The sequence below is a fragment of the Heterorhizobium halophytocola genome (genome assembly GCF_017873095.1).
Lineage (GTDB): Bacteria > Pseudomonadota > Alphaproteobacteria > Rhizobiales > Rhizobiaceae > Allorhizobium > Allorhizobium halophytocola.
Genome location: NZ_JAGGJU010000010.1, coordinates 1 through 57671 on the forward strand (window position 1 = coordinate 1; position 57671 = coordinate 57671).

Here is a 57671-nt window from a genome sequence, read left to right on the forward strand (position 1 = left end):
CTTCACCCAACACCCAACCTCACTTGCGAAGACCAGGCGAACCAGCAAACAGCCAATCCTTGAGTTGCACCAGAACCAAAGCCGTCAGCGCCAGAAGCGCCGCCCCTCTCGTTCGGTGAGGCGGTTTCTAAGCCCATCACTTTTCTAAGTCAACAACACCAGAGGAAAAATATAGAAAAAAGTTCTAAACTGCTGAACTTAAATGTATATTCCGCAATCTCACGATTCGGGGTCACGGCAGGGCGCCGGACGAAGCCCCTTTGGAGGGCGCAGGCAAGGACGCCGCCCGCGCCTCCTACAGAACCTGCACCTCTATATCGGCCCCTATAGAAGGCATGCTGCCCCCTTCCCTTATATTATTCACATTCTCCTGCTCTAGAGGGGGTGCATCGCTTCGCCGAATTGACAGGCTCCCGGCCCTCAGGCAGAAGTTTTGATCTGCCAGCCGGCACGAGAGATGCCGCAAGAAGACCTATAAGGGCGACAGACAGGGTGATAACCGACCGCAAGATGATCAAGTCGCTTGGCGACGACGCACCGATCCTGGCCGATGGCCGTCGGGCGCCGGATCGGCGCGAGATCTCCCTGCGCTGGCTGTCGGGGACCTTCCTGACCGGCGTCACCTCTTGCGCGCTGATGGGCGTTGCCCTGTTTGCCGCACTGGACGGCCGCCAGCAGCTGGCCATTCCGGCGGAGGCCTATGCCCTGGCCAGAGACGATAGCAACCCGGGCGATGACGATGTCACGCGCGGATCGCGGGTCGCGGCCCCCAAGATCGCCGCGCGGGCGGTCGACAAGGTGATCATGGAAGTGCCGACCGTCATCCGCGAGGGGGAGCGCGAGGTCGTGCGCCGGCAGCCGTTTTCCCATGTGAAGATGATGCTGGCCGCGGCCTATTCCGTGCAGGAGCGCTATCCGCCCTTCGACCCGCTGACGATCTTTGCCGCCGGCGACGGGGCCGACGTGCCGGTCGAGCGCGCCGGCGCCATCTATGATTCCGACGTCGAGTCCGAAGTCAGCCTGAAGACCATTCCCTTTCCGACCAGCCATAATGCGCTGCCCTTTGCCGGATCCATGACCTATGACGAGGTCGAGGAGAATGTCCGCTCGAACGGCTCGGTGCTGACCTCCGGCGACACGCAGGTCTCGGCCCTCTATTATATCGACCCGCAGCGCTTTGCCGATGATGACGGCGACATCGACATTACCCCGAACGGTCTGTCGGCGCGGGTGATCGAACAGAACATGAGCGTTTCGACCGCCGAAATGCCCGATCCGACCAAGCCGGAATATGCCGACGACATCATTCCCGTGCGCCGCCCGCAGACGATTTCGGCGGCGATGAGCGCGTCCGGCTATGACAAGGAAGGCGCGACGGATGTCGAGAACGCGCTGAACGAGAAGCTTGGCAGCAAGGACCTGTCGCCCGGCGACGTGCTCCGGATCGGCATCCTGCAGGCCGGCGACATGGCGCAGATCGTGCGCATCAGCCTCTACCGCCATCAGCGGCACATCCTGACGCTGGCGGTCAACGACCGGCACAAGCTGGTGATCGGCGACGAGCCGCCGATGCTCGACGCGATCGCCAGCGCCTTCGACGCGGATACGCCGACCATCAGTGCCAGCCGCGATCTGCCGGATGTCTATGACGGCATCTACCGCGCCGCCCTCTCCTATGGCATGACCAAGGAGATGACCGCCCTGGTGATCAAGCTTCTGGCGGCCAATGTCGACTTCCAGGCATCGCTGAAACCGACCGACACGCTGGAGGCCTTCTTCTCGGTGGCCGGCGAGGACGGCAAGGCGACGCAGGATTCCGAACTGCTCTATGTGCGCGCCCGCTTCGGCGATACGGTCACCACCTTCTATCGCTACCAGAATCCGGACGACAACACGGTCGATTACTTCGACGAGAACGGCAAGAGCATTCGCCAGTTCCTGCTCAGAAGCCCCGTGCCCGGCGCCCGGCTGACGTCCGGCTTCGGCATGCGCCGTCACCCGATCCTCGGCTATGCCCGCATGCACACGGGCACCGACTGGGCCGCGCCGATCGGCACGCCGATCATCTGCTCCGGCGACGGCGTCGTGGAAAAGGCCGGATGGTCGAACGGCTACGGCAATCAGATCATCGTCAAGCATGCCAATGGCTACGAGAGTTCGTACAACCACCAGAGTGCCTTCGCCAAGGGCATCCGCGCCGGGGTCAAGGTGCGCCAGGGCCAGGTGATCGGCTTTGTCGGCTCGACCGGCGGCTCGACCGGTCCGCATCTGCATTACGAGCTGATCGTCAACGGCACCAAGGTCGATGCGATGAAGGTGCGCCTGCCCGGCGGCAAGTCGCTGAAGGGCACGGCCCTTGCCCGTTTCGAGGACGAGCGCAAGCGGATCGACACCCTGCTGCACAAGCAGCCGAGCGATGAAGTCGCCAGCAGCAACTGAGGGCCTTCGGCTCTTCGCCCCCGGCGGTTTCCCACCCGCCCCCTTCGAAAATAATCTCCTGAACGCCGAAAAGCCGCCCCGGATGGGAGCGGCTTCTCGTTTTTTCCAGGCCTTACCGGATCAGGCGGCGGCGCTGACCGTCTGCTTCGTGCGGAACAGCAGCCGGTCGGAACCGGCTTCGACGACGACAGTCGATCCATCCGGGATCGAGCCCGCCAGAATCTGCTCGGCCAGCGGGTCCTGGACATAGCGCTGGATCACCCGCTTCAGCGGACGGGCGCCATAGACCGGATCATATCCCTTGTCGGCCAGCCACTGGCGGGCATCCGCACCGAGCTCGATGGCGATCTTGCGCTCGGCCAGAAGTGCCAGCAGGCCCTTCATCTGGATATCGACGATCGCCCCCATTTCCGTCCGCTGCAGGCGGTGGAAGAGGATGATGTCGTCGACGCGGTTGAGGAATTCCGGCCGGAACGCGACCTTCACCACATCCATGACCTGACCGCGCACGCTGTCGACATCCTCGCCTTCGCCGAGATTGGTCAAGTATTCGGCCCCCAGATTGGAGGTCATGATGATGATCGTGTTCTTGAAATCGACCGTGCGGCCCTGACCATCGGTCAGACGTCCGTCATCGAGCACCTGCAGGAGCACGTTGAAGACATCCGGATGGGCCTTTTCGATCTCGTCGAACAGCACGACCTGATACGGCTTGCGGCGGACGGATTCGGTCAACGCGCCGCCCTCCTCGTAGCCGACATAGCCGGGAGGCGCCCCGATCAGACGGGCGACCGAATGCTTCTCCATGTATTCCGACATGTCGAGGCGGACCATCGCCGTATCGTCATCGAACAGGAAGCGCGCCAAGGCCTTGGTAAGTTCGGTCTTGCCGACGCCCGTCGGTCCGAGGAAGATGAACGAGCCGATCGGCCGGTTCGGATCCTGCAGGCCGGCGCGCGAACGGCGCACCGCACGCGAGACCGCCTGCACGGCATCGCCCTGCCCGACCACCTGGCGTGCGAGATCGTCTTCCATCCTGAGCAGCTTTTCCCGTTCGCCTTCCAGCATCTTGTCGACCGGAATGCCGGTCCAGCGGGAGACGATATGGGCGATGCTGTCGGGGGTCACGACCTCCTGCACCATGGTATCCAGATCGGCGCCGTCCTGGGCCTCGGCTTCGCTCAGCTGCTTCTCGAGCTTTGGAATGACGCCATAGGTCAGCTCACCGGCGCGCTGGAACTCGCCACCGCGCTGGGCGATTGCCAGTTCGTTGCGGGCGTCGTCCAGCTGTTTCTTCAGGTCGGCGGCAAGCCCAAGCTTCTGCTTTTCCGCCTGCCAGCGGGCGGTCAGCGCGTCGGCCTCTTCCTCGAGCGACACGAGTTCGGTCTCGAGCTTCTTCAGCCGGTCGGCCGAGGACGGATCGGTTTCCTTCTTCAAGGCTTCCCGCTCGATCTTCAGCTGGATGACGCGCCGGTCGAGCTCGTCCAGTTCTTCCGGTTTGCTGTCGACCTGCATGCGCAGGCGCGAAGCGGCCTCGTCCATCAGGTCGATGGCCTTGTCCGGCAGGAAGCGGTCGGTGATGTAGCGGTTCGACAAGGTCGCGGCGGCGACGATGGCCGAATCCGAGATCCGCACCTTGTGGTGCTGCTCGTATTTTTCCTTCAGGCCGCGCAGGATCGAGACCGTGTCCTCGACGGTCGGTTCGCTGACCATGACCGGCTGGAAACGCCGGGCAAGGGCCGCATCCTTTTCGACATGTTTGCGGTATTCGTCGAGCGTGGTCGCACCGACGCAGTGCAGTTCGCCACGCGCAAGCGCCGGCTTCAGAAGGTTCGATGCATCCATCGCGCCATCGGCCTTGCCGGCGCCGACCAGCGTGTGCATCTCGTCGATGAACAGGATGATCTCGCCGTTCTCGGACTGCACTTCGTTGAGGACCGCCTTCAGACGCTCTTCGAATTCGCCGCGATATTTCGCCCCGGCAATCAGCGCGCCCATGTCGAGCGCCATCAGCTTCTTGTCCTTCAGGCTCTCGGGCACGTCGCCGTCGACGATGCGCAGTGCCAGGCCCTCGGCGATCGCCGTCTTGCCGACGCCGGGCTCACCGATCAGTACGGGATTGTTCTTGGTGCGGCGCGACAGCACCTGGATCGTGCGGCGAATTTCGTCGTCACGGCCGATCACCGGATCGAGCCGGCCCTGACGGGCTTCTTCGGTCAGGTCGCGGGCATATTTCTTCAACGCGTCGAAACCTTCCTCGGCATTGGCGCTGTCGGCGGTGCGGCCCTTGCGCACGTCGTTGATCACCTGGTTGAGGCCCTGCGCCGTGACGCCGGCCTTTTTCAAGGTTGCGGACGTGGACGCCGATGTCTCGACGGCGAGGGCCAGGAGCAGGCGCTCGACGGTGACGAAGCTGTCACCGGCCTTCTTGGCGGCGTCTTCGGCGGTCGAGAAGACCTTGGCGAGAGGCTGGGAGAGGTAGACCTGCCCGTTGCCGCCCGTCACTTTCGGCAGCTTGGCAAGCACGGCGTCATTGGCAAGGCGAGCCGCCTTGGCGTCGCCGCCGGCGCGCGCAATCAGCGACGCCGCCATGCCCTGGTCGTCGTCGAGCAGCACCTTCAGCACATGTTCGGCAGCGAATTGCTGATGCCCTTCCGACAGGGCATAGGTTTGCGCCGACTGCAGAAACCCGCGGACGCGCTCGGAATATTTGTCGATGTTCATGTCTGTCTCCTATGTCCGTCCCGCCCGCATTCGGCACAGGACGACGAGTTGAGAATGGCTCCCCCGAGAGGCAAGCCCCCAGAACCAGTGGTTCCGTTGCGCTGGATATGGGAGCAAATTTGCCGTGTTTAAAGAGCCTGTTGCGGCAATTTTGATCGATCCGGGGCGCCAAGCGGATGATCTCGATCAAGCCGCTTCGGGTATTGACGGAAGGCCGGGGCCAGCCGCGTGGCGCGGGCAGCGCGACCCTCGTTTTTGCCGTCCCTTGTCTGCGCTGCCGACGGCTTCGGCGTTTCACATTCCGTGCCCTGATCGGGCTGCGCTGCCAGCAAACAGCAAGGTGCCGCCGTCCACCCACGACAAAACCCCGGCCGTGCCAGAGACCCTCCGGTGGATGCTGCCAGTTCTGTTGTCTCCCTTGCGCGAGACGGACGGGGCGCCTTCGGCTGCCGCGTTAAGTAATTAAATAAGACACCCGCAGGCGCCCCGTTCGGTGTTCTTGTGCCGGTGCTGTGCGATCCCTCTGCGCGGATCCGATGCCTTTTCCAGGGACGGTGCTCATCGGGGCGCTACCCCCTTGGGACGTGTCAGGTCCGGCACCGCGAAAGCCGGGAAGAACCCGACAGTCACCGGTCATGTCATGTGTGCCCCACAGGCACGCCCCGCCTGCAGTCAGGCGAGAGGGAGATCCGTCATCACGCGGCCCCTGGCATCGCGGTCCACGTCATCGACCACGCCCCCAGGGCACCGGCCCCACCTCGCCGGCGACGTTCACCGGTGTATCCGAGGGCGGGACGGGTTGAGTGTGGCACGGGGTCGGAGGGTGGGGAAAACGGGGGCGGTTTTTTTGTGGGGGCCGGGTTGGTGGGGTGCGGTTGATGGGAGGCTTGGGGGCAGGTTTTGGCTGCGTGCGGGGAGGAGGAGGCTGTGGCTGGGGGTGGGGACGCCGGCGGGTGATGCGATGGCTTCGGCAAAGGCCAGCATCTTGATCCCACAATGCTTTCGACGATGAACGCCATCAGCCGCGCTGAACGTGAACGGGTGCGGCGTGGTTCTGTCCCGGCTTGCGGTGAAACGATCCCGGCAGCGAGCGGAGAGCGAGGAAAAATCGCTGTCACCGAGATTTTTCGGCTTTGATTTTCCCCGTCGTCGTCGCCTGTGGCATGGCGCCCGCGGCTGGCGCGACATAACCCTCCCCCTTCAGGGGAGGGGAGGAGCAGCGACGGGGTGGGGACTTGGGTTCGGCAAATGCAGAACGATGAGTTGTCTCGAGAGTGCTGCAGCAAAGACCCCTCCCCAGCTCTCCCCACAAGGGGGAGGGAGCGCGTCGGTGGGTGGGGGTGGGGCGCGGATTATTTCTGGGGCGTTTGCCGGTCAAGCCCGAGCGTGCCGAGGGCGGAGGGTGGACGACGTCAGGTATCGGGACGGATCACAGGCAGTACGGCGCATCCCGCCCGAGAAGCTGGCGGCGGCGCTTTAACGCCTGAAGTGCAGGCTCGGTGCGGACCTGTCGGTCCTGCCTGACGGGACAGATAACAAGGCGCTCGCGCGCACCGACCGGCGCGGGGCCCAGCCTCGAGACCGAATGGTCTCAAACGAAAAACCCCCTCCGTCCGATGGACGAAGGGGGCGATCGATCGCGGCGGGTGGCCGGATTATTCGTTGGCGGCCGCAAGGGCCGGAGCCGAACCGCCGCGCGGACGCTTGGCGGGCTTGGCTGCGCTTTCGTCCTTGGCGGCTGCCGGTTCGGCCGGCGCTTCCGGAGCAGATTCCGCTGCGGCAGGGGCGCCATCGGATTCGCCTTCGGCCGAAGCGTTGCGGCGCGGCTGGCGGCGCGGGCGCTGGGCGCTGCGACGACGCGGCTTGCCCTCGTCCTTGCCTTCGCCCTGCGCACCGTCATTGTCGACGGCTGCCGTCACTTCGGCAGGCATGCCCTCAATGTCGGGCTGCGGGCCGCTGCCGGCAATTTCGCTCTGCGCCGGCTGCGCCGGCTGCCGGTTTTCGCGTTGCGGCTGGGGCTGATGCTGCGGCTGATTTTGCGGCTGGGAACGCTGCTGCTGCGGCGCTGCGGCCATCGGCTGATCGTCGAAGTCGCCATCCTCGTCGCGATCGGACGCGTCGTTGCGTTCCTCGCGCTGGTAGCGCTCCTGCATCTGCGCCTGCGCTGCCGCGATGATGCGGTTATAGTGCTCGGCATGCTGCAGGTAGTTTTCTGCGATGACCCGGTCACCGGAACTTTGCGCATCGCGGCCCAGAGCACCATATTTCTCAGCGATATGCTGGGCAGTGCCACGAATTTTTACGTCCGGACCAGAGCTGTCATAGGTGCGGGAAAGCGGATTGACGCCCTTCCGGTTGAAGTTGCCACCGCCGCCGCCGCCGTTGTTGTTATTGTTGTTATTACGCCCGCGACCACGCTTGTTTTGCTGTCCTGGCCTCATTGATCACTCACCTGGATTCTCTTTTCGGGATTTTTTGACATGGCGCTTCGCGGTCCGAATTGTCAGGACCAAGGTTCCGCCTGCCGCGGGCAAACTGCGCCATTGCTTCATGCTGCCGCTGATGAAAGTCAAATAAACTGATCACGCATCGAGTTTGGTTTGCTTCGCAACGCTCGTTGATCGATTGTCGAAATCGAAGTCTAGTCAGACCCGGACGAATCTAAAAATTCGTCGCCTGCTGCCCGGTGCGTGATCGCAACCTATCGCTCTTCCTCCGCAAAACCAAGCATTTTCTTTAAGCCTGTAAAATAACCTGTGCGACTGCAGCATTTTGCCGCTTCGTCAGCGGCTGAACAGCAGAGCCCGGTCGTTTCCGCCGAAATCGCTGCGCGCCTCAATCAGCCGGAAGCCAGCCTCGGCAAACAACGTCTCGACCTGTCGTTTCTGGTCGTATCCGATTTCGACGGCGATCAGACCGTCGGCCTCCAGATATGCATCGGCATGTCCGGCGATCGCGCGATAGGCATCCAGCCCATCCGGACCACCGTCGAGCGCCAGTTTCGGATCGAAGAGCCGCACTTCCGGTGCGAGAGAATCGATCACATTTGCAAGGATATAAGGCGGATTTGAAACAATGATGTCAAATCGGCCATCCACAGCATCGAACCATCGGCTGAGAAGCGGTGTAACGCGGGCCGCTAACCCGAGCCTTGCGGCATTTTCGCCGGCCGTTGCAAGCGCGCCCGGCGACAGGTCGGTGAGCGTCGCCTCGGCCTCGGCCACCTCGTGCAGCAGCGAAAGCCCGATTGCGCCGGTCCCCGTGCCGAGATCGATGAGCCGCACGCGGCCCTTGGCGGCAGCCATCGCGCGCAGATGCGGCAACAGCATGTCGATCAGCGTTTCGGTGTCTGGGCGCGGCTCCAGCGTGTCGGGCGAGAGCGTGAGATCGATGCCGTAGAACGCCCGGCTGCCGAGAATGCGATGGACGGGTTCGCGCGACATCCGACGTTCGATCGCCGAATGGACCCGGTGAACGACCTCGTCGCCGACGGGTTCCTCGCCCGACAGCAGCAGTTCGGCGCGGTTCTTGCCGAGCAGGCCGCAAAGCAGCGTGGTAGCGTCGGTCGCGGGATCATCGAGACCGGCTTCGCGAAAATGATGGCGCGCCCATCGCACCAGCCCGGCCACGGTCTGCGGCGCGGCGCTCATCCCTGCTCGCCGAGCTGGGCCAGCTGGCCCGCCTGATAATCTGCGATCAGCGCATCGACCAGTTCGTCGAGTTCGCCGATCATCACGCGGTCGAGCTTGTAGAGCGTCAGGTTGATGCGGTGATCGGTAACCCGGCCCTGCGGGAAATTATAGGTGCGGATGCGCTCGGAGCGATCGCCGGAACCGACCTGGCTCTTGCGGTCGGCCGACCGCTCGCTGTCGGCCTTCTGGCGTTCCATGTCGTAGAGCCGGGAGCGCAGCACCTGCATCGCCTTGGCGCGATTCTGGTGCTGCGATTTTTCCGAGCTGGTGACGACGACGCCAGTCGGCAGATGGGTGATGCGCACGGCCGAATCCGTCGTGTTGACGTGCTGGCCGCCGGCCCCCGACGAGCGCATGGTGTCGATGCGGATGTCTTCGGGGCGGATCTCGATGTCGATGTCTTCCGCCTCGGGCAGGACGGCAACGGTCGCCGCAGAGGTGTGGATGCGGCCGCTGCCTTCGGTTTCCGGCACGCGCTGGACGCGGTGCACGCCGGATTCGAATTTCAGCTTGGAGAACACGCCGCGCCCGGAGATCGTGGCGATGATTTCCTTGAAGCCGCCGGCCTCGCCTTCGCTTTCCGACAACACCTCGACCTTCCAGCCATGGGCGCTGGCGAAGCGTTCATACATGCGAAACAGATCGCCGCCGAACAGGGCTGCCTCGGAGCCGCCGGTGCCGGCACGGATTTCCAGGATGGCGCTCTTCTCGTCGGCGGCATCCTTCGGCAGAAGCAGGATCTGCATCTGCTTTTCCAGCGCCTCGATCCGCGCCTCGACTTCGGGTCGCTCGGCATCGGCAAGTTCGCGCATCTCGCGATCCGTCGACCGGTCGTCCAGCAGCGTCTCGATATCGGCAAGCTCGGCCACCGATTTCTCGTAGTCGCGGATGGTTTTGACCACCGGCTGCAGCTCGGAATATTCGGATGCCAGCTTCACATAGACGTCGGCAGACGGTCCGGCCGACATGCGGGCCTCGATCTCGCCGAACCGGCGTTCGAGTTCGCGCATCTTTTCAACGGGAAGCTTCGCCACCCTTAAACTCCAGTCCTGATTGTCAAAGGGGGATGCCCTCTTCGTCGGCGAACCGCTTGAGCATCTCGCGCACCGACCCGGTGTCCTTCACATCGTCCAGCGCCGCGTCGAGCATCTGGTGCAGGCGATCGGCGTCGAGCCCGAGCAGCATCGCCTTGACCGGGCCGATGCCGGTGGGCGAGATCGACAGCGAGCGGAAGCCGAGGCCGATCAGCGCCATGGCGGTGAGCGGCTTGCCGCCCATTTCGCCGCAGAGCGTCAGCGCCGTCTTGTTGCGCGCGGCGGCCCGCACGATGTCGCGCAGGATCCTGAGGAAGGGCTTGCCGAGCACGTCGAAGCGGTCGGAAACCCGGGCATTGCCGCGGTCGACGGCCATCATGAACTGGAACAGGTCGTTCGATCCGACGGAGACGAAATCGACCTCCTCCATCAGCTCGTCGAGCTGCCACATCAGGGACGGCACCTCGAGCATGGCGCCGAATTGCAGCTTCTTCGGCAGCACATGGCCGAATTTCGAGAGGTGCTGGACCTCCTTCTGCATCAGCTCCCAGACGGCCCGGAGTTCGGCCACTTCGGTGACCATCGGCACCATCATCTTCAGCTCGGCCCCGGACGCGGCCTTCAGAAGCGCGCGCAGCTGGGTGCGCAGCAGGCCGGGGCGGTCGAGCGAAAGGCGGATCGCCCGCCAGCCCAGCGCCGGGTTTTCCTCTTCCTGGCTGCGGAAATAGGAGACCACCTTGTCGCCGCCGATATCGAGCGTGCGGAAGGTGACGGGCCGGCCGCCGGCCTGGCGCACGACACTGCGATAGAAGGCCTCCTGCTCATCGCCCTTCGGCATCGACGAGGAGATCATGAACTGCAATTCGGTGCGGAACAGGCCGATGCCCTCCGCGCCGGACTCCTCCAGCTGCGGCAGGTCGACCAGCAGGCCGGCATTCATCTGCAGGGTGATGCGCTGGCCGTCCCTGGTCAGCGGCTCGACGTCGCGCAGGGCGCGAAACTGTTCCTGGCGGCGGGCGCGCAGACGCACCTTTTCCTCGTAGGCCTTCTGCAGATCGACCATCGGTCGCAGATGCACCTTGCCGTCGTCGCCGTCGATGATCACCGCGTCGCCGTTTTCGGCCAGCGCCACGGCCCCGGCCGCCTGGCCGACGATCGCGATGCCCATGGCGCGCGCGACGATCACCACATGGCTGGTGACGGCCCCCTCCTCGAGCACCAGGCCGCGCAGGTTGACGCGCGGATAGTCGAGCAGTTCGGCAGCGCCCATGGCCCGGGCGAAGATGATCGCGTCATGCGGAAAATTCTCCGACGCGCTGTTGGGCGAAAAGCCGGTCAGCTGACGCAGCAGCCGGTTGGCCAGATCGTCGAAATCATGCATCCGCTCGCGCAGATAGGGGTCGGTCAGCCGGATCATCCGCGCCTTGGTGTCGCTCTGCACCTTCTCGACCGCCGCTTCCGCCGTCAGGCCGTTGCGGATCGCCTCTTCCATGCGCCGCACCCAGCCCTGGTCATGGGCGAACATGCGGTAGGTCTCGAGCACCTCGCGGTGCTCGCCTTCCATGGAGATCTCGCGGCGCGACAACATGTCGTCGATCGACAGGCGCAGCGAGCCGATCGCTTCGGCCAGCCGGCGGATCTCGGTGTCGCTGTCCTCGTTCAGCAGATTGGTGACGACGATGCGCGGCTCGTGCAGCACCACGTGGCCAAGGCCGATGCCTTCGGAATAGCCGTCGCCGTCGATCGTCACGGGTCGCGTCAGATCGAGCTCGAGGCCGGGCCGGGTAATCTTCTTCAGTTCGCCGGTGGCAATCATTTCGGCAAGCACCATTGCCGTCGTCTCGAGCGCTTCAACTTCATCTTCCCGGTAGTTGCGTTGCGCCTTGTTCTGGACGACGAGCACGCCCAAACTGCGACCTGTGCGCAAAATCGGGACACCGAGGAAGGAGTGGTAAATTTCCTCACCGGTTTCAGGCAGATAGCGGAAGGCGGGATGCGCCTGGGCATCCGAAAGACTGAGCGGCTGGGCCGATGCGGCGATGGTGCCGACAAGACCTTGCCCCATTTTCAGCTGGGCCAGGTGAACGGCGTCGGGGTTGAGACCCTCGGTGGCATAGAGTTCGAGAACGCCATCGGCGCGCAGGACATAGACCGAGCACACCTCCGCCACCATATTGCTGGCGATTTCGCGTACGATGCGATCGAGCCGCTCCTGCGGCTCCAACGCTTCGGCCATCAGCTCCCTTAACCGCTTGAGAAGAACGCGTGGACCTGTGGAAAGGTCTCTCATCGCTCGGTCGCTCCGCTTGTGGCCGGTTTCGACATCTGCACCTCTTTTCAACATCCTCGAGAGCAAATGTCGGAATCTCGAGGGTCACGATTAAGTTCGTGATTCCATTAGAAATTTGAATAATTCCGGCCGCGATTGCAGCGTGCCGCAATCGGGTCTGGAATGTCAAATTCATTCCACCGGTCAGCCGCGCGACAGGCAATCCCGTCGCCCGTCAGCCGGTGGCGGCACGAATCCGCCGGAACGAAATCAAGTCTTATCGAGACCGTAGCAGGAATGCAAAGTCCTGACCGCAAGTTCCGCATAGGGGCCGTCGATCAGGATCGAGATCTTGATCTCGGATGTGGTGATCGCCTTGATGTTGATGCCCTTCTCGGCCAGCGCCTTGAACGCGGTGGCGGCAACGCCTGCATGGCTGCGCATGCCGATGCCGATCACCGACACCTTGACCAGTCCGGTCTCGCTCTGGACGACATCGTAGCCGATCGCATCCTTGCTGCGCGACAGAACGTCCAGCGCCTTTTCCGTATCGCCGGAAGGGACGGTGAAGGTCATGTCGGTCTTCGAGCCGTCCTCGGAAATATTCTGGACGATCATGTCGACATTGATGTGGGATTCGGCGAGCGGTCCGAAGATCGCCGCAGAGACACCCGGCCGGTCGGACAGACGACGCAGCGAGATCTGGGCTTCATCCTTGGCGTAGGCAATACCGGTGACGACTTCCTGTTCCACGATTTCTTCCTCGTCGCAAATCAACGTGCCGGGGGGATTGAGAAAATCGCCCATGCCCGGCGCATCGGGATCCTCGAATGACGACCGTACGAAGGTGCGCACCTTGTGCACCATGGCAAGCTCCACCGAACGGACCTGCAGGACCTTGGCGCCGAGCGAGGCCATTTCGAGCATTTCCTCGAAGGCGATCTTCTTCAGCCGGCGTGCCTTGGGCACGATCCTGGGGTCGGTGGTGTAGACGCCATCGACGTCGGTATAGATATCGCAACGGTCGGCCTTGACGGCGGCGGCGATCGCCACCGCACTGGTGTCGGACCCGCCGCGACCAAGCGTCGCAAGCCGCTTGTCCGGGCCGATGCCCTGGAAGCCGGCGACAACGGCCACCTGGCCCTCGCCCATGCGGCGGACAATGTCGGAGCCGTCGATCTCCTGGATGCGGGCTGCGCCATGGGCATTGTCGGTCTTGATGGCGATCTGCCAACCCTGCCAGGAGCGCGCGTTGACACCGAGCGACTGCAGCGCGATCGCCAGCAGTCCGGATGTCACCTGCTCGCCGGAGGCGACCACGGCATCATATTCGCGCGCGTCGTAGAACGGCGACTTGGCACCGGCAACCTTGGGCATTTCCTGCACCCAGCCGACGAGTTCATTGGTCTTGCCGGACATGGCCGACACGACGACGGCAACCTCGTGGCCGGCATCGACCTCGCGTTTGACGTGCCGGGCGACGTTGTGAATGCGTTCGAGATTGGCGACCGAGGTGCCGCCGAATTTCATCACGATGCGTGCCATGCCTTGACCGTCTGCCCTTGATGCGCCGGCTGCCCGGCGGGATAACTCTGGGCCGTCTTGGATGGCCCGTGGTGGCGCGCTTTTAGCCAATCTTCGGCAGACGCGCAACGCCTTGCCGCGCAACTGCGGTACGCCATCAACACGTAGCGGCCCCTGTAGCTGCGCTCTGCCTTAAATTCGGCGTGAATTCGGCGATCTGCATTGCCGCGACGGCACCCAGTCACATCGCCGCGCCCAAACGAAAGACCCTGAGCATCATGTCGCAAGAAACCTCTGTGGCCATTGCCGAGGACCCCGCCGCAGCCGCGCCGCGTCCGGCCTTCTGGGAACGCTACAGCCGACCACTGACCGCACTCGCCGCCATCCTCGTGTTTTCCCTGCTCGGGATCGCGATCTACAAGCTGACCGAGGAAGTCCGCTACCGCGACGTGATCCACAGCCTTGGCCATACGCACACCTCGTCCATCGCCCTCGCCCTCCTCTTTACCGCGCTGAGTTTCGCGACGCTCTGCCTGTACGACTTCAATGCGCTCGCCTTCATTCGCCGCAAATTGCCGCGCTCCGAGGTGCTGCTGACCGCATTCAGCGCCTATGCCGTCGGCAATGTCGCGGGCTTCGGCGCCCTGTCGGGTGGGGCGATCCGCTACCGGGCCTATACCCGCGCCGGCCTCAGGCCGGAAGAGATCGCCAAGGTCATCGCCTTTGTCACCCTCTCCTTCTCGCTCGGGCTGGTGCTGATCACCGCGCTGCTGCTGCTGCCGCTGTCACCGGAGATCGGCGACATCATCGGCATCTCGCCGCGCTGGCTGCAGGCCTTTTCGCTGGCAACGCTGGTGCTTGCGGCCACGGCTGCCATTCTGGGACGCGGCCGCGGGCTGCGGCTCGGTCGCTTCACCCTGCGACTGGCCGACACCAAGACCCTGTCGCGCCAGTTCCTCGTCACGGTGCTCGATCTGGCGTTCTCGGCCTCGGTTCTCTACGCCCTGCTGCCAGGCGGCACCGATATCAGCTGGCCGGCCTTTTTCGCCATCTACACGGTGGCGATCGGTATCGGCGTGATCAGTCATGTTCCGGCCGGCCTCGGCGTGTTCGACGCGGTGATGGTCGCGGCCCTTGGCGACACCGCCGGCACCGAAGGCGTGCTCGCGGCCCTCGTCGCCTATCGCCTGATCTATTACGCCTTCCCCCTGACGATCGCGATCATCCTGGTGACGCTGGCGGAGCTGCACCGTTTCGCGACCGGCGCCCTGCCGGCCACGTTTTTCGGCATCGCGGCCCGGATCGCGCCGCCGCTGATCGGGACGCTCGCCTTCCTGCTCGGCGCCATGCTGGTCTTTTCCGGCGTGACACCGACGCCGCGCGACAATCTGGAACTGCTGCAGACGATCCTGCCCTTGCCGATCCTCGAAGGCGCGCATTTCCTCGCAAGCGTGCTCGGTGTGCTGCTGGTGATTGCCGCAAGGGGCCTGACCCAGCGGCTCGACGGCGCCTGGTGGGTGAGCCTGGCAACGGCCGCGCTGGCACTGGTGCTGTCGCTGCTGAAATCGCTGGCCGTGGTCGAGGCAACCTTGCTCGGCCTCTTCCTGCTCAGCCTGTTTTCCAGCCGCAAGCTGTTCCGGCGGCCGGCTTCGCTGTTTCGCCAGACGCTGACCTCGTCCTGGCTGATGGCAATTGCGGTTCTGTGCCTTGCCGCCGTGCTGCTGCTGCTCTTCATCTACCGCGACCTCGACTACAGCCAGGAACTCTGGTGGCAGTTCGAGTTCAAGGCCAATGCGCCGCGTTCGCTGCGCGCGATGATGGGGATCGGCGTGATGGCCTCGGCGGTCGCCCTGTTCAGCCTGTTGCGTCCGGCCTCCCTGCCACTGCCCGGCTTCGACGACCAGGCCGGCGCCGATGCGGCGCGCATTGCCATGGAGCAGGATGTCGCCGACGCCAACCTGGTGCGCACCGGCGACAAGTCGGTGCTGCTTGCGCCCGAAGGCGACGCCTTTGTCATGTACGGACGGCATGGCCGCTCCTGCATCGCCTTCCTCGATCCGGTCGGCGACGCGCGTGCCGGCAACGAACTGGTCTGGACCTTCGTCGAGGCCGCCCGTGCCGCCGGCTGTCGCGCGGTGTTCTACCAGGTCTCCCCTGCCCTGCTGCCGGCCATCGCCGACACGGGCCTGCAGGCCTACAAGCTGGGCGAAACGGCGATCGTCGACCTTGCCCATTTCGACCTGAAGGGCGGCAGATGGGCCAATCTTCGCCAGACGGCGGCCAGGGCCGAGCGCGACGGGCTGAGCTTCGAGTTGCTGGCAGCCGACTGCGTGCCGGACGTGCTGGATGCGCTGCGCGAGGTCTCCGACGCCTGGCTGAGAGAACACCGCGCCCGCGAGAAGGGCTTCTCGCTCGGCGCCTTTTCCGACGCCTATCTCAGGCAGCAGCCGGTCGCCGTGCTGCGCTTCGAGGGCCGGATCGTCGCCTTTGCCAATGTGCTCCTGACCGAGACGAAGCAGGAGGCCTCCGTCGACCTGATGCGGTTTGCCCCCGACGCGCCGAAAGGGGCGATGGACTATCTGTTCGTCAGCCTGCTCACGCGGCTGCGCGCGGACGGGCATCGTACGTTCAACCTCGGCATGGCGCCGCTTGCCGGCCTGTCGCGCCGCGAGATTTCCCCGGTTTGGGACCGCATCGCCAATACTTTTTATGAACACGGCGAACGTTTCTACAACTTCAAGGGCCTTCGTGCGTTCAAGTCAAAGTTTCATCCGGAATGGCAGCCTCGCTACCTGGCGGTGGCAGGCGGCATCAATCCCGTACTCGCACTCATCGATGCGACGCTGCTGATCGGCGGCGGACTGAAAGGCGTAGTGAAGAAATGAAGAACCTTCTCACCCCCATCATTCTCGGCGCCAGCCTGATGGCGATGACCGTGAAGGCCGAGGCGCAAACCCCGGCCCCGACCGTGGATGCCGGCATGATCCCCTCGCCCACCATCCTGATGCCCGACGGCGCCCCCAAGGGTTTCGTCGTGCTGCTCTCGGACAAGGACGGCTGGCAGGACGAGGAGCAGAGCGAGGCCGAGCGCCTGCAAAAGGCAGGTTCAATCGTGCTCGGGATCGATACGCCGAACTACCTGAAGGCGCTGTCGAAGGATGACGGCGACTGCATCTACACCGTCTCCGACATCGAGGATGTCAGCCACCAGCTGCAGCGGCAGGCGGGAGCCACCAGCTATATCGAGCCGGTGGTCGCCGGCCGTGGCGCAGGCGGCGCGCTGGCGCTTGCCATCCTGTCGCAGACGCCGGCTGCGACCTTCGACCAAACGCTGGTGGTCGATCCGGAAGCGGGCATTCCGCTGCTCAACGAATTCTGCACGCCAGCGGAAAAGACCATCGTCAACCAGCGCATGCTCTACGGCCTGACCGATGGCGACCTGCCGGATCCGCTGACGGCGGTCTTTACCCCGTCCGCCGACAAGGATGGCCGCGCCCATGTGGTCACGCTCACCGGCTCGCATCCCGATATCGATATCAGCGATACCAAGGACGATGCGCGGACCGCCTTCGACGACGAGATCGACGCGATGATTGTCGGCGAGGACGACAGCGACTCGCCGCTGGGCCTACCGCTGTCGGTGCTCGACGCCACCCCGCAGGACGACATCATGGCGGTGATCCTGTCGGGCGACGGGGGCTGGCGCGATATCGACAGCGAGATCGGCGACACGCTGCAGAAGCGCGGCGTGCCGGTGGTCGGCCTCGATTCGCTGCATTATTTCTGGCAAAAACGCACGGCCGAGGAGACGGCAAAGGACCTCGCCCGGATCATCAGCACCTACCAGAAACGCTGGCATGTGCACCATGTCGTGCTGATCGGCTATTCCTTCGGTGCCGACGTGCTGCCGGCCAGCTACAACCGGTTGCCGGAAAAGCTGCAGGCCTCGGTGGCGCAGATGTCGCTGCTGGCCCTGTCGCACCAGATCGACTACGAGGTTTCGGTCACCGGCTGGCTCGGCGCCGGCGACAAGGGAGAAGGCGATCCGCTCGACGACATCAAGTCGATCAAGCCGTCGCTGATCCAGTGCATCTATGGCACCGACGACGACGAGGACGCCTGCCGTGACCTGAAGGCCAAGGGCGTCGAGACTATCGAGATCGATGGCGGCCATCACTTCGACGGCGATTATGAGGGACTGGCCGGCCGCATCCTTTCGGCGGCCAAGAAGCGCATCGACGGGTAATTGTCCGCGCGCAGCAGAGGCTCCCAACGCAAAAAAGGCGCCGGATGGCGCCTTTTCCGATTGTGGGTCCTGCCTGGCGTTACGGCCTGCAGCGATCGTCGTTCTTCGGGCAAGGCGGGAAGGACGGACGCTTGCGGTCGTCCCTGTTCCGGCCCTCGTCCCGGTTGCGTCCGTCATTGCGCTGGGCGTCACGATGGCGGTCGTTGCGATCATGCTGGCCGGCCCGGTCACGGTCGCGACGGTCGTCGTCGCGCTGCTGCTGACGCTGGCTGTCGGCATCGCGGCGATTGTCGAAACGCGGGCCGTCGTCGCGGTGACGGGGCTGGTTGTCGTCAAACCGCGGCGGCAAAGGACGGGCGTCATCATGGCGCGGCGGGCGATGGTCGTCACCGCGCGGCGGGCGATGGTCGTCACCCCGGGACGGGCGGTGGTCGTCACCGCGGGACGGACGGTGGTCGTCGCCACGCGGCGGACGATAAGCGTCGTGGCGCGGCGGCGGGCTGCGGCGGTCCCAGTGATCCCAGCGGTCGCGATCGCGGTAGAAGTCGCGCTGACGATAATGCCGTTCCCAGTAGTTGCCGACCGAGAAGGTGACGGACGGGATGCCGAGTTCGCCGTAATAGCGCGGACCGACCTCGACGCGACGCTGTTCATAAAGCGCCTGCAGATAGCTTCCCGAGACCCAGCCACGGATGCCGGCATAGCCGACATCGCACCAGTTGGCGCTCTGCATGCAGCCGAAGATATCGACGCCGCTGCCGACCGGGATGACCGTCACGGCCGGATACTGGGTGCTCGGTCCGGCACGCAGATTGACGTTGGCGGTGGCGTAACCATTGGCGGCGAAGGCCGCTGCCGGCACCAGCGCACTGAAGGCCAAGCCGAAGGCCATGGCTTTGAAGTTCAACATGAGAGCTCCTTTGGTGTTCCTCTGGTAGACTTTTTAGGCATTTGGAAATGAACCGCTGCTGAACGTCGCGGACGGCATGCTTGTTCCGGAAACACGAACGCAGCCATAGCGGCTGCGTTCGACGTCAGGTGTTTCCAATCACGCGATCAGCCCGGCTGGCAGTCGCCCTTCTGGCCGGGCTTGCAGGCCGGCTTCTTGTGGTCATTGCGGTCGTTGTGGGTTGCTGCAGGACGCTTGGTGTTGCGGTCGTCATGCCGGTTGTCGTCGCGACGCGCATCGGGCTTCGGCGCCATCGGCTTCGGGGCGACCGCATTGTGATCGTTACGATGGTCGTTGCGGTTGTCGCCCTGGGCGACCGGCTTGGCATCATGACGGTTGTCGTCGCGGTGGCCGCCGTCGCGGTGTTCCCACTTGTCGCGCTGATTGTAGAACGAGCGGCTCTTGTAGTGGCTGCCCCAATAGCTGCCGACGCTGAAGGTGACGACCGGCACGCCGAGGCGCTTGTAATAGTCCGGCTGCACATAGACGCGCTTGGAGGAATAGGTCATCTGGATATAGGTGCCGGATACCCAGCCGCGGCCGCCGGAGTAGCCGACGTCACACCAGTTGGGGCTCTGCATGCAGCCATAGACCTGGACCTTGCTGCCGTTCGGAATGACGATCACGGCAGGATAATCGGTGCTCGGGCCGGCGCGCAGATTGACGTTTGCGGTCGAAAAGGCGGTGGCGGCCTGGGCCAGTGCAGGCGACATCGCAGTCAGGGCAGCCGTTGCTGCCAGCATGGCGAGTTTATTCATCGGGGTGTCTCCTTGGGAAATTTCTTGTCCAGTCCGGGGGAACGACTGGCTGACCGCTTTGAAACGTCAGGATGGGGAACCTGTTCCTCGAATGCAGATAATTTGTGGCCATGACGACGTGTTTGCTTGTCAATTGGCGTGGCGGTCCAAGAGACCGGCGCGCAGCGGCAGCCGATCCTCCAATGGCAGGGCCGCCGCTTGACTTTGGCCCCCGATCATCCGACTTGGAGGGGTAGTGGAGACGCGACGAAAGAAGACGATATGAGCGAGCAGGCCCGCACCACAATCGACCAGGTCGAAGTCGACCGCTTTTCCGCCATGGCGGCGGAATGGTGGGATCCAACCGGCAAATTCAAGCCGCTGCACAAGATCAACCCGATCCGTCTGGCCTATATCCGCGACCAGGCAGCCGCCCATTTCGGCCGCGATCCGTCGGGCCATCAGCCGTTGAAGGGACTGCGCGTGCTCGACATCGGCTGCGGCGGCGGCTTGCTGTCGGAACCGGTCGCCCGCATGGGCGCCGACGTGCTGGGCGCCGACGCCTCGGAAAAGAATATCGGGATCGCCACCACCCATGCGGCCCAGACCGGCATTGCCGTCGATTACCGGGCGATCACGGCCGAGGCGCTGGCCGAGGCCGGCGAGACCTTCGACATCGTGCTCAACATGGAAGTGGTCGAACACGTCTCCGACGTGAACTTCTTTCTCGGCACCTGCGCCTCGATGGTGCGGCCGGGCGGATTGATGCTGGTCTCCACCATCAACCGGACGCTGAAGGCCGCAGCGCTCGCGATCGGCGCCTGCGAATACGTGCTGGGCTGGCTGCCGCGCGGCACCCACCAGTATGACAAGCTGGTGCGTCCGGAGGAAATCGAGACGCCGCTCGCGGCCGCCGGCATGGCGATCATCGAGCGCAAGGGCGTGTTCTTCAACCCGCTGCAGAACCGCTGGAACCTGTCGACCGACACCGACGTCAACTATATGATGCTGGCGGAACGCCCGAAGGACTAAAAGCCCATGCACACCGCCGCCGACGTTATCGCATTCTGGAAGGACCTCGGGCCCAAGGGCTGGTTCACCGTGGATCCCTGCGTCGACAGCATGATTTCGGCGAAGTTTGCCGCCGTGCATCTGGCCGCCAGCCGCGGCGACCTTGCCGACTGGTTGGACAACAGCGAGGGCGCGCTGGCGCTGCTGATCCTGCTCGACCAGTTTCCCCGCAACATGTTTCGCGGCAGCGCCCATTCCTATGCGACGGATGGTCTTGCCCGCCAGGTCGCGCGCCACGCGCTCGACAAGGGTTTTGACCAGGAGGTCGAGGCTGCGTTGCGGCCGTTCTTCTATCTCCCGTTCGAGCATTCCGAGGACCTGGCCGACCAGGAAAAATGCGTTGACCTGTTTACCCGTCACCACGAGCAGACCGGCGACGAGGAAACCCTGAAATACGCCGTCCTGCACCGGGACATCATTACCCGCTTCGGCCGCTTTCCCCATCGCAACAAGGCTCTCGGCCGCCAGACGACGGCCGAAGAACAGGCCTATCTCGACGACGACGGCTTCAAGGGCTGAAAGAAGAGGCTCAGACGGGCAGCCCGGGCAATCGGTCAAGCAGCGCGCCATTCCGGCTCGCATTTTCGGCGGCCAGCCTTTTTACCCGATCGCGATCGATCCGATAGGCGCTGGCGTCCGGCGCAAACGCGCGCTTGAAATCAAAGGCTGCAGGACTTGCGCCTTCATCCGCCAACAATTCCAGACGCGAGACCCCGTCGGACCAGCCGGGTCGATGCCCGCGCGGCATCCAGAACAGAACGAGCGGTGGCCAGCTCTGCCGGACATTCCACGCCCGGGCGTTCTTCAAGGCTTCGGCATGAACGCCGGAATAGGTAAAGGCGAGCAGGCTCTCGATATCCTCCCACAACGACAGCGACGAGGGACCGCTGTCGTATCCGGATCCCTTCAGAAACCGCGGGAAGGTTTGGTCGCCCCAACTTTCGGGTCCGGCCACGCCGTCATAGCCGGAACGCCCGACATAGCCGCAAGCGCGGCGGGCGGCCTCGAAATTCAGCGGTTCCCGGAGACGAAAGCCCTCGACTTCGCCCGCCTCATAGGGAGCGACATGTATACCGAAATTGTAGATTGCGAGATGATGGCTCTCGCCAGACATCAATTGGCGTCTTCGGGCAAAACCGGCAGAGGGGCGATCTCGACGCCTTCCTCGAGCAGCGATTTCACCTCACCCGGCGATGCCTGGCCGATGATGCCGCGCGCTTCGGTCTCGCCGTAATGGATCTTGCGTGCCTCTTCGGGAAAGCGCTCGCCGACATCCTCGCTGCTGGCGCGAATGGCTGCAACCGCTTCCTTCACCTTGGCCAGCATCTGCTGCTGGGCCTGGCCTGCGACCATGGCGTGGCGTGCCTCCTGCTTGCGGGCGGTCGAAACCGCCGGCGCCATCAGCAGCTTGGAGATATCGTCGGAATTGCAGGTCGGACAGGTCAGGAAGCCGCTGGCGCGCTGACTGTCGAAGTCCTCGCTCTTCGAGAACCAGCCCTCGAATTCATGGGCGTTGTCGCAGATGAGGGAATAGCGGATCAAACCGTCATTCCTCCCTTGGCGAGAACCGGTGCGAATTCGAGCGAGAAGTCGCGGCCATTCTTCAGATTGGGGATCTTGGCCCGGCTGGCGCCGACGGCCGCCAGATCGATATCGGCCAGAACAACCGCCTCGCCGGTATTGCCGGCTTCGGCCAGAACCTTGCCCCAGGGGCTGACGATCATCGAGTGGCCATAGGTCTGGCGCCCATCTTCATGCGTGCCGGCCTGGGCCGCGGCAATGACGAAGGCGCCGTTTTCGATCGCGCGGGCGCGCAGCAGCACCTCCCAATGGGCCTCGCCGGTCTGCTGGGTGAAGGCAGCCGGCACCGTCAGGATTTCCGCGCCGGCCATGGCCTCGCTGCGGAAGAGGTGCGGGAAGCGCAGATCGTAGCAGATGGCAAAGCCGAGCTTGCCGAATGGCAGGTCGGCGATCCGGGCTGCCTTGCCGGGCTGGTAGGCGGCACTTTCGCGCCAGCTTTCGCCATTGTCGAGATCGACGTCGAACATGTGGATCTTGTCATAGGTGCAGATCCGCCGGCCGTCGGGACCGAAGAGAAAGCCGCGATTGGCGATCTTGCCATCCGGCAGGCCGATCGCCGTCGAGCCGATATGCAGAAAGATGCCCAAGGTTTTCGCGAGCTCGGAAGCGGTGGCGACGATGATGTCGCCATCCTCGTCGCGCAGGCTGGCGCGCAGGCCCTCGCGGTCCTTCTGCACCATGCCGGTCATTTCGGGTGTCTGGATGTAGCGCGCGCCGTGGCCGGCCGCCTCACGCACCAGCCGTGCCATGGCGTCCGCATTCTTCTCCGGGTCGACGCCGGAGCACATCTGAATCGCTGCCACCTTGATCGTCATGGCTGAACCCTAGCCTTCCAGCATGGTGTCGAGCTGACCTGAACGGTCGAGCGCCACCAGATCGTCGCAACCGCCGACATGGGTCGATCCGATGAAGATCTGCGGGAAGGTCGAGCGGCCATTGGCCTTCTGGATCATTTCCTGGCGCAGTTCGGCATTTCCGGTCGCGTCATGCTCGGCAAACTCGACGCCCTTGTCGCTCAAAAGCGCCTTGGCACGGGTACAGAAACCACAAAATTGACGCGTATAGATCGTTACAGGTTGCATCGTCGTCTCCGCTTGCCGCGCAGTCTGGGGATTGCGTCGCGCTGTCAGAAAAATGCCCGCAATCGGGCCTTAGCCCCTCATATAAGACCGGAAACAGCCCTTGCAAAGGTCAAAACCGTGACCTCGGCGGCGCCCGCCCGCTTCAAGGCCCGGGTCGCCGCGGAAACCGTGGCGCCCGTGGTATAGACGTCGTCGATCAGCACCAGCTTCGCCCCGAAGATCGCGCCGTGTTCGGTCGCGGGCACCGCGAAAGCACCCCGCACATTGACGGCCCGCGCATTGGCGCTGAGACCGACCTGCTGGCTGGTGCGGCGAATGCGCAGGATAGCGCCGGCCCGAAACGGACGGCCGGACAGATGCGCCACATGGCGCGCCAGTTCCGCCGACTGGTTGAACCGCCTTCCGATCAGTCTTAGACGATGCAGCGGGACGGCGACGACGGCGTCGCAGGCTTCAAGTTCGGCGCTTGCCGCGCGCACCATCCAGCCGGCCATGATTGGTGCCAGGTCCGGCCTGTCCTGATATTTGAGCCGGTGAACCAGCGCGCGGGCGACATCGTTATGAATGGTGACCGACCGCAATCTGTCGAAGACCGGCGGATCGGCAATCGCCTCGGGCGAGACGGCGCCGGGTCCCGGATCATAGGCAAAGGGCGATCCGAGCACCTCGCAATAGGGCCGCTCGATGAAGCGGATCGTCGACCAGCAGGCGGCACAGAGGCTGCCGTGATCATGCGTTCTGACACCGCAATGACAACAGGCGGGCGGATAGATGCAGTCGCGCAGGAACCGCCCGGCACCGCCCAAAAGCGGCAACGGCGAGATGCCGGCAAGAGAGATCCGTTTTGCCCTCATGCGCTTGACATTAGGATGCAGATGCGGACTTTGCCAGCGCAGTTTGCAGGGAGGCTAGAAGCACGATGGAACAGTTGTTCGACCTCGACCTCGTGACCGAGAACCGCCGCCGCGCCTTGAAGAACGGCGATCGAAGCGCGGCATTCCTGATGGATATCGCGGCCGTCGAACTGGCCGAGCGCCTAGCGCTGACGGAACGGCATTTCGACGAGGCCCTGGAGATCGGCGGGGTGATCGGCGAAGTGGCGCGGCTTGCCGTTCAAACCGGCAAGATCGGCCGGCTGAGGCGGATCGAAACCGACGCCGCCTTCGCAACGCCGGACGAGGAGATCATCGTTGCGCCGCTCGAGACGGTGCCGGTGGAGCCGGAAAGCGTCAATCTGATCCTTTCGCCGCTGTCGCTGCACCTGGCCAATGACATGCCGGGCATGCTGATCCAGATGCGCCGCGCGCTGAAGCCGGACGGCCTGCTGCTCGCGGCGATCCCGGCGGCGGGGACCCTTGGCGAACTGCGCGATGTTCTTTTGAGTGCGGAAGCCGAGCTTTCGGGCGGCGCGAGCCCCAGGGTGGTGCCGTTTGGCGACCTGCGCGACATCGGCGGCCTGCTGCAAAGGGCGGGCTTTGCCCTGCCTGTGGTCGACAGCCAGGATTATACCGTGCGCTACGATTCGCTGTTTCCGCTGATGCGCGACCTCAGGGCCATGGGGATGTCCAATCCGCTCACCAACCGCTCGCGCCGGCCGGTCAGCAGGGCGCTGTTCCTGCGGGCGGCGGAGCTCTATGCGCAGCGATACTCGGATCCGGACGGGCGCATCCGGGCGACCTTTTCGGTCGTTTACGTCTCCGGCTGGGCACCGGATGCCAGCCAGCAGAAGCCGCTGAAGCCCGGATCGGCCAAGATGCGGCTGGCCGATGCGTTGAAGGCAGGCACGCCTTCGCTGCCGGAAGATAACCGGGAACGGTAAGCCGGAATTTTTCGGGAATTACTTGCTGAGTTGCTCGTCCACCGTCGTGCTGACGGTGTTCCAGGTATTGGTGACGCTGTTGCTCACCAGACGGATGCTGCCGATCAGCGCGGTCGAGACCAGAACCGCGATCAGAGCATATTCGATGGCCGTGGCTGCGGATTGATCCGCAAGGTACCGCTTCAAAACCTGCATGCCATTCCCCCTTCAAACTCAACTGGCCGCCTTTGACTGCTGTGACGTCGCGTCACCGGCAGCTGGCGGCACTCGCATAATCCTCGACGATGCAGACCGAACCCGGCGTTTCCTGCAGAACGCTGCGGCGGATCGTGTAGCGCTTTGCGCCGTCCGTCCGGGTGATCGATCCCGTGGTGATATTGTCGAACTCGTCGGCCGTGTAGGCGAGGCTCTTGTTGGTATCGTGACCGGCAAGCATCGGCGTCAGGATCAGCGACAGCGCGATCGCGGCCGTGCCGAAGAGCAGCGCCAGATTCAGTACGCCGATCTTCTGAGACTTGGGCCCGCCCCGTTCACGTACGCGCACAGCGCTCCAGAAATCCTTGTCCATCATCAAGCCTCGCAAGGGCACGTCGCGCCCATTTCCTAAGGATGCTCTCATAAAAGTGCTGAATTAATCGTTAAGACATCGGACTTGCCCCGGGCTTTCTTGCGGCGCAGCGAAGCAGACCCCGCCAACGCCATGGCTTCGGCGGACCGTCGCGGACAAGCACCCGGTCCCCAGCCTGAAATCTGAATGGCTCTAGACGGTTAGATGGAGGGTATGGGGCGGCGCACGGCAGCCTGCATCAAAGCAGATCCTGCAGGAAAGGGATCAGCGGTTCGTCGGCGGGCGGCATCGGGTAATCCCGCAAGGCGTTAACTCTGACCCATTTTATGGCCTGGCCCTCGCAGCCCCTGGGGATGCCCTCATAACGTCGGCAGACATAGAGCGGCATCAGCAAATGGAAGTCGTCATAGGTATGGCTGGCAAAGGTGAGCGGCGCCAGGCAGGCGACCTTGGTCTGGATGCCGAGCTCTTCCTCCAGTTCGCGCACCAGGGTCTCTTCCGGCGTTTCGCCGGGCTCCACCTTGCCGCCTGGAAATTCCCACAGGCCGGCGAGCGACTTGCCCTCGGGCCGCTGGGCGAGAAGAATGCGCCCGTCGGCGTCGATCAGGGCGCAGGCCGCGACCAGCAGGATGCGCCGCTCAGCCATCAACGGTCTCCGCCCGCCAGTAGTGATAGCGATAGACTTCCGCAAAGCCGAATTTGGCATAAAGCGCCCTGGCCGCATGATTGTCCGCGCCGACGGCAAGCCAGGCGGTGCGGGCGCCGCGCACCCGCGCCCAGCGCAGCGCCGCAGAGACGATCTCGGTTGCCCGGTGCTGACGGCGGGCGGCGCTGGCCACCGCAACCGTGAGGATGCCGGCAAGATCGTTGTCCTGCACGCAGAGCGTGGTCGCGATCGGCCCCGCCTCCGGGCTCTCGATGACGAAGAGACCGGTTGGCGGCTGTATGGCGCTGATGACTTCGGCAAGCCCCGGCTTGACCGAGACGTCCTCGCCGTCGAGTGCGAGGACTGCATCGACGAAGCGGCCGACATCGTGGCTCGGCAGATGGTCCATGGTATCGGGCAGTTCGCCCGCCTGCAGATCCGTGGTCATCACCACCGTGCTGTCGAAGCGCGACCAGCCCCGGTCGCGGACGAGATCGACCAGCGCCGGGGGCGTCAGCGGCGTCTCGCGCAGGATCAGGCTGCGGCCATAGGAGGCGAACTTGCGCTCGGCCTTCTCGAACCGCACGTCGAGCGCGCCATGGTCGGACGGGTCGAGCGGCACCAGGCAGTTCAGCCGCTTGGAGGGATAACCGCCGTTCAGCCTGAGCTGCCAGCTGCCGTCATACTGGACGGACGAGGAGGGCCATGCACGAAAGCCGACGGCCTCCAGCCGGCGCACGAGCGGCAGGTTCGACGTGGGAATATCCTGAATACCGGTCGTCATCAGCTTCTGTAGTCGCCGTTGATCTCGACATAGGCCTTGGTGAGGTCGCAGGTCCACACGGTGGCGCGGCCGTCACCGAGGCCGATCTCGACCTTCAGCGGGATATCCTCGCGCTTCATCACGGCGGAGGCCGCATCCTCGGAGTAGTCGGGATCGCGCTCGCCCTCGACGGCAACGCGCACGTCGCCGAACCAGATGGCCAAAAGGTCGCGGTCGGCCTTCTCGCCGGCCTTGCCGACGGCCATGACGACACGGCCCCAGTTGGCGTCCTCGCCGGCAACGGCGGTCTTGACCAGCGGCGAATTGGCGATCGACAGCGCGATGCGTTTGGCGGCGGCATCGGTCTCGGCGCCCTCGACGGTGATCTCCAGCATCTTGCGGGCGCCTTCGCCGTCGCGGACGACCTGCAGTGCGAGATCTCTCAGCAGATCGTCAAGGGCGGCCCTGAAGGCGGCGAGGCGCGAATCGCCGGCATCCGTAACCCTGGCCTGACCGTCTGCGGAAGCCGCGCCGGTGGCAAACAGCATCAGCGTGTCGGAGGTCGAGGTGTCGCTGTCGACGGTGATCGAATTGAAGGTCGGGCCGACACCGGCAGACAGCAGCGCCTGCAGGGCTGCCGGCGCGATGTCGGCATCGGTGACGACGAAGGAGAGCATGGTCGCCATATCCGGCGCGATCATGCCCGCACCCTTGGCCATGCCGTTGATCGTGACGGTGACGCCGTCGATCTCGGCGGTGCGGGTCGCGACCTTGGGATAGGTGTCGGTGGTCATGATCGCCTTGGCGGCGTCGAACCAGAAGCTCTCTTTGGCCTCACCGACAAGGCTTCCGAGCACGCCGGAAAACTTGCTGGCATCCAGCGGTTCGCCGATGACGCCGGTGGAGGCGAGGAAGATCTCGCTTTCGGCGCAGCCGATCGCTTCGGCGGCGGATTTTGCCGTGAGGGCGGTCGACTGGCGGCCCTTGCGGCCGGTGAAGGCATTGGCATTGCCGGAATTGACGACCACGCCGCGTGCGACCCCGCCGCCCAGATTGGCGCGGCAGAAATCGACGGGTGCGGACGGGCATTTGGAGGTGGTGAAGACGCCGGCCACACTGGCCGGGGCGTCGAACACCATCATCATCACGTCGGTGCGCCCCTTGTACTTGATGCCGGCAGCGGCGGTCGCCAGGCGAACACCCTTGACCGGCGGCAGGTCAGGATAGGTTTTCGGCGCAAGGGGAGAAATATCGACGGACATGACAGGGCCTTGATCTGAAAGGACCCGCCTGAAAGCGGGTCCGGTTGACTGATGGAACGGGAAAAGCGCAGCCGATCAGGGCTTGGGCGCTTCGTCCGGCTGCTGCTTGCTGACTTCCTCGTAACCCTTGCGCAGGTCCTCGTCCATGATCTCGACCTTGGTGTCGGTCTTGGCCTTGGCGATCAGCGCAAGATACTTGTCCCGCATGACGAGCTGACGGACCTGGTCCTGGACGGCCTCCAGCTTCGGCGGCGGGGCCGTGCGGGTATCCTCGACCTTGATCACATGGTAGCCGAACTGGGTCTTGACCGGGGTCTTGGTATATTCGCCGGGCTTCAGCGCGAAGGCAGCCTTTTCGAATTCCGGCACCATGCGACCCTTGGTGAAGTAGCCGAGGTCGCCGCCATCCGACTTGCTCGGATCGGTCGACTTTTCCTTGGCGATTTCGGCGAAGTCCTTGCCGGCATCCAGATCCTTGATGATCGCCTTGGCTTCATCCTCGGTCTTGACCAGGATGTGACGGGCATGGACCTCTTCCTGCTTGGGCAGGCTGGCGATTTCCTTCTCGTAGCGCGCCTTCACCTCGTCGTCGGTGACGCCGTCGATGACGTGCTTCTTGAAGTAGGCGTTGTGCAGTTCGCGATCCTTGATGAAGGCCAGACGGCGCTGGAATTCGGCGTCCTTGTCGAGGCCTTCCTTCACCGCGTCACCGGCAAGCAGCTTCACGTCGATGGCGCTCGACAGCGCTGCGACCTTCTTCTGTTCGTCGGGAAGCTGGGCGAGCTGCGGATCGAGATTGGCAACCGCCAGGTCGAGCTCGGACTTGTGGATTTCGAGGCTTCCGACTGTTGCGACGACCGGATCGGTCGCGTCATCGGCGACCGCGAGCGCAGGCGCTCCCAGGAGACCGAGACAGGCTGTCAGAGCGAGAGCGTGATAACGCAGCATTAATTCACCTTTCGGGTAAGAGGTCGTCGTGACCTCTCAAATCGGGTCAAAAAAGGGCAAAAGCACGACGAGGCGCCATTTCGGCTCCCCGCTGTCTTGTTGACTTCATCCGCCCCCCCTCTTATCTGTCACGCAACTCCGCGTCCAGAGCGTTTCCGGGCGCAGTTCGCTCATTTCCGGCGTGAGGATCTTCGTGATCCCGCTCCGATGTCACGGTAGTTCAGAAAGGACCATCTCAATGGTCAGCCTTGGTGGAATAGCGCGCAAGATGTTCGGCTCGGCGAATGAGCGCCGCATCCGTTCCTATCATTCGCGCGTCGAAGCGATCAACGCGATGGAAGAGGAGATGCGCTCCCTCGACGACGTCGCGCTTGCCGCAAAGACAACGGAATTCCGCCAGAAACTGGCGGAGGGCACCAAGCTCGACGACCTGCTGGTTCCGGCCTTCGCCGTCGCCCGCGAGGCCTCGCGCCGCGTGCTCGGCATGCGTCCCTTCGACGTCCAGCTGATCGGCGCGATGATCCTGCACGACAACTCGATTGCCGAGATGAAGACCGGGGAAGGCAAGACGCTGGTTGCCACGTTGTCGGTCTATCTCAACGCGCTCAGCGAAAAGGGCGTGCACGTCGTCACCGTCAACGACTACCTCGCCAGCCGCGACGCCTTGACGATGAGCAAGCTCTACAGCTTTCTCGGCCTGACCACCGGCATCATCGTGCACGGCCTCGACGACGAGCAGCGCAAGGCGGCCTATGCCTGCGACATCACCTATGCCACCAACAACGAACTCGGCTTCGACCATCTGCGCGACAACATGAAGTTCGAGCGCGGCCAGATGGTCCAGCGCGGGCACAATTATGCGATCGTCGACGAAGTGGACTCGATCCTGGTCGATGAAGCGCGCACGCCGCTGATCATCTCCGGCCCGCTGGATGACCGTTCCGACCTTTACACCACAATCGACGCCTTCATTCCGCTCCTGTCGGAGGAAGACTACGAGATCGACGAGAAGCAGCGCTCGGCGAACTTCTCGGAAGCCGGCACCGAAAAGCTGGAAAACCTGCTGAAGGAAGCCGACCTGCTGAAGGGCGCCTCGCTCTACGATGTCGAGAACGTCGCCATCGTGCACCACATCAACAATGCGCTGAAGGCCCACAAGCTGTTCAGCCGCGACAAGGACTACATCGTCCGCAACGACGAGATCGTCATCATCGACGAGTTCACTGGCCGGATGATGCCGGGCCGGCGCTATTCCGAGGGCCAGCACCAGGCGCTCGAAGCCAAGGAAAAGGTGAGCATCCAGCCGGAAAACCAGACGCTGGCCTCGATCACCTTCCAGAACTATTTCCGCATGTATTCCAAGCTCGCCGGCATGACCGGTACGGCATCGACCGAGGCGGAAGAATTCGGCAACATCTACGGCCTCGAGGTCGTCGAGGTTCCGACGAACCTGCCGATCCGCCGCATCGATGAAGACGACGAGGTCTATCGCAGCACGGAAGAGAAGTTCCAGGCGATCATCACCGAGATCAAGGATGCCCACAGCCGTGGTCAGCCGGTCCTGGTCGGCACCACCTCGATCGAAAAATCCGAACTGCTCGCCACGATGCTGAAGCAGTCCGGCTTTGACGATTTCGCCGTTCTGAACGCCCGCTACCATGAGCAGGAAGCCTATATCGTCGCCCAGGCCGGCGTGCCGGGCTCGGTGACCATCGCCACCAATATGGCCGGCCGCGGCACCGACATCCAGCTCGGCGGCAATGTCGAGATGCGCTTCGAGCGCGAACTGGCTGACGTCGAGCCCGGCCCCGAGCGCGAGGCGAAGGAAGCGGCGATCCGCGAGGAAATCAAGCAGCTGAAGGCCAAGGCGCTGGAAGCTGGCGGTCTTTACGTGATCGCTTCGGAACGCCACGAAAGCCGCCGCATCGACAACCAGCTGCGCGGCCGTTCCGGCCGTCAGGGCGACCCCGGCCGCTCGAAATTCTACCTGTCGCTGCAGGACGACCTGATGCGCATCTTCGGCTCCGACCGTATGGAAGGCATGCTGCAGAAGCTCGGCCTGCAGGAAGGCGAGGCGATCGTCCATCCCTGGATCAACAAGGCCCTGGAGCGCGCGCAGAAGAAGGTCGAAGCCCGCAACTTCGATATCCGCAAGAACCTGTTGAAATACGACGACGTGCTGAACGACCAGCGCAAGGTGATCTTCGAACAACGCCTGGAACTGATGGACATGCAGGACGTCACGCCTGTCATCACCGACATGCGCCACGAAGTGATCGAGAACATGGTGGCGCTCTACATTCCCGAGCGCGCCTATGCCGAGCAGTGGGATATCGACAGCCTGCAGCGCGGCGTCGCCGAAACCCTGAACCTGGCCCTGCCGATCAAGGAATGGGCGGCCGAGGACGGGATTGCCGAACAGGACATGATCCAGCGGATCACCGAGGCAGCCGACAAGCTGATCGCCGACAAGACCGAACGCTTCGGTGCGGAGATCATGACCTATGTCGAGCGTTCGATCATCCTGCAGACGATCGACAATCTCTGGCGCGAGCACATCGTCAATCTCGACCATCTGCGATCGGTCGTCGGCTTCCGCGGCTATGCCCAGCGCGATCCGCTGCAGGAATACAAGGCCGAGGCCTTCGAACTGTTCCAGGCGCTTCTCGCCAATATGCGCGAACAGGTGACGACGCAGATGATGCGCGTCGAACTGGTCCGTGAGGAGCAGGCGCCGACCCCGCCACCGATGGAGGCGCATCATATCGATGCCTCGACCGGCGAAGACGATTTCGAGGAAGCCTCCTATGCCGTGCCGCCGGCAAACCGCAATCCGGACGATCCCTCGACCTGGGGCAAGGTCGGCCGCAACGAGATGTGTCCCTGCGGCTCCGGCAAGCGCTTCAAGCATTGCCACGGAACGTTCGAACAGGCTTGAGAACGCAAGAGAGCGTCCGGCCTGACCGGTTGCTCTAACGGACCAGAGTGAGGCTGGCGGATGCCGGATACGCAAAAGACGCTCGGCTTCATCGGTACCGGCACCATCGCGCAAGCCTTCATCGAAGGTCTCGTGGCGAGCGGAAAGACCAACCCGGTGCTGCTTTCGCCGCGCTCCGAGGCCGTTTCCAGCAGTCTCTGCGAGCAGTTTCCGCATGTCCGCCGTGCCACCTCGAACGCCGAGGTGGCGGAGCAGTCCGAAATCGTCTTTCTCGGCATGCGGCCGCCGCAGGTCGAAGAGGCGCTCGAGGGCGTCAGCTTCCGGTCCGACCAGATTGTCTGCAGCTTCGTTGCCGGCTTTCTCCTGGACGACCTCGCACGGGTCATTCCGCAACCGACGCTCTGCCGGGTTATCCCGCTGCCGGCCATCGCCGCGTGCGAAGGACCGGTTGCGCTTTTCCCCAAAGTGCCCGAATTGTCGGAACTGCTGACGGGAATGGGCGAACTGGTCGAGCCGGAACGCGAAACGGATTTCGTCGCCATGGGTGCCGTCAGCGGCTTCATGTCCAGCTATTACGAATTGCAGGGCACCCTGTTGGACTGGATGACGTCGCGCGGCGTCGCGCCGGACACGGCATCCACCTACATGCGGGCGCTGTTTGCCGGCCTTGCGCAGACGAGCCTCCACTCGGACAAAAGCTTCGCCGAACTGGCCGCCGAGCACCAGACAAAGGGCGGCCTGAACGAGCGGACCCGCAAGGGCCTGATCGAGGACGGCTGGTTCGCGCGCGCCACGCAGGCGATCGAGACGGTACAGAAAGTGCGTCGCGAGGCGCTGGACTGATCGTTCCGCCGCTGCGCGCTGCCCCTGCACGCCCCCCTGCCCGACATTGCCAGATGCACATCAATTCGGGCCGCAACCGGCATTTGGAAACCTGTTGATATCCGCTGGAAACAGCCCCCGGACAACCGTTTCTTAACCCTGATCTGACAGGCTCGGGAAGTTTTTCAGTCCGAGTGAGCGCCTCAGTGTCGATCATCGCGGTTGTCCAGTCAGCAGAAAAGAGATTGCCCGCACGCCTTCGGCCCTTGGTCAGGGCTCTCGCGGGCCGGCTTTCGGCTGACGATCCGACAGCGGGCGCCCAGCGCATGGCGATGATGGCCTTTGCCGTGCGCGTCGTCAGCGCCGGCATCGCCTTTCTATCCCAGATCGTCCAGGCGCGCCTGATGGGCGAATTCGAATACGGCATCTTCGTCTTCGTCTGGGTGCTGGTCGTTCTGTTCGGCAATCTCTCCTGCCTCGGCTTCCACACCGCGGTGATCCGCTTCCTGCCGCGCTATGACGGCGATCGCGAGCGCAACGAGATCCGCGGCCTGACGGCGACCGCGCGCATCTTCGCCATGAGTTCGGCAAGCCTCCTGGCGCTGTTCGGCTTCCTGTTCCTGAAGCTGCTCGGCGGCGCCATCGAACCCTATTATGTGCTGCCGCTGTTTCTTGCGCTCTTTGCCCTGCCGATGATCGCCCTTGGCGACGTGCTCGACGGGACGGCCCGCGCCAGCGGCTGGCCGATGATCGGGCTCAGCCCCACCTATATCATCCGGCCGACGCTGATCCTCGTCTTCATGGTGCTTGCGGTTGTCTGGGGGGCACCGACGACCGCGGTGACCGCCATGCAGGCAGCCCTTGCCGCCAGTTATGTGACGACGCTTGGCCAGTTCCTGCTGGTCACCTGGCGGCTGCGCAAACGCTATGATGTCGGGCCCGTGACGATCGATTTCCTCGCCTGGTTCAAGGTGGCGCTGCCGATCTTCCTGATCGAGGGTTTCAGCTTTTTCCTGACCAATTCGGATGTCGTCATCGTCGGCCTCTATCTCAAGCCGGAAGACGTGGCGATCTATTTTGCCGCGGCCAAGACCATGGCGCTGATGCAATTCGTCTATTTTGCCGTGAAGGCCGCGGCGGCACCGCGCTTTTCATCGCTGATGCGCGAGGGCAGTCACGCAGGCCTCGCCGGCTTTGCCGCGACGGCCAGCCGCTGGAGCTTCTGGCCCTCGCTTGTCGTCGGCCTGCTGGTGCTGGCCGCCGGGCGCCCGCTGCTGTCGCTGTTCGGCCCGGCCTTCAGTGCCGGTCATATGCTGATGGCGATCCTTTTCGTCGGCAGCCTGACCAAGGCGCTGGTCGGCCCGGGCGAGACGCTGCTGACCATGGCCGGAAAGCAGATGTTGTGCGTCTGGCTCTATTGCGCTGCGCTGACGGTCAACATTCTGCTCAATGTCACCCTTATTCCGATGCTCGGCCTGACCGGCGCCGCCATGGCGACGGCGGCCGCGACGATGACGGAGGCGCTGCTGCTGCATGTCGCCGTCCGTCGCTCGCTCGGCATCACGCTCTTTGCCCTTGTCGGCACCACCCGTTCGATCACCAAGAAGAAGCCTGCCTGAGATGACCAATCCACCGATCTACAGCGAGAGCATGAACAGCGTCGCCAACCGGATGGTCGGCTCGCTGTCGCCGACGCCATCGACCGTGGAGCGGCCGGTTGCGGACGTCGAGATGCAGATCGGCAAGCCGGGCCGCATCCTCTCTCTCTATCCCGGCCGCATGGGCTATGACCTGCAGCAGGAACTGCAGTTTCTGACCAACCGCGCGATGGAGCCGAACATTTTCTTTGCCGCCGGCTTCCTGGCGCCGGCCATGCCGCGGCTGGACGAGCGGCAGGTGCGACTCGTGCTGATCCGCGACGAGAACGACAAGCGCAGCCGCATGCGGCTCGCCATGCCGTTTGCCATCGAAAAGCCCGGCTTTTCCGTCGGCCCCTCGATCATCCGTACATGGTCGCATCCCTTCGGGCCGCTCGGCACGCCGCTTGTCGATGCCGAAGGGGCGGCCGAGACGATCGAGCATATGCTGGAGGGCCTTTCATCGCCGGCCGCCAATCTGCCGGGTGTCATGGTGCTGCCGGATCTCAGGCTGGACGGCGCCTTCACCCAGATGATCCGGGCGCTGGCGATCAGCCTCGACATGCCGTTGACGGTCATCGACCGGGTCAAGCGCCCGATGCTGGCAAGCGATTTCGACGGCGACGACTACATGGCCCAGTCGATCTCCAAGGAACATCGCCGGGAATTGCGCCGGCAGCGGCGGATACTCGATGCGGACGGCAGCCTGACCTACAGCGTTGCGCGCCAGCCCGCCGACGTGCTGGAGCGGCTGGAAGAGTTCCTCACGCTGGAGGCCAGCGGCTGGAAGGGCCGCAAGCGCACCGCCATGGTGATGGACCGTTACCGTGCCGCCTTTGCCCGCGAGGCCGTCAGCAATCTGGCCGAGACCGACAGCGTGCGTATCCACACCCTCGACCTCAACGGCGAGGCGATTGCCAGCATGGTGGTCTTCGTCATGGGCGGCGAGGCCTATACCTGGAAGACCGCCTATGACGAGCGCTACAGCCGCCTGTCGCCGGGCAAGCTTCTCATGGAAGACCTGACGCGCTGGAACCTTGATGACGCCAATATCGACCGGACCGACAGCTGCGCGGTGCCCGACCATCCGATCATGAGCCGCTTCTGGCGCGAGCGCGAGGAGATCGGCACGCTGGTGATCGGCCTTAGGCGCAACAGCGACCGGGACGTCCGCCAGGTGTCGAGCCAGCTGCATCTCTATCGCAACACCCGCAACGTCGCCCGCATCCTGCGCGACAAGATCCTGTCGCGCCGCGCCCGCCAGACAGACTGACAGACACCTGCCGTCATACGGATACGGAGGCGCATGCCGGGGAGCTGAAGGAGCGGCCAGTTCTACGGCGAACCAAGCACCGGTATCGCTCATTGTGCGGCGCACAGGAACATTTGGCCCCACCTGCCGTTTGCTTGAACAACTGTTCAAGGAGCGTTTGATGAAGCCGCGGTCTATTTTTTATGGAATCATGATTGCCCTGGTGATCTTCCTCGTGGCGTTTTTCATATTCCAGAGAAACAAGCCCGACGATCCGCTCGATGATCCCGCCGCACAGTCGATGATCCTGCAGCCGGCAGCGGCTCTGGCCCGACCGGTCTGACACCCTCCAGGTTTCGCTGCCGCTCCGCCTTACGGCAGGGCGCTGGTTTGCGGCTGGTCGCCGGCGATCTCACCGTCGCGCAGCGCGCGGCGGATGATCTTGCCGCTGGTCGTCATCGGCAGGGCGGCGACGAATTCGATCTCGCGCGGATATTCATGCATCGACAGGCGCTGCTTGACCCATTCGCGGATCTCTGTCTCGAGCCGCTCGTCGGCAAGGACATCATCGTGCAGCACGACGAAGGCCTTGACGATTTCGGTGCGCAGAGGATCGGGCTTTCCGATCGCGGCCGCGAGCTTCACCGTTGGATGGCCCAGCAGGCAGTCCTCGATCTCGGCCGGCCCGATGCGGTAGCCTGACGACGTGATGACGTCGTCGTCGCGACCGACGAACTCGACATAGCCGTCGCGGTCGCACCGTCCGAGATCGCCGGTCATCAGCCAGTCACCGACGAACTTGTCTGTCGTGGCCGCCTCGTTGTCCCAGTAGCCGAGAAACATCACCGGATCCGGCCGGGCAATGGCGATCTGGCCGACATCGCCGGGCCGGCATTCGCGGCCCTTCCCGTCGACGATGGCGACGCGGTGACCGGGTACCGCACGGCCGATCCGGCCGGGACGGCTGACATCGAGACCGACGGCGGAGGACAGGACGAAATTGCATTCGGTCTGCCCGTAGAACTCGTTCGGCACCAGGCCGAGGGCCGAGCGCACCCATTCATAGGTTTCCCGCCCGAGCGACTCGCCCGCCGAACCGATGCTGCGCAGGACCAGCTCGTACCCCGCACGCGGGCGCTCGACGCTGCGCATCAGCCTCAAGGCGGTCGGCGGGATGAAGGCATTGCGCACCTTCATTTCCGCCATGATGCGAAAGGCGGTCTCCGGCTCGAATTTCTGGGCCGGCGAGGAGACGACCGGCACGCCGAGCATCAGGCTCGGGAACAGGGCATTGAGCAGGCCGCCCGCCCAGGCCCAGTCCGACGGCGTCCACATCCGGTCGCCAGCACGCGGGATGAAATCATGGGCAAGCTGGAAGCCCGGGATATGGCCGGCAAGCACCCGGTGACCATGAAGCGCGCCCTTCGGCCGTCCCGTCGTGCCGGAGGTGAAGATCATCAGCGCGGGATCATCGGGTCCGAGCGCCGGCCCGACGAAATCCGCGGGGTATCCGTCGACCAGCGCATCGAAGGACAGAACGCCATCGGCCGCGCCATCGACGGAGATGACATGGGCGACCGACGGAAGGTGTTCGGCAACGTCTGCCAGCCGCTCGAGACCGAAGCGGTTGGTGACGATGGCGCAGACGCCGGCCGCATTCAGCCGGTATTCGAGCGCTTCGGGCCCGAACAGCAGCGCCAGCGGCACGGCGATGGCGCCGAGGCGATAGATGGCCAGATGTGCGATCACCGTCTCGAAGCCCTGCGGCAGAAGCAGCGCCACGCGGTCGCCACGACCGATGCCGATCGAGGTCAGGCCATGGGCGAAGGCGCAGGAGCGGGCGGCAAGCTCGCCATAGGTCAGCGCAAGGTGATGGCCGTCGGGCGAAAAATGCTCGAGGCAGACACGCTCGGGTTCACGCGCCGCCCAGTCGTCGCAAACGGCCTTGGCGATGGTGAAATCGTCCGGGATGTCCCACTGAAAATCGCGGTAGATCGCCTCGTAGGAAGCACCTTTGGGGAGAAACATGCCTTTTCCTGCCAGAATTCGTGGGCCTTGGTACTCCCAATTTCGCAGGTGCACAATAATGGAGCTTCAAGCTCAACGATCAGGCGTTGGCCTCGGCCGGTGCCCGACCGGAATGAGATCGCCGGGCAGATAGCGGCGGATGAGGCCCCAGAGCCCCTTCGGCTCGACGAGAATGACGGCGATCGAGACGGCGCCGAGGATGATGAACTGCCAGACGCCGAGATCCGCCAGGCTTTCGCGCAGGAAGAAGAAGACGATCGTGCCGATTATCGGTCCCTCGAACGACCCGATGCCGCCGATCACCGCGATGAAGATCACATAGGCGGTCCAGTCGATGATGCTGAAGGAGGCCGGTGGCGAGACACGCAGCTTCTGCATGGTGATGATCGCGCCGGCAAGCCCGAGAAACGGCGTGGTCCAGAGGAAGCAGAGGATGCGGGTGCGAAAGACGTTGACGCCGATCGCGCCCGCCCCTTCCTCGCTGTCGCGCATGGCCGTCAGCCCGACGCCGATGCGCGAGCGCATCAGCCAGAACGTCAGGGCAAAGCCGAGAGCCGCCAGCAGCAGTGCCAGCCAGTAGACGGTCTCGTAGCGGCCGGCAGTCGAGGCACCGAAGCTCTTGACCGCCGGCACCGGCAGGCTCTTGCCGGAACCGCCGCCGAAGGCAGAGAGCTTGCCGGCCGACAGCATCAGCGTCTCGGCCACCACCCAGCTGCCGACCGCCAGATAGCCGGCGCGCAGCCGGAAGATGATCGCCATGACCGGCAGGCCGAAGGCGAGCGCGACGCAGCCCGCCAGCGCGATCGAGACGAAGGGATCAAGGCCGGCGAGCACGAGAAAGCCGAAAAAGGCATAGGCGCCGATACCGACAAAGGCATGCTGGCCAACGGTGACGATGTCGGCATAGCCGGCGAGCAAATTCCACATCAGCGCCAGCAGGAGAAGCGTCAGGAACTCGGTTGTCAGCTGGATGCCACGTAGCGACAGCAGTGCCGGCACCGCCAGCAGGAAGACGAAGCCGGCGGCGAGCAGCAGACGGCCGATCAGGAGGGAGACGGGCGTGGAGAGGAACGGCTGGGACTGCATCATCAATACCGCGGAAACAGGCCCTGGGGCCGAAGCGTGAAGATCACCAGGAAGGCGATATGGCCGGCCAGCACCTGCCAGGCGGCATCGACCTGTCCCGCCATCGTCTGGGCAAGACCGAGCAATATGCCGCCGGCAAGCGTGCCCCAGAGACTGCCGAGACCGCCCAGCACCACCGCCTCGAAGGCGATCAAAAGGCGGCTGGGTCCGCTGGTCGGATCGAAATTGGTCCAGACCGACATGAAGCCGGCCGACAGCGCCACCGTGACGCCGACAAGACCCATGGCGATGGCATAGATGCGCGGCACGCCGAGGCCGATCAGTTGGGCCGCATCCGGATCGTCCGAAACCGCGCGGATGCGCGCGCCAAGCCGCGTCCGGTAGAGCAGCCGGTCGAGGACGAAGATCAGCAGGACGGCGCAGAGGAAAATCACGAGCGGCAGGACGCCGATATTGATGCCGGAGCCCAGATCGAGCGTTGCCACCTCGATCGCTCCGCCGGCGACCTTGCGGGTGTCCGCCCCGTAGACGCCCTGTAGGCCGTTCTGCAGGATGATCGACAGGCCGAAGGTGACGAGGATCATCGGCAGCACGCCCTGTCCCAGAACCCGCTGCAACAGCAGCCGCTGGAGCAGGTAGCCGGCGACGAAGGCCAGCGGCACGACGAGCACCGCGGCGATCAGCGGCGACAGCCCGAGGGCCGTTGTCAGCGACAGGAACATGAAACTGGCAAAGACGATGAAGTCGCCATGGGCAATATTGATGAACCGCATGATGCCGGCCGACAGCGACAGCCCCATGGCGAACATGGCGTAGAGCCCGCCGAGCAGCACGCCCTGGACGATCTGGTTGATCCAGACTTCAGCCATGCACGTCGCCTCCGAAATAGGATGCCTCGATCGCCGCGCGCGAGACCTCGCCCGGACGACCAGACAGGCTGACCCTGCCCTCCAGCAGGCAATAGAACCGGTCGGCGATCGACAGGGAGCGGCTGATATCCTGCTCGACGACCAGGATGGCCGTGCCCTTCGCGCAAATCTCCGGCAGGATGGCATAGAGGCTGTCGATGATCACCGGTGCCAGGCCGAGGCTGATCTCGTCGCAGAGAAGCAGGCGCGGATTGGCCAGAAGCGCCCGGCCGAGCGCCACCATCTGCTGCTGGCCACCGGAGAGCTCGCCGGCGCGCTGATGGCGCTTTTCGGCCAGCACCGGGAAATAGCGGTAGATGTCGCCGAGCTGGGTCGAACCGCGCCGGCCGATCTGCCAGCCGATATCGAGATTTTCCTCGACCGTCAGCGAGGAAAACAGCCGCCGCCCCTCCGGCACCAGCGCCACGCCCGCCGCAACAATATCGGGCGTCGGACGTCCGATCAGGCTGATGTCCCCGAAGCGCATGTCGCCCTCGACGCGCGGCACCTGTCCGACGATCGCCTTCAGCAGCGACGACTTGCCCGCACCGTTGGCCCCGATGATGGCGACGATCTGCGCGTCACCGACCTCGATGTCGACGTCGAACAGAGCCCGGAACCTGTCGTAGTAGACGGAGAGATTGCGGATCGAAAGCGCCGTGCTCAATGGCCACCTCCCAGATAGACGTCGCGGACGCGCTGATCGACCAGCACATCGTCCGGACGCCCCGTGGCGATCAGTTCGCCGCCATAGAGAACGGTGATGAGATCCGCCGCCCGGCGGAGCGCGCGGATGACATGCTCGATCCAGACGATCGTCATGCCCGAAGCCCGCAACCTCTCGATGATCTTCAGCAGGCTGTCGCATTCGCCATCGGTGAGGCCGCCGGCGATTTCGTCCAGCAGCAGCATTTGCGGCCGGCAGCCAAGCGCCTTTGCCAGCTCGAGCCGCTTGAGATCCAGCAGCGAGAGTTCGCCGGCCGGCAGATGGCGCCGGTGCGCTAGGCCGGTCAGCTCCAGCACCTCTTCGGCCTTCTCGCCGGCCCGGCGCATCGACAGGCCCGAGCCATGCAGTCCGGCGGCCAGGACGTTCTCGTGGACCGTCATATGGGAAAACGGTTTCGGCACCTGATAGGTCCGCCCGATGCCGAGCCGGCACCGATCCCATACGGGCTTGCGTGTCACATCCCGGCCGCCGAATTCGATCGTGCCGCCGCTGGGTGGCACCACCCCGGCGATCACGTTGAACAATGTCGTCTTGCCGGCCCCGTTCGGGCCGATGACCCCGAGGATCGTGCCCGCCGGCACCGAAAGGTCGATCCGGTCGAGCACCCGCAGGGCGCCGAAATGCCGCGAAAGGCCGGAAAGCCGCAAGAGGCTCCCCTCTTCCGCCGCTGCTGCCGAAACTCTGGTGGTTCTCATACGCCCAACCGCTGCTCGCTGTTGCCCGCGCCGGCCGATCCGGCCGGCGCGGTCTGCCATGGCCTCAATATTGGATCAGGGTCGGCTCCGCGTTCACCGGCACTTCCGGCGTCGTGGTGTTGTCGACGATGACAAGTTCCAGCGGGTATTTGCCACCCTTGGTCCACTGACCGATGACCAGCGGCGTGAGGGCGGTGTTCGGGAAAGGCCCCTTGCTGAAATCGATCTCGCCGACGATCGACTTGTATTTCGTCGCCTTCAGCGCATCGCGGATCGAGGCCTTGTCGTCCGGGTTCTCCGTCCGCTTCAGCGTGTCGAGGACGATCTCGAACAGCGAGTGCCGGAAGCCGAGCGGCAGCGACCATTGCCGACCGCTGGCAGCCTCATAGGCATCGCAGATCTCCAGCGAGGACTGGCCGGTGAGACCGGAGACATAAGGGTGGAACTTGCTCCACCAGACCTCGACGGTCAGACCATAGGCCCGCTCGCCAAGCGGCTCCATGGCCGAGGGGAATTCGCAGGCCTTGCCGACATAGACGATATCAGGCCTGAAACCCTGCTGGGCGGCACCGTTCCAGAAGGTGGTAAACTCCGGCGGCGGCAGCACACCCTGGATGATGTTGACGCCGGCGGATTTGAACGCACCGATCTGGGCATTGTAGTTGGAGGCCGGCATGTCGAAACGGCCGGGATCGACAACCTTGAAGCCCTGCTTCTCGAAGAAGGGCGGAAAACCATGGTCCTTGTCGGACTGGGCAATGCCGTCGCCGTCATTCGGCCAGAGGCCGCCGATGACCCCATCCGGCTTCAGCCGCTTCCAGTAGGGCACCAGGGTCTCGGCCAGTTCCTGGCCGGAGAAGAAGAAGTTGTAGGTCCATTCCCAGCCGGTCGCCGGATCGCCGTTGCGGCCGAAGAAATAAGGCTCCAGCGGCGCATCATTGCTGATGCAGGGCACGCCGTTGATCTCGCACTGGTCGGACACGGGGTTGACGGTTTCCGGCGTCGCATAGGTGGCGATCAGGTCGACCTCTTCCTGCAGGATCAGCTCCTGGGTGACCTCGGAAGCGCGGTTCGGATTGGACTGGCTGTCCTTGATGATGATCTCGAACGGATGCTGCGTGCCGTTGATCGTCACCTGGCCGCCGGTCGTCTTCTTCACCTGCTCCAGCACGAACGGCATGTGCTCGGTGAAAAAGGCAAGCGGCCCTGTCTGCGGCTGCACCAGGCCGATCTTGATCGTCTTCGGCGCTGCCAGCGCCCTTGTCCAGAAGCCGGGCGCGGCCATGGATGCTGCACCGGCTGCAGCGCCGGTCAGCACCCGGCGCCGGTTCACGAGAAAATGCCTATCGGTCATCGAGATCCTCCCCTATCCCAAAAAGACGACGTCCGCGTGCTCCTCCACCCGGACAACCTCCAGTAAGCGACGATAATACGAAAAAGGTTTGAAGGCAAACCAATTGCAACATCGCATCTGGCGAGCTAGGGTGGGAACCGAGGAGAGGAGAAAACCGATGAGCGAGACCAGTGGCCAGGAATTCTGGCGCGGCCTTCAGCCGATCCGCGATGTCTTTCGCGCAGGCGCCAAGCCGGAGGCCTATATCGCCGATGCAGCCGATGCCGACGAACGCTACTTCGTGCCGTTTTCCGAAACGGTCTCGTCGCGGCCGCTGTGGCTTTCGCCGGGTCATAACCGGTGGGCGGATATCCTGTTTGCCAGGAAGGCGGGACTGGTGAACCGCCACTACCATCCGCACGAGGTTTTCGCCTACACGATCTCCGGCAAATGGGGCTATCTCGAGCATGACTGGGTCGCGACCGCCGGCGACTTCATCTACGAGTCGCCGGGCGAGAGCCATACGCTGGTCGCCTATGATCACGAAGAGCCGATGCGCGCCTTCTTCATCGTCACCGGTCCGCTGATCTGGCTCGACGAGGACGGCAAGGATGCCGGCAAGTTTGATGTCTTCGATTATGCGGACATGTGCCGAGCGCATTACGAGAGCGTCGGGCTGGGCGCGCAGCTGATCGACGCCCTCATGCGCTGACCGACAGAACCGCTCTCCTTCCATCGAAGCAAGACAAGGGACCGACGACAGACAGATGGGCATACTGGACGGCAAGACAGCGATCATCACCGGCGGGGCCGGCAGCCTCGGACTGGCGACGGCGCGGCTGTTCGTCGAACAGGGCGCGAGCGTGATGCTGGTCGACCTGGACGCGGCCGCGCTCGATGCAGCGCGCCAGGCCCTCGGCAGCGACAGGGTCGAGACCTTCACGGCGGATGTCGCGGCCGAGGCCGATGTCGCGCATTACGTCGAACGGACGGTGGCACGCTTCGGCGCGATCGACATCCTGTTCAGCAATGCCGGCAATTTCGGCGTGGTCGCCCCGATCGCCGACTACCCGGCAGACATCTTCGACGCGGTCTATGCGGTGCATGTGCGCGGCGCCTTTCTGGCAGCCAAGCATGCGGCAGCCCGGATGCGGGACGGCGGCAGCATCGTGATCACCTCGTCTGTGGCCGCCACCCGCGGCGATCCCGGGGTCTACGCCTATATCACCGCCAAGCACGCCCAGGTGGGCCTGATGCGCTGCCTTGCCAAGGAGCTTGCGCCGCGCCGCATCCGGGTCAACAGCATCCACCCGGGACCGCTCGACAACGCCTTCCAGCGGGCCGTCGAGACGGGTCTCGGCGAAGAGATCGGCCGCGACGGAACGGATTTTTTCAACGAACAGATCCCGCTCGGCCGTCATGGCAGCGCGGATGAGATCGCCCGCTCGGTGCTCTTCCTCGCCTCGGAACAGTCGAGCTTTACCACCGGCGCCATGCTGATGGCCGATGGAGGCATGAGCGCATGAGAACGCCGCGCAAGAAGACCGGCCGGACCGTCGGCGACAGCCAGATCAGGCTCGGCCCCCTGGACAGCTTCATCGGCTTCAACCTGCGCATGGCGCAGAATGCGTCCTTCGACGTCTATGCCCAGCATGCCCATGCCGAGCACATGCGGCCCGGCCGCTTCGCCAGCCTGATGATCATCGACCAGAACCCCGGCCTGACCCAGGCCGAGCTCGGCCAGGCGACGGCGCGCGACAAGTCGTCGATCACGCCGCTGGTCAAGGGGCTGGAGCGCGACGGACTGATCGAGCGGCGCCCCTCAGCGCAGGATCGCCGCAGCGTGACACTGCGGCTGACGGACGCGGGCCGCGAGGTGCTGACGTCGCTACTGGCGCATGCCGAGGAACATGACCGCAAGCTCGACCGATTGGTGGGCGCCGACAACAAGGCCGAATTTCTCCGGCTGCTGAAAAAGATCACCACCGAACTCAACTGAAAAGTAGTCCATGTATACGACAAGCACCGCCTTTCTCGACACTTTGCAGGCCCATGGGGTCACCTGCCTGTTTTCCAATTTCGGCAGCGATCATCCGGCGCTGATCGAGGCGATCGCCGAGGCGCGCTCGGCCGGACGCAGCTTTCCGCGGATCATCACCTGCCCTAACGAGATGGTGGCGCTTTCCTGCGCGCAAGGCTTTGCCCAGGCGACGGGCGAGGCGCAGGCGGTGCTGGTGCATGTCGAATGCGGCACCCAGGCGCTGGCCGGCGCCGTGCACAATGCCGCGCGCAGCCGCACGCCCGTGCTGATCTTCGCCGGCATGTCGCCCTATACCCAGCACGGCGAGCGCAAAGGCAGCCGCAACGAATTCATCCACTGGCTGCAGGACGTGCAGGACCAGCCGGGGATCGTGCGCGGCTACATGAAATACTCAAACGAGATCCGCAGCGGCGCCAATGCGGCCCAGATCGTCAGCCGGGCCCTGCAGATCGCCACGAGCGATCCGAAGGGGCCGGTCTATCTAACCGGCACCCGCGAGGCGATGGAGGAGGAAGCGACGCCCGCCGATCTCGCCATGGACCACTGGCGCCCGCTATCGCCGCGCGCGCTGGCAGGTCGCGACGTGGACGAGATTGCCGAGGCGCTTGACGTGGCGAAACGCCCGGTCGTCGTCACCTCCTATCTCGGCCGCAATCCGGCCGCGGTCGACGCCCTTGCGGCCTTCTGCGCGGCGACCGGCGCCGGCGTTCTGGAAGCCTCGCCCGCGGCGATGAATTTCCCCCATGCCGACCCGCATTATCTCGGCAATTACTGGAACGACCCGAAGCAGAACGAAGCCCTGGCGCAGGCCGATTTGGTGCTGGTGATCGACAGCGACGTGCCCTGGATCCCGATGGTCAACCAGCCGGCAGCCGATGCGACGATCTTCCACATCGACGTCGACCCGCTGAAGCAGGCGATGACTCTCTGGCATATTGCCGCCAAGGCCAGTTTCGAGGCCGATGCGGAGACGGCGCTGAACCAGCTGCTCGCCAAACTTGGCGAACCCGACGCGACAAATGCGAACGAACGGACACGGCGCTGGGCGGCGCTGCACGAGGCGCGGCGCAGCCGGCTTGACGAGGACGCCGCCGACGCCGGCAAGCTGACGACCGCGATGGTGACGGCAGCCCTGCGCCGACATGCCGGCGAGGATGCGCTGATCCTCAGCGAGGGGATCACCAATTACGGCATCATCGCCGACCATGTGGCCCCTGCCCTTCCCGGCACCTTCTTTGCCAGCGGCGGCAGTTCGCTCGGCTGGCATGGGGGGGCAGCGATCGGCATGAAGCTTGCTCATCCCGGCCGCGACGTGGTCGCGATCACCGGCGACGGCTCCTTCATGTTCTCGGTACCGTCGACCGTCCACTGGATGGCGCGCAAATACGCCACACCGTTCCTGACGGTGGTGCTGAACAATGGTGGCTGGAACGCGCCGCGCTTTTCGGCCCTGGCCGTCCACCCCGACGGCTATGCCAGCCGCGCCAATGATCTGGACCTGTCCTTCGATCCGGCCCCCGACTATGGCTTGATCGCGGCGGCCTCCGGCGGCAGCTTTCACCGAAAGGTGACGCGACCGGACGAACTGGAGACGGCGCTCGGGCAGGCCTTTCACGCCATACGGCAGGAAGGACGCGCAGCCGTCCTCGACATCTGCCTTTAACAAACCAAGACCGGGAGGATTTTTATGAACATCCAGATGCTGATTGCCGGAGAGACCATCGATGCCACCGGCGGCGCCACGTTTACCCGCAACGACCCGTTCACCGGCAAGCCGGCGACGGTTGCGCCGGCAGCAACCGTCGAGGATGCGATCAAGGCGGCGGACGCGGCAGCCGAAGCCTTTCCGGCCTGGGCCGCGATGGGTCCGAACGACCGGCGCACGCTGCTTTTGAAAGCGGCCGATATGATGGCGTCGAAGGCGGAGGACTTCACCAGGCTCGTCATCGAGGAGACCGGCGCGACCGGCCCATGGGCCGGTTTCAACGTCATGCTGGCAAGCCGCATGCTGCGCGAGGCGGCCGCGATGACCACGCAGATCACGGGCGAGGTGATTCCGTCCGACAAGCCCGGCACGCTTGCGATGGGGATCCGCCAGCCGGCGGGCGTGGTGCTCGGCATGGCGCCGTGGAATGCGCCGGTCATCCTGGCGACGCGGGCGCTGGCCATGCCGCTTGCCTGCGGCAATACGGTGGTGCTGAAGGCCTCGGAAAACTGCCCGGGAACCCATCGCCTGATCGGCGACGTGCTGACCGAGGCGGGCCTGCCGAAGGGCGTCGTCAACATCGTCACCAATGCGCCGGAAAATGCCGCCGCGATCGTCGAGGCGCTGATTGCCCATCCGGCGGTCAAGCGGGTCAACTTCACCGGCTCGACAAGGGTCGGGCGGATCATCGGCGAACTCTGCGGGCGCCACCTGAAGCCGGCGCTGCTGGAGCTCGGCGGCAAGGCGCCGCTGATCGTGCTGGATGATGCCGACATCGACGCCGCCGTCAACGCTGCCGCCTTCGGCGCCTTCATGAACCAGGGACAGATCTGCATGTCGACCGAGCGGATCATCGTCGACGAGACGATCGCCGACGCATTCGTCGCCAAGCTGGCCGCCAAGGCCGCAGGGCTGCCGGCCGGCGATCCGCGCGGCCATGTCGTGCTCGGCTCGCTGATCGATCTGGCACCCGCCGAAAAGATGGAGGCGCTGATCGCCGACGCGACGGACAAGGGCGGCCAGATCGTCGCCGGCGGCAAGCGCAACGGGACCGTGGTCGAGGCAACCGTCATCAACAACGTCCGGCCCGGCATGCGGATCTATGACGAGGAAAGCTTCGGCCCGGTCAAGCCGATCATACGCGTCGGCTCCGAGGAAGAGGCGATCGCTATTGCCAACGACACCGATTACGGCCTGTCGTCCGCCGTCTTCAGCCGCGATGTGACGCGCGCTTTGGCGGTCGCGAAAAAGCTTAAGGCCGGCATGTGCCATATCAACGGCCCGACCGTGCAGGACGAAGCGCAAATGCCCTTCGGCGGCACCGGCGCCTCCGGCTATGGCCGCTTCGGCGGCAAGGCGGCGATCGCCGAATTCACCGACCTGCGCTGGATCACCATCGAGGACCCGCAGCAGCACTATCCGTTCTGAGGGACCGCCGTGAACAAGCCGGGGTCGACAGAGGGCAGGACTATATCCGCCGAAAGAGCAGGCAGGGGTCGAGACACCGGGGTTGCCTCGCGTCACCCTCGACCTTGCCCTGGCTGGCACCTCGCAAGGTCGCTCAGACCATCAATCTGAGGACAAGGCGCGTGATGGGCCTGTGATACCTATCGCAGACTCGGCAGTCGCGTGAGGGGAAGGACTGATGCCGCCCCATGCCGGGCGGACTTTATCACGTTTAAACAATACGTTGTTGCTCGTCTGGCTCCAACAGAGGCCACCGAAATCATTGGCCTTTTTGGAAAGGTGTCCAGCGCATAATGCACGTTTCTTGTCTGTAGGGACAACGTCGAACGAACACAGCTGAAGCACATAAAAGGCTCTGCTACCCATTCCTTAATTAGGGTGGGATGTCAGATGCTGAAAAACGCTCTTAGGAAATTCAGACGCAGGAAAAGCGACACAATCTCCTACGCAAGAGGAGACGGCAGGACGCTATGGATGGAAACTTTTTCGAAGATCCTACCCATTTCTGAAACGCTGGCGTTAGCCCGGCGGGCGGTCTTCGATGTTGACGTTCCGTCTCTAAGTGCCGCGAGGATCCTAGTTCAGCGCAATTGGAACACCTACGGCACGCGTGCGGAGACCATCCAACTGGTCCGGGATGTGCTGAAGCGCTTCCCTCAGGCATCGCTTTTCGGAACGCTAGGTCAATACCGGTTTAGAAGGCTGAGAACGTTAGCGAGGCGGGTCGAATGGATAGAGAAGTCGACCGATCAACCGCAGATTTGGCGATGTCAGGTCGCGAAAATAACGAATCGGATTTTCGCGATATTCGCGAACATCCTTCTCGCTGCCTCTTCTCTTGACGATCGGTGTGACAAAGAATGGCAGGATGAAACGCCAGCCCAACAGACCATACGGCCCCCACGGCGCCCATTTCGGCGGCGGGAATTCAACGAATTCGTCCTTGTAAGCATTCGGATCTTCCAACCGAACCTTGAGCCACTCGACAGCCTGCTCGAAGCTAATGCGGGCGCCTGAAGCCGGATCGAAATAAGCGGGATAGAGGAGATAGGCCGCCGCGAAAACTTCCTCGACAGTGCGCTTTCGGGTGCGCCGAGGATTGGGCTGCCGGTCATCGGTCAAGCCCCAGCTGGCGTAAAACGGACATCCTAGAACGACCAAAGGAATGCCACGCAACAACGCCTCGAAACCGCCAAGCGAGGTGATGGCATAGGCCTTGTCGATGTCGTCGAACGTGTTGGCCAGCGACACGCTCACCCGCATGACGTGACAGAGATGCTCAACGTCAGCCGGATTCGACTGCGCTGGCCGCATGCCGCTCAGCACATCAGGATGCGGCTTGTAGATGATTTCGGCGTCAGGGTTCTCTTCAGCGGCCAAACGGACCAAGTCGTTATTGGTAATCGGTCGATCACAACCATAGGCAATAGATGCATCGTCTTCCACCTGGCCGATAACCAGAATGCGTGGGCGTGTCTTCCGTCCAACCAGATCCTCTAGCTTGGTGGGATTGGCAGAGTTATACTTGCTGAGCCCCCCCTCGATCAGCATCTGGATTCCCTGCCGCGCCCGGTCCATCAGGACTACGTCACTGTTGAAGTCACCCGTCTCGAGCAGGACTTCCAGATCAGAGGGACCACGGCTGTCGAAATAGGGCCGCTGGCGATCAAAAGCTAGAGAAAGTGGCGGTGTGCGGGCCGCATTAGGGCTGTTTGAACGTAGAAAACCATCTTCGATAAAATAGATTGGAAGGTGGTTTTCTTTCGAAAAGGCTGGCAGGGCCGGCGGGTATCTCGTACCCCACACAAAGATCTCGCAGTTGTCTGTCTGCGCGATCCGCTCGCGCCAATCGGCTTCGAACGCCTCGTTTTCCAAGCCGAATGGCAGATAGATGAACTCGCGGTCGGGAAAGAACCGCTCGAAAACGCGTCGTTTCCACCCCGTGATGTGCAGCGAGAATGTGGCTATGCGTTCAGAAAACATGGTCGATCAACTTGCTTCGCTCATTCAGCCTAGGGGTCCTGCGAACCGCCGCGCTTCATCCCAATTCTCAAACCATTGCGGCAATGCCCGCCGGGTTGTGATCACTTTTCTAATTTGAGATAATACCGGCCGGACGTCACTTACGCCGCCCGCGAAATCGCTTCGAATGCCAGGCAGTTCTAATGCTTCAGAAATTTATTGCAAAGCAAATCCGCGATGGAAAACACCTGTTTAAAATCGGTCTTCTGACGGCATTGGGCCAAATATTCGGCCGGGGCCTGGGTTTGAAAGCGCTTGAACGGGTGTGCCTCGATGCGCGAATTACGATCGCCTTCAGGCGTGAGCAGATTGAGAAGGCAGAACGGCTGCTATTGCGTTACGTCGAGCGCCATCACCTGACAAGCGGCCTCCTCAATCGCTACTTGGCTCTTGTCAGCAAAGGAACGGCCTTGCATTTCGAGGCCTTCGCTGCAGCACGAACGATAACGAGCGATCAAGCCTTTATGCTTCGCGTTTCACGGCTCATGGCGATATCGTCTCATGACCAAGTCCTGACGATATTGAATGACGAGCCTGACAGAGACGCAACCCGAAAATTCGTCCTGAAAACCAAACGGCAGATCTTGCACCAGAACAAAGACCACCGCGCGATAGCGGAAACCATTCTCGACTATCTCGGACGCACGGCAGAAGAGACCAACATTCCGTTTGCCATCAGTGCTGCCGCTTCCGCCGAGGCGGTGAACCGCGAGGATCTCTTTGCTCCGGCGATCTGCAAGCTCATTAAAGACATTCAGCGCATCGCAAACGACCAACATTTGCTCAAGCGAGAATGGAAAAATGCCTTTCTGGGGAGCCTTACCATCTTCGATCTGAAGGGCGCCGAGCGCATCCTGCAATCGGCGAAAGACATTGGCAAGGACACCTCGACGCGAGAGGCCGAGCTACAAGATATCCTGCATGACTTTGAGGGCCTCACCACCGACCTGCAGGCTGCCCACCAGAACGTGATCGATCGCTCACGAGGATTGCTTCTCTCACCCGACGACGAGCGCGACGCAATCGTAGTCATTCCCGCAGCCGGCCTGCGCAAAAACGCTATCGACTATCCTGGCTTCAGATCCGACATCCGTTTTGCAACCGCATCCATACTAAGAACCCTGAAACGCAAAGGGATACCCTATGAGGTCAGAGGTCGCATAAGGACCCATGGGGAACTGTCGTTCGACAAGCCATTCTTTTCGTATCACACTATCTCCCAGTCCGGATTGGGCCTCCACTTCAAAGAAACGGACCGTCCCGCCCTCTTTAGTTTCGATGAGGCGGGCTATGCCGGTTGGTCAAACTTCTCCTACCAAGACGTCACTGCCGCTGTCGACCCATCGGCGGCACGAAGCTTTTTTGAGGAAGACCGCGACAACGTTATTGGCAATCGTATATCCAAATACGCGCAGTTGGATCTGGAAGAAAAACTGCCGCAGCCCTTCGTCTTCGTTCCGCTACAGGTCGTCGGCGACGCGGTCTCCGCCCTTGCCTATATTACGCCAATCGCAATGCTGAATGAAATCGTTGACGCCTGCAGCACGCTCGGCCTGAACGTCGTCGTTAAAAGACATCCCCAATGCAGGTCGGTGGAATTGGCTGGACTTGTGTCGCGCCTGGAGGACCAAGGCCGCGTGACCGTCGCTTATGGCAACATTCACGATATCATCGAAAAATCCGAGGCAGTGTGCGTTGTGAACTCCGGTGTCGGCGCAGAAGCCTTGCTGCACGCGAAGCCGGTCTTCATATTTGGACGCGCTGACTATATGGCTGCCTGTCATCAATGCCAAATGAAGGGCGATTTCCTTCGTCAGGCTGAAAACTTGACTCCGAAGTTAAGCCAAACCCAACTACACCAATTCTGGTATAGCTACCGAAACACCTACGCTTGCAATCTAACAAACATCGAAGCGGAGGATTGGATAGCCAATAGGGTAAATAGACACCTTGGAACGTGTAGACGGTAAAAATTTCCCTGAGTGCAAATGCTACGCGTCCAACTTAACTTGTTCCCCTACAATGCCCACGTAACTGCCAGCTATGACCTGGATTACACACGGTGTACTCAGCGATGAGATTGTTAATTTTTTCCTTAGCTAGCCGTCACCTAAGCCGGATACGGTGACAAGCAGTCCCTGTTACAGCGACGCTGGCCACCCCAAGGCTTCGGCGCGGTTCAGGATCTCTAGGATCACGTTTCTAAGCTGGATAAATAGGCCCATAATAATGAAGGGAATGTAAGTCGTATGTCCTCAGTACAGATGCGAGATTCGGGAACACACAATGAGAGTAACCACGCAGCGTTGGTTCAACCACCTGCTGACATCGAATTCATCGGCAACAAAAACCGATTGCGCCTAGATCCTAGCGCCAATCTGTCCAGTTTTCGCATAAAGATAAAGGGAGACAAAAATCTTATAGTGATTGATCGTGGCTGCGAAATACGGGGTTTGGTTTATATCAAAGGCAACTGCTCATCTCTGAGAATTGGACCCCGCGCCACAGCCGCGGGCGCTCGATTTAGCATTGGTGACGGCGGGAGTGTCGTTTTAGGGAAAGACTGCATGCTGTCTAGAGATATCGAAATTCGCTGCTGGGATGAGCACCCGATTTATGATCTTGGGACCCGTGCCCGAATCAACGGTGCACAGGATGTTATAATCGGCGAACATGTCTGGATCGGCCAAGGCGTCACGATAAATAAGGGGGTCACAGTCGCAGCCGGCATCGTAATTGGGGCATCGTCTCTGGTGACAAGAACGTTGAGCCAGCCAAATTCGATCTACGCGGGCTCCCCAGCCAAACTCATACGGGAAAATATAGCATGGGCGCGCAGCCCAAGCGCAATGAATTGGGATACAGCGGACTTGCGAAATATGTGAAATCAAGTCTAAACCGATAGTACTAAGCCTTTTAGCACTAAATAGCCCCTCGAAAAAGCCCATCTCATTCGGGTTTGGGAAGACTGTTCAGCTTTCGCCGAGCGCGAAAGCTGAACAAAATACTGGGCCGTCTTGAGCCCTTAACTTCCATCATTGCCCACCGATGACCCGAAGGCGACTGCCGCAATCCCCCGTAATGCCGGGTGCTTAGCCTTCTGATAAAATCGAGCTGGATCTTTGTGCAACCGGGATCTCTCAGCGTCATTCAAAAATATAAAGACAAATGGTTTGGTCAACGAATTTACCAATTGAAATCGATATGTCCTCGGAGCCGGGGCTATATTAGGTTGTACCTTTTCTTTCCTTAGGGGACTGGAATTTTTAACTCGCTTCGAAACTTCAGCTTCAGACTGCGCCTGCATACTAGACATGATCGCGGCTTCGCCTGGCTGCCATCCTGAGACCGCGTTGGCTACCGGCCCACCATCTTTTTCCCTCGGAGCAATGAAGTAACGTTTCTCAGCACCGCTAAACGTATCTTCAATTGGATGCCCCAGAAATAGCTTGGCATCAGCTGGATGAGGTTTCGACAGGAAGCTATTCAATGGTGGAAAGGTAATGTCCGGTCCTAGAGCTATCTCTCCGGTGACCGAGCCAAGAACTGAGCAGGCATCTGCAGCAAACGCCCTCGCGCCATCGTGAATGGCTGAAATAAGCCGAACACGATTGAGGTTGACCTCAGAAACGGGCTCGGGATAGTACCCCACGGCCCCCATCCGCATACGCTTAACGCTGGGCGCCACGTCGCAAAGAAGGTTTTCCACCATCAATCGGCTCTTCAGGAAGGGATGTCCCTCCAAGTTTGAGCAATCTTCCCCATAATAAGCGCGGATTTTGTGGCCAACAGCCTTCCACCGAGCGGCGGCATCCAAGGTCGCAATGTAATATCCGTGCAATGGCTTGCCGAGTAATTGCCCCAGACTGCCTTGCATATTGGCATGCCAACCCACATCTACCACTGCCTGCATTGAATCGTCAAAAAGCCCGTTAACCCTGAGATAGCCCTCGTAAACTTCCCGCTCTTCGCGCGCCACTTGCAGTATCTGATCTACATTCAGCTCAAGAATTTTAACAAGCTTATGGAAGCCCGCCCTGTTCGGCTCAATCACTTCGTCCAATGATTCAAAACCACTTGAAACGATCGACTCCTCTTTAATCACTCTCCCATCAACACCGAACCTGTTATTCAGCAGGCTACGAACTGTGGCCGACTTATCGATGGTTTGCTTGGCAAGCTCTAAGATATCTGGCATGGAGCGCATTTGCGCGACGCGGATTGCTCGACGTGAACCCCAAAGATAGTTGCTCTCGATACCCGATGGGCTAAATGCATCAACACAGTCGAAAACATCTTTCAGCAATTTGCCTTCCCGCGACAAAAAGTGGAGCTTGTGCATTCCATCCTGCATCGCAGATTGCCTCAACCAGAGAGCGAAACCTAAGATGACTGGGCCAACGGCCGTGTAACCAAGCTCCCACGGGTTACCGTTGGACAAACCTTCCCTAGTCTGCAGCCTAGGGTCGTCATGACACTGACGAGCGATCGTTGCCGCAATCACACTTCGACCTAAGTTCGCAAGCGGCTTGCGCTTGGGAAAAGCCTTTCTGAAATTCGTATCCTTCCAAAGATATTCGACCGCACGGGGCACATGAAACGGGACAACGCCCGTCATTTCAGCAGACTTAACGTCAGTAATCGCGTTGTCACCAATGTGCAATATTTCTGAAGTGAATATGTTTTTATGCGCCGCAATGTACTGAAATAATTCACCAGATTTTTTCGTCTTTCCCACTTCACTGGAAAGGAACAACTGTAGATGTGAGAAACCGTTTTTTCTCAAGATCCCATCAATGCAGGAACGAGGAAGATACATATCTGATGTAACGCATATCTCAACTCCAGACTTCACAGCCTCTCGATAAATGCGTTGTCCGACCGGACGCGGAATGGAACAAGACGCTTCGACTTGCACTTCATAGTCGTGGAGCGCTATTGAATATTCCTCGCTCAGATCCTCAGCTTTTTGAAACTCTCGATAGATATCCAAAAGTTGGATTTCGTCGCCAGTTGCATTTGCACGTGCAGATAATTCGGCCGCCAAGCGTTTTTCAGCGAAATCGAACGGAACTTGTTTTCCATCCTGCCGCAGCTTGAGTTCCATGTAGCGATAAAGATCGGCGGGCTGCTCGAATCCTCGCGTAACCAGAGTGTCGAACAAGTCAAAACTGATAAGCTTCGGCTTAGTCTTCTTCAATGTCTCCGCGAAATGATCTGCTTTTGTTGGCTGCTGCGTTGCAAGTCCTAACTTGACGAATACTTTCTCAAGCTTGTCTTCCTGGAAGCTACGAAAAAGGCGGTCGTCATAGTTACGCTCAATATCGGCAAACTCCACAAGGCCATCGCTGGGAGCTTTATTCCGTCTGCCGTGCATCTCCTCAATCAAGCTGCTCAAAAAGTTGCCGTCAGAGGTTATTGCGTCTGTCAAAGGTTGATGTCTTTCAAGGCAATAAGAAATGACTTTTTGACGCTGCTTCGAAGTCGACACACCCTTCTCGCTGAAGGGCGCCAACCAGGTATCACCGACAACCTTCACAGGGGTGTCCCAGATCATAGCTTGCAACGCGAGGCCGCTCGTTGCCACGACGATCTCGTCAGCGTAGGCTAGTAAATGTTGGCTCACCGAAGGCATGTTACGAGTGTCAGGCCTGTGTATGATGCCGTCCCGCAAAGTGCTCAGATAATCGCTAAACTCGCTCGAAAGTACTTCATCGCGATACAAGCCGGAGACGTACTCGGTGAAGAGTAACGCGTTATCTGGCTGAGCGCATTTGATTGCCTCTACAGCGAACTGATACTGACTTAGAAACCTAGTCTCAGATTGGAACGCATAGTGTCCACTGATCTGCAGTGGAACCAGGGTGAGTGAGCTACGCCTCGTGCCAGAAAGAATTGAAGCCTTGTCATCATATTTGAATTTGCGAAATAAGCTTCTTGAGCGCGACTGAAACTCAACAATCCAATTCGCTACCCTGTGATCCGCTTGGATCGATTGCGCATCCCTGAATAGCGAGCCTCGTTTGTAAAGGCCACAAGGATCGAAAACCGTTGTACGTGGATAAGGTGGTCGGGAAAACGCACCGGGCATCTGAGAAATAATAAGAGCATCGGGGTAAAGTATCCGAAGATAGGCATCCGGCGTCTCCCAAAGCAGAACGCAATCGACTGTATTGGGAAGCTTATTTTCTAACCAATCTGCGATTCGGGTGGCCGATGATGCCGACGTGCCTTGCTCGTAAAGTTCAACGGACGGATCGGCCCACGATCTGACGGCTGAGATTGAATCTATCGGATCCAGTGGCAGAAGTTCTGCCATCCCAGCGAATTTCTTGACGTGTGGCTGGTACGTTTCCGGATACGCGATGGAAACGCGATGACCGGCGTCGCACAAAGTTTTGGCTTGCAGCAGCAGATGATTGTTGAATGCATTCAAACCGAAAAACAGGTCCCCGCTTTGCCCTACCCACGGCGGCGTCCAAATCAAAACATGCATACAACTTGTCCTTCATATATTTCACCGTCGCGGTGGAGGCTCGCTATCGGCGCCCTCATATAACTGCAGCAGCAAGCTCCCGCAACGTTCCACCGAACACAGCAAGAAGCAGCAACGCGGCGTAACAACACATCTGCTGCATTTCCTCTATGCGCCAACGCTAAGGCCATCATTAATTTCGGCAGCCGGCTGAAGAGTTGCCTCGCTATCGTTTGTTCAGGCGTGATCTCATCGGGCGACCTTCGCGATGCTAGACATATCGCCCTCTTAGCGCCGGCTATTCGAGCATTCGAACAAAGCCGTGCGATTTGACCTACGCAAGCAGCCGATCGCTAGCGTTCGCTAAGCGAGGGGTTGAGCATTTTACCTCTACCCCACAGACCTAACGAAGCCTTTTGAAACCGGAAATCTCCATCTCAGCTTTGTCGACAATATAATAATCGAATTTGACCAGATCGTCCCACCACGATGCCGGTCGTATGGTTCGATGTAGATTCTCGCCAAACTTGTCTACTTCACTAGATTCCCGCAAGGAGATGTTTAGGAACATTGTGCCACGGTCGATTGTCACGCGATCTAATTCAGACAGCAGCGCCAAAATGTCCAGCTCGTCCAAGTGCTCTAGAACATCAAAACAAGTGACAAGATGAAAGAACTTATCGGGATGCTTGATCGCTCCGTCTTCAATAAGTGATAATTTATGGCGCGGTATACGTTCGGCGGAAATTTCGATCGCCTTGGGGCTGATATCCACACCGTAGGAATCCTTTTTAAAGCTTCGACTACCTAGCAGGGCCACCACATGCCCTGAACCGCAACCAACGTCGAGGTGACGAATGCCTGTACCGCGAATAAATTCATGATGCTGATTTATCATACGTAGACCGGGGGAGGTCTCACCAAACAGGTACTTCGCATTCTTTTCATATACATCGTTGTAAATCTCTGCATAACGTTCACTTTGCATAATATCTCACTTTAACTGCTTGAATACAGTGACCTCATCCAGACGCAAGCCTAGTAGACGGTCACTGTTCTTTCCCTCTGCGTCCTTTACAAATTTGTCTTGACTAATCGCCAATTCACTCAAGCTTTCTGTCGTGCTTAGATCGATCCAATATTCAAACGAGTGCGCGGATATTCTGCAGACGGACGGTACG

General features: G+C 62.2%; 46 protein-coding genes (1 of these 46 running past the window's edge). 17 read left to right on the plus strand and 29 right to left on the minus strand.

The genetic code is table 11. The annotated features are described in order from the left end of the window. The first annotated feature begins 510 nt into the window (after positions 1–510). Entirely contained in the window at positions 511–2439 is a 1929-nt protein-coding gene (locus J2Z17_RS17315) for a M23 family metallopeptidase (RefSeq protein WP_245224190.1), read from the plus strand. A gap of 120 nt (positions 2440–2559) precedes the next feature. Here J2Z17_RS17315 and clpB read toward each other — a convergent pair whose 3' ends face one another. The 6 genes from clpB to J2Z17_RS17345 all read right to left on the minus strand — a co-directional run bounded on the left by clpB (position 2560) and on the right by J2Z17_RS17345 (position 13703). Further along, on the minus strand, positions 2560–5163 hold the full coding sequence (gene clpB / locus J2Z17_RS17320) for an ATP-dependent chaperone ClpB (RefSeq protein ID WP_209946900.1): 2604 nt from the start codon (positions 5161–5163) through the stop codon (positions 2560–2562). A 1655-nt stretch (positions 5164–6818) separates the two neighbouring features. Beyond that, entirely contained in the window at positions 6819–7604 is a 786-nt protein-coding gene (locus J2Z17_RS17325) for a DUF4167 domain-containing protein (protein WP_209946901.1), read from the minus strand. A 342-nt stretch (positions 7605–7946) separates the two neighbouring features. Then, on the minus strand, positions 7947–8813 hold the full coding sequence (prmC, locus tag J2Z17_RS17330; RefSeq protein ID WP_209946902.1) for a peptide chain release factor N(5)-glutamine methyltransferase: 867 nt from the start codon (positions 8811–8813) through the stop codon (positions 7947–7949). Then, on the minus strand, positions 8810–9889 hold the full coding sequence (prfA, locus tag J2Z17_RS17335) for a peptide chain release factor 1 (RefSeq protein ID WP_209946903.1): 1080 nt from the start codon (positions 9887–9889) through the stop codon (positions 8810–8812). The genes prmC and prfA overlap by 4 nt, the downstream gene beginning before the upstream one ends. A gap of 22 nt (positions 9890–9911) precedes the next feature. After that, on the minus strand, positions 9912–12179 hold the full coding sequence (gene ptsP / locus J2Z17_RS17340; RefSeq protein ID WP_209946904.1) for a phosphoenolpyruvate--protein phosphotransferase: 2268 nt from the start codon (positions 12177–12179) through the stop codon (positions 9912–9914). Between the two features lie 249 nt (positions 12180–12428). Further along, positions 12429–13703, minus strand: a complete 1275-nt coding sequence (locus J2Z17_RS17345; protein WP_209946905.1) for an aspartate kinase — start codon at positions 13701–13703, stop codon at positions 12429–12431. A gap of 257 nt (positions 13704–13960) precedes the next feature. Between J2Z17_RS17345 and mprF the strand changes: the two genes are divergently transcribed. Both mprF and J2Z17_RS17355 read left to right on the plus strand, forming a co-directional pair. Next, the gene (mprF, locus tag J2Z17_RS17350; protein WP_209946906.1) at positions 13961–16567 is read left to right on the plus strand and encodes a bifunctional lysylphosphatidylglycerol flippase/synthetase MprF; all 2607 of its coding nucleotides are present in this window, start codon (positions 13961–13963) and stop codon (positions 16565–16567) included. Beyond that, positions 16564–17928: a virulence factor family protein gene (locus tag J2Z17_RS17355; RefSeq protein WP_209946907.1), complete on the plus strand. Its 1365-nt coding sequence runs from the start codon at positions 16564–16566 to the stop codon at positions 17926–17928. The genes mprF and J2Z17_RS17355 overlap by 4 nt, the downstream gene beginning before the upstream one ends. Positions 17929–18007: 79 nt before the next feature. Here the strand turns inward: J2Z17_RS17355 and J2Z17_RS17360 are convergent, their stop codons facing one another. Then, positions 18008–18838: an SH3 domain-containing protein gene (locus J2Z17_RS17360; RefSeq protein WP_209946908.1), complete on the minus strand. Its 831-nt coding sequence runs from the start codon at positions 18836–18838 to the stop codon at positions 18008–18010. 146 nt (positions 18839–18984) lie between these two features. Beyond that, complete coding sequence (locus tag J2Z17_RS17365; protein WP_209946909.1) at positions 18985–19635, minus strand: SH3 domain-containing protein; 651 nt, start codon at positions 19633–19635, stop codon at positions 18985–18987. 261 nt (positions 19636–19896) lie between these two features. On the opposite strand from J2Z17_RS17365, the gene ubiG reads away from it, so the two are divergent. After that, positions 19897–20646 carry a bifunctional 2-polyprenyl-6-hydroxyphenol methylase/3-demethylubiquinol 3-O-methyltransferase UbiG gene (gene ubiG, locus J2Z17_RS17370; protein ID WP_209946910.1) on the plus strand — a complete coding sequence of 250 codons (750 nt, stop codon included), beginning with the start codon at positions 19897–19899 and terminating at the stop codon, positions 20644–20646. Between the two features lie 6 nt (positions 20647–20652). Then, positions 20653–21204 carry a DUF924 family protein gene (locus tag J2Z17_RS17375; RefSeq protein ID WP_209946911.1) on the plus strand — a complete coding sequence of 184 codons (552 nt, stop codon included), beginning with the start codon at positions 20653–20655 and terminating at the stop codon, positions 21202–21204. A gap of 10 nt (positions 21205–21214) precedes the next feature. Here the strand turns inward: J2Z17_RS17375 and J2Z17_RS17380 are convergent, their stop codons facing one another. From J2Z17_RS17380 to J2Z17_RS17400, 5 genes are all read right to left on the minus strand, one after another. After that, positions 21215–21799, minus strand: coding sequence for a DUF3291 domain-containing protein (locus tag J2Z17_RS17380; protein ID WP_209946912.1), 585 nt, complete (start codon positions 21797–21799; stop codon positions 21215–21217). Beyond that, positions 21799–22227, minus strand: a complete 429-nt coding sequence (locus J2Z17_RS17385) for a DUF1178 family protein (RefSeq protein WP_209946913.1) — start codon at positions 22225–22227, stop codon at positions 21799–21801. Before J2Z17_RS17385 ends, J2Z17_RS17380 begins: the two co-directional genes overlap by 1 nt. Further along, positions 22224–23081: a carbon-nitrogen hydrolase family protein gene (locus J2Z17_RS17390; protein WP_209946914.1), complete on the minus strand. Its 858-nt coding sequence runs from the start codon at positions 23079–23081 to the stop codon at positions 22224–22226. Before J2Z17_RS17390 ends, J2Z17_RS17385 begins: the two co-directional genes overlap by 4 nt. 9 nt (positions 23082–23090) lie before the next feature. Next, positions 23091–23348, minus strand: coding sequence for a glutaredoxin 3 (gene grxC, locus J2Z17_RS17395; RefSeq protein ID WP_209946915.1), 258 nt, complete (start codon positions 23346–23348; stop codon positions 23091–23093). Positions 23349–23425: 77 nt separating this feature from the next. Further along, entirely contained in the window at positions 23426–24202 is a 777-nt protein-coding gene (locus tag J2Z17_RS17400) for a ComF family protein (RefSeq protein WP_209946916.1), read from the minus strand. A gap of 65 nt (positions 24203–24267) precedes the next feature. Between J2Z17_RS17400 and J2Z17_RS17405 the strand changes: the two genes are divergently transcribed. Beyond that, positions 24268–25167, plus strand: coding sequence for a methyltransferase domain-containing protein (locus tag J2Z17_RS17405; protein ID WP_209946917.1), 900 nt, complete (start codon positions 24268–24270; stop codon positions 25165–25167). An 18-nt stretch (positions 25168–25185) separates the two neighbouring features. Here the strand turns inward: J2Z17_RS17405 and J2Z17_RS17410 are convergent, their stop codons facing one another. The 6 genes from J2Z17_RS17410 to J2Z17_RS17435 all read right to left on the minus strand — a co-directional run bounded on the left by J2Z17_RS17410 (position 25186) and on the right by J2Z17_RS17435 (position 29354). Further along, positions 25186–25362, minus strand: a complete 177-nt coding sequence (locus J2Z17_RS17410; RefSeq protein ID WP_209946918.1) for a Flp family type IVb pilin — start codon at positions 25360–25362, stop codon at positions 25186–25188. Positions 25363–25414: 52 nt separating this feature from the next. Next, positions 25415–25735: a hypothetical protein gene (locus tag J2Z17_RS17415; protein WP_209947131.1), complete on the minus strand. Its 321-nt coding sequence runs from the start codon at positions 25733–25735 to the stop codon at positions 25415–25417. Between the two features lie 238 nt (positions 25736–25973). After that, a complete protein-coding gene (gene mutT, locus J2Z17_RS17420) occupies positions 25974–26381 on the minus strand; it encodes an 8-oxo-dGTP diphosphatase MutT (RefSeq protein ID WP_209946919.1) in 408 nt (135 codons plus the stop codon). After that, a complete protein-coding gene (locus tag J2Z17_RS17425) occupies positions 26374–27165 on the minus strand; it encodes a GNAT family N-acetyltransferase (RefSeq protein ID WP_209946920.1) in 792 nt (263 codons plus the stop codon). The genes mutT and J2Z17_RS17425 overlap by 8 nt, the downstream gene beginning before the upstream one ends. Then, on the minus strand, positions 27165–28406 hold the full coding sequence (argJ, locus tag J2Z17_RS17430) for a bifunctional glutamate N-acetyltransferase/amino-acid acetyltransferase ArgJ (protein ID WP_209946921.1): 1242 nt from the start codon (positions 28404–28406) through the stop codon (positions 27165–27167). The genes J2Z17_RS17425 and argJ overlap by 1 nt, the downstream gene beginning before the upstream one ends. 75 nt (positions 28407–28481) lie before the next feature. Further along, positions 28482–29354 (minus strand): peptidylprolyl isomerase, encoded by an 873-nt coding sequence (locus J2Z17_RS17435; protein ID WP_209946922.1) that lies wholly within the window; start codon positions 29352–29354, stop codon positions 28482–28484. 238 nt (positions 29355–29592) lie between these two features. On the opposite strand from J2Z17_RS17435, the gene secA reads away from it, so the two are divergent. From secA to J2Z17_RS17460, 5 genes are all read left to right on the plus strand, one after another. Then, entirely contained in the window at positions 29593–32292 is a 2700-nt protein-coding gene (gene secA / locus J2Z17_RS17440; protein WP_209946923.1) for a preprotein translocase subunit SecA, read from the plus strand. A 60-nt stretch (positions 32293–32352) separates the two neighbouring features. Next, entirely contained in the window at positions 32353–33135 is a 783-nt protein-coding gene (locus J2Z17_RS17445; RefSeq protein WP_209946924.1) for an NAD(P)-binding domain-containing protein, read from the plus strand. Positions 33136–33329: 194 nt separating this feature from the next. Continuing rightward, a complete protein-coding gene (locus J2Z17_RS17450; protein ID WP_209947132.1) occupies positions 33330–34733 on the plus strand; it encodes a lipopolysaccharide biosynthesis protein in 1404 nt (467 codons plus the stop codon). Position 34734: 1 nt separating this feature from the next. Further along, positions 34735–36024, plus strand: coding sequence for a GNAT family N-acetyltransferase (locus J2Z17_RS17455; RefSeq protein ID WP_209946925.1), 1290 nt, complete (start codon positions 34735–34737; stop codon positions 36022–36024). Positions 36025–36184: 160 nt separating this feature from the next. Continuing rightward, a complete protein-coding gene (locus J2Z17_RS17460; RefSeq protein ID WP_209946926.1) occupies positions 36185–36346 on the plus strand; it encodes a hypothetical protein in 162 nt (53 codons plus the stop codon). Positions 36347–36375: 29 nt separating this feature from the next. Here the strand turns inward: J2Z17_RS17460 and J2Z17_RS17465 are convergent, their stop codons facing one another. The 6 genes from J2Z17_RS17465 to J2Z17_RS17490 form a co-directional block, all read right to left on the minus strand. Then, positions 36376–38031 carry an AMP-binding protein gene (locus J2Z17_RS17465; RefSeq protein WP_209946927.1) on the minus strand — a complete coding sequence of 552 codons (1656 nt, stop codon included), beginning with the start codon at positions 38029–38031 and terminating at the stop codon, positions 36376–36378. 72 nt (positions 38032–38103) lie between these two features. Then, positions 38104–39120, minus strand: coding sequence for a branched-chain amino acid ABC transporter permease (locus J2Z17_RS17470; protein ID WP_209946928.1), 1017 nt, complete (start codon positions 39118–39120; stop codon positions 38104–38106). Next, positions 39120–39986: a branched-chain amino acid ABC transporter permease gene (locus tag J2Z17_RS17475; protein ID WP_209946929.1), complete on the minus strand. Its 867-nt coding sequence runs from the start codon at positions 39984–39986 to the stop codon at positions 39120–39122. Before J2Z17_RS17475 ends, J2Z17_RS17470 begins: the two co-directional genes overlap by 1 nt. Then, positions 39979–40692, minus strand: coding sequence for an ABC transporter ATP-binding protein (locus J2Z17_RS17480; protein ID WP_209946930.1), 714 nt, complete (start codon positions 40690–40692; stop codon positions 39979–39981). The genes J2Z17_RS17475 and J2Z17_RS17480 overlap by 8 nt, the downstream gene beginning before the upstream one ends. After that, entirely contained in the window at positions 40689–41447 is a 759-nt protein-coding gene (locus J2Z17_RS17485) for an ABC transporter ATP-binding protein (protein ID WP_209946931.1), read from the minus strand. The genes J2Z17_RS17480 and J2Z17_RS17485 overlap by 4 nt, the downstream gene beginning before the upstream one ends. A gap of 64 nt (positions 41448–41511) precedes the next feature. Then, on the minus strand, positions 41512–42801 hold the full coding sequence (locus J2Z17_RS17490) for an ABC transporter substrate-binding protein (protein WP_209946932.1): 1290 nt from the start codon (positions 42799–42801) through the stop codon (positions 41512–41514). Between the two features lie 157 nt (positions 42802–42958). Here J2Z17_RS17490 and J2Z17_RS17495 point away from each other — a divergent pair, with 157 nt between their 5' ends. Genes J2Z17_RS17495 through J2Z17_RS17515 form a run of 5 tightly spaced genes read left to right on the plus strand, consistent with a single transcriptional unit; the run spans position 42959 to position 47954 of the window. Next, positions 42959–43492 carry a 2,4'-dihydroxyacetophenone dioxygenase family protein gene (locus tag J2Z17_RS17495; protein WP_209946933.1) on the plus strand — a complete coding sequence of 178 codons (534 nt, stop codon included), beginning with the start codon at positions 42959–42961 and terminating at the stop codon, positions 43490–43492. A 55-nt stretch (positions 43493–43547) separates the two neighbouring features. After that, on the plus strand, positions 43548–44306 hold the full coding sequence (locus tag J2Z17_RS17500) for an SDR family NAD(P)-dependent oxidoreductase (RefSeq protein WP_209946934.1): 759 nt from the start codon (positions 43548–43550) through the stop codon (positions 44304–44306). After that, positions 44303–44779: a MarR family winged helix-turn-helix transcriptional regulator gene (locus J2Z17_RS17505; protein WP_209946935.1), complete on the plus strand. Its 477-nt coding sequence runs from the start codon at positions 44303–44305 to the stop codon at positions 44777–44779. The genes J2Z17_RS17500 and J2Z17_RS17505 overlap by 4 nt, the downstream gene beginning before the upstream one ends. A gap of 10 nt (positions 44780–44789) precedes the next feature. Beyond that, the gene (locus J2Z17_RS17510) at positions 44790–46484 is read left to right on the plus strand and encodes a thiamine pyrophosphate-requiring protein (protein WP_209946936.1); all 1695 of its coding nucleotides are present in this window, start codon (positions 44790–44792) and stop codon (positions 46482–46484) included. A 24-nt stretch (positions 46485–46508) separates the two neighbouring features. After that, positions 46509–47954, plus strand: a complete 1446-nt coding sequence (locus J2Z17_RS17515; RefSeq protein ID WP_209946937.1) for an aldehyde dehydrogenase — start codon at positions 46509–46511, stop codon at positions 47952–47954. Positions 47955–48704: 750 nt separating this feature from the next. On the opposite strand, the gene J2Z17_RS17520 is transcribed toward J2Z17_RS17515, so the two are convergent. Beyond that, the gene (locus J2Z17_RS17520) at positions 48705–49976 is read right to left on the minus strand and encodes a capsular polysaccharide export protein, LipB/KpsS family (RefSeq protein ID WP_209946938.1); all 1272 of its coding nucleotides are present in this window, start codon (positions 49974–49976) and stop codon (positions 48705–48707) included. A gap of 182 nt (positions 49977–50158) precedes the next feature. Here J2Z17_RS17520 and J2Z17_RS17525 point away from each other — a divergent pair, with 182 nt between their 5' ends. Continuing rightward, complete coding sequence (locus J2Z17_RS17525) at positions 50159–51985, plus strand: capsular polysaccharide export protein, LipB/KpsS family (protein WP_209946939.1); 1827 nt, start codon at positions 50159–50161, stop codon at positions 51983–51985. Between the two features lie 1055 nt (positions 51986–53040). On the opposite strand, the gene J2Z17_RS17535 is transcribed toward J2Z17_RS17525, so the two are convergent. The 3 genes from J2Z17_RS17535 to J2Z17_RS17545 all read right to left on the minus strand — a co-directional run. Then, positions 53041–56511, minus strand: a complete 3471-nt coding sequence (locus J2Z17_RS17535; protein WP_209946941.1) for an HAD family hydrolase — start codon at positions 56509–56511, stop codon at positions 53041–53043. 382 nt (positions 56512–56893) lie between these two features. Then, a complete protein-coding gene (locus J2Z17_RS17540; RefSeq protein ID WP_209946942.1) occupies positions 56894–57478 on the minus strand; it encodes a class I SAM-dependent methyltransferase in 585 nt (194 codons plus the stop codon). Between the two features lie 6 nt (positions 57479–57484). Continuing rightward, a protein-coding gene (locus J2Z17_RS17545; protein WP_209946943.1) for a hypothetical protein crosses the window boundary here: on the minus strand, positions 57485–57671 show its final stretch. The gene runs 443 nt beyond the window's last position; the window shows 187 of its 630 coding nt (coding positions 444–630); its start codon lies off the right edge, out of view; its stop codon occupies positions 57485–57487.

Excerpts from the sequence above, each read along its gene's own strand:
- J2Z17_RS17520 (WP_209946938.1), bottom strand. The coding sequence starts at position 49,976 with ATGTTTTCTGAACGCATAGCCACATTCTCGCTGCACATCACGGGGTGG.
- J2Z17_RS17415 (WP_209947131.1), bottom strand. The coding sequence starts at position 25,735 with ATGGACAAGGATTTCTGGAGCGCTGTGCGCGTACGTGAACGGGGCGGG.
- J2Z17_RS17405 (WP_209946917.1), top strand. The coding sequence starts at position 24,268 with ATGGAACAGTTGTTCGACCTCGACCTCGTGACCGAGAACCGCCGCCGC.
- J2Z17_RS17455 (WP_209946925.1), top strand. The coding sequence starts at position 34,735 with ATGACCAATCCACCGATCTACAGCGAGAGCATGAACAGCGTCGCCAAC.
- J2Z17_RS17495 (WP_209946933.1), top strand. The coding sequence starts at position 42,959 with ATGAGCGAGACCAGTGGCCAGGAATTCTGGCGCGGCCTTCAGCCGATC.
- J2Z17_RS17540 (WP_209946942.1), bottom strand. The coding sequence starts at position 57,478 with ATGCAAAGTGAACGTTATGCAGAGATTTACAACGATGTATATGAAAAG.
- J2Z17_RS17425 (WP_209946920.1), bottom strand. The coding sequence starts at position 27,165 with ATGACGACCGGTATTCAGGATATTCCCACGTCGAACCTGCCGCTCGTG.
- J2Z17_RS17435 (WP_209946922.1), bottom strand. The coding sequence starts at position 29,354 with ATGCTGCGTTATCACGCTCTCGCTCTGACAGCCTGTCTCGGTCTCCTG.
- J2Z17_RS17525 (WP_209946939.1), top strand. The coding sequence starts at position 50,159 with ATGCTTCAGAAATTTATTGCAAAGCAAATCCGCGATGGAAAACACCTG.
- J2Z17_RS17390 (WP_209946914.1), bottom strand. The coding sequence starts at position 23,081 with ATGACGATCAAGGTGGCAGCGATTCAGATGTGCTCCGGCGTCGACCCG.
- J2Z17_RS17375 (WP_209946911.1), top strand. The coding sequence starts at position 20,653 with ATGCACACCGCCGCCGACGTTATCGCATTCTGGAAGGACCTCGGGCCC.
- J2Z17_RS17410 (WP_209946918.1), bottom strand. The coding sequence starts at position 25,362 with ATGCAGGTTTTGAAGCGGTACCTTGCGGATCAATCCGCAGCCACGGCC.
- J2Z17_RS17490 (WP_209946932.1), bottom strand. The coding sequence starts at position 42,801 with ATGACCGATAGGCATTTTCTCGTGAACCGGCGCCGGGTGCTGACCGGC.
- J2Z17_RS17325 (WP_209946901.1), bottom strand. The coding sequence starts at position 7,604 with ATGAGGCCAGGACAGCAAAACAAGCGTGGTCGCGGGCGTAATAACAAC.
- secA (WP_209946923.1), top strand. The coding sequence starts at position 29,593 with ATGGTCAGCCTTGGTGGAATAGCGCGCAAGATGTTCGGCTCGGCGAAT.
- ubiG (WP_209946910.1), top strand. The coding sequence starts at position 19,897 with ATGAGCGAGCAGGCCCGCACCACAATCGACCAGGTCGAAGTCGACCGC.
- J2Z17_RS17365 (WP_209946909.1), bottom strand. The coding sequence starts at position 19,635 with ATGAATAAACTCGCCATGCTGGCAGCAACGGCTGCCCTGACTGCGATG.
- J2Z17_RS17445 (WP_209946924.1), top strand. The coding sequence starts at position 32,353 with ATGCCGGATACGCAAAAGACGCTCGGCTTCATCGGTACCGGCACCATC.
- mprF (WP_209946906.1), top strand. The coding sequence starts at position 13,961 with ATGTCGCAAGAAACCTCTGTGGCCATTGCCGAGGACCCCGCCGCAGCC.
- grxC (WP_209946915.1), bottom strand. The coding sequence starts at position 23,348 with ATGCAACCTGTAACGATCTATACGCGTCAATTTTGTGGTTTCTGTACC.
- J2Z17_RS17380 (WP_209946912.1), bottom strand. The coding sequence starts at position 21,799 with ATGTCTGGCGAGAGCCATCATCTCGCAATCTACAATTTCGGTATACAT.
- J2Z17_RS17505 (WP_209946935.1), top strand. The coding sequence starts at position 44,303 with ATGAGAACGCCGCGCAAGAAGACCGGCCGGACCGTCGGCGACAGCCAG.
- J2Z17_RS17315 (WP_245224190.1), top strand. The coding sequence starts at position 511 with ATGATCAAGTCGCTTGGCGACGACGCACCGATCCTGGCCGATGGCCGT.
- J2Z17_RS17345 (WP_209946905.1), bottom strand. The coding sequence starts at position 13,703 with ATGGCACGCATCGTGATGAAATTCGGCGGCACCTCGGTCGCCAATCTC.
- J2Z17_RS17485 (WP_209946931.1), bottom strand. The coding sequence starts at position 41,447 with ATGAGAACCACCAGAGTTTCGGCAGCAGCGGCGGAAGAGGGGAGCCTC.
- J2Z17_RS17510 (WP_209946936.1), top strand. The coding sequence starts at position 44,790 with ATGTATACGACAAGCACCGCCTTTCTCGACACTTTGCAGGCCCATGGG.
- J2Z17_RS17475 (WP_209946929.1), bottom strand. The coding sequence starts at position 39,986 with ATGGCTGAAGTCTGGATCAACCAGATCGTCCAGGGCGTGCTGCTCGGC.
- J2Z17_RS17500 (WP_209946934.1), top strand. The coding sequence starts at position 43,548 with ATGGGCATACTGGACGGCAAGACAGCGATCATCACCGGCGGGGCCGGC.
- J2Z17_RS17535 (WP_209946941.1), bottom strand. The coding sequence starts at position 56,511 with ATGCATGTTTTGATTTGGACGCCGCCGTGGGTAGGGCAAAGCGGGGAC.
- J2Z17_RS17460 (WP_209946926.1), top strand. The coding sequence starts at position 36,185 with ATGAAGCCGCGGTCTATTTTTTATGGAATCATGATTGCCCTGGTGATC.
- J2Z17_RS17400 (WP_209946916.1), bottom strand. The coding sequence starts at position 24,202 with ATGAGGGCAAAACGGATCTCTCTTGCCGGCATCTCGCCGTTGCCGCTT.
- clpB (WP_209946900.1), bottom strand. The coding sequence starts at position 5,163 with ATGAACATCGACAAATATTCCGAGCGCGTCCGCGGGTTTCTGCAGTCG.
- J2Z17_RS17360 (WP_209946908.1), bottom strand. The coding sequence starts at position 18,838 with ATGTTGAACTTCAAAGCCATGGCCTTCGGCTTGGCCTTCAGTGCGCTG.
- ptsP (WP_209946904.1), bottom strand. The coding sequence starts at position 12,179 with ATGAGAGACCTTTCCACAGGTCCACGCGTTCTTCTCAAGCGGTTAAGG.
- mutT (WP_209946919.1), bottom strand. The coding sequence starts at position 26,381 with ATGGCTGAGCGGCGCATCCTGCTGGTCGCGGCCTGCGCCCTGATCGAC.
- argJ (WP_209946921.1), bottom strand. The coding sequence starts at position 28,406 with ATGTCCGTCGATATTTCTCCCCTTGCGCCGAAAACCTATCCTGACCTG.
- J2Z17_RS17470 (WP_209946928.1), bottom strand. The coding sequence starts at position 39,120 with ATGATGCAGTCCCAGCCGTTCCTCTCCACGCCCGTCTCCCTCCTGATC.
- prmC (WP_209946902.1), bottom strand. The coding sequence starts at position 8,813 with ATGAGCGCCGCGCCGCAGACCGTGGCCGGGCTGGTGCGATGGGCGCGC.
- J2Z17_RS17355 (WP_209946907.1), top strand. The coding sequence starts at position 16,564 with ATGAAGAACCTTCTCACCCCCATCATTCTCGGCGCCAGCCTGATGGCG.
- J2Z17_RS17465 (WP_209946927.1), bottom strand. The coding sequence starts at position 38,031 with ATGTTTCTCCCCAAAGGTGCTTCCTACGAGGCGATCTACCGCGATTTT.
- J2Z17_RS17515 (WP_209946937.1), top strand. The coding sequence starts at position 46,509 with ATGAACATCCAGATGCTGATTGCCGGAGAGACCATCGATGCCACCGGC.